Below are 57671 nucleotides of genomic sequence, written 5' to 3'. Positions count from 1 at the left end.
CGGCCATCGCCGTTGACGCCGACACCGCGAGTGTCATCGCAGGATGGGCACCCGACGAAACCTACTGGCTCACCGACACGGTCAGTCTCGACAGCGACACCCACACGTGGGTGTGCGACACCAACAGCGAGCATCTTTCCTGGTCCGAAGATCCGTAGCAATGAGCGTGTTCACGCAGGCGGTGGTGATCGAGTGGACTGAGGTTTCGCGCCATCGGGCGACGGTGAACGTGGCTCCCGGCCTCGTGGACCTGGGGGACGCGCTCGCGGCCCTGTCGGATGCGGGGTTCACCGGTGTCGAGCGGGAGGGGATCACAGTCCGTCCCGTCGAGCACGACGCGCGGGCCGTGCTGTTCGATCCGGTCTGATGTAAGGGGAGACCCGGCCCACAGCAAGCCGGGTCTCCGTTCGTCAGTCTCACCGATCGCGCTCGCGCGGTGCATTTCGGCCCCCGCACTCATTTCGGGTGTGGGGGTCTTTCAGCGTCCTGACCAGGTAATATGGCATGTCCCGCTGGGTGTCTGTAGGGGGCGCGGTCGTGATTGGTCTACTTCCGGATCTGTATTACGTGAGGCCGCTGGAGGGAGGCGTGTGGCCGGGGATTCGCGAGTGGAATCTGTTCGGCTCCTGGTGGAGCCCGCTCTGAGGGGTGATCGCGCGGGCGGGACAGCTGTTGCCTCGGATTGGAGGTGGTCGACGATGGACTTTCCGTGGTTCTTCTGGCTTATGTGGCCACCATTCTTCAACGACGAACAGCGACGATGGGCCCTGGATAACGCGCCCTGCTGGCTGAGTAGCGTCTGCGGCCTCTGAAGCGAATCCGATTGGGAGGTCGCCATGCTCGATTTCGTTCGTCGATCGGTCGCCTCCGCCGCGATCGTGGCCGGTTCGGTTCTGGTGCCGGCGGCGGTCGCTTCTGCTGCGGCCACCGTTCCGTTCCAAATCGACCCGGCGCCGTTCGGAAACCCGCACGGTAGCCTCGACGTTCCCTCGATCCGCTGCTGGGCTGTGGTCGGCGAACAGCCTGGGACGGTGACGATCACCGGCCCGAAGGACGGCGTAAGGGCGTGCCTGCTCCCGGGCGACGTGCACTGGCTGAACCTGTCGAGCGGAGCCTTCGGCACCGCCCGGATGTCGGCCGGAATGGACGGATACCCGGAAGCGGTCCTGCCGACCGGGGCCGGGCAGGTCGTCATCGCCGCCACTTCCGCCGCCGGCCCCTACACGCCGGGCGTCGTGACCGTCTACGTTCCGTCGGCGATGGCCCCGCTGGTTCGGGACGTTCAGGCACTCTCCGGAGGTTTGCACATGGTCGCTAGTGGCTGGATGGGGATGCCCATTGCCGTGGGAGTGGCGGCGCACGATCTGGGCCGTGATCCCGTGTGACCTCGGCGGACACTGCCCCTGATTGGAGGTGAAGTTGAATGTCTGCAACGGATTGGGCCTTTTGGGGGCCAATTGCTGGCCAGGTCGTCTACGTGCTCTATCTGCTCGGTGTGAAGATCAACTGACACCAGAACGACAGCGGGCCAGCAGTCGACTTGATTGCTGGCCCGCTGTCGCATGTTCAGTTGTTGACCGGGTTGAAGCCCTTGCCCTCAGTGAAGGGGCTACCGGGGGAGTTGATCTCGTTGAGCACCGCCGAGAACTTCACGTACTCGATCGACGTCGAGCTGGCAGTCAGGCCGCGAGCGTAGCCGTTGATCTTGGTCGTACCCGCGTTGCCTGACGACGACTGTGAACTGTGCTGGAGTAGCGCGTAGCGCAGCGCCCCTCGGTACGAAACCCGATGCCCACGTTATCGATCGTGATCGCGCGGGACGTCTCGGCCCTCACACCCACGTCGGGTGTGGAGGCCTTCTCGTCGGCTGAGCTGGGGTGACGACACGTCCCGTTCTTGTGGCCGGCATTGCCGGCCGGTCAGGGTTGTTCGGCTTCTTTGGCGCGGTAGCCGAGCCAGATCCAGAGGGCTGATGCTGCTGCGATCAGGCCGGTGATGGCGATCGCTGATGGTCCCCATTCGACGATGAGATCGGAGGTATGGAAGCCTGTCGCTGGGTATGTCAGTTCGCATCGGGAGGCGACGAGGACGACCCAGACCTTGCTGGAGATCGCGGGGGTTGCCACTGCGCTGTCGGCGCCGGGCGCGAATGCCGAGGGTGGGGTCGGCTGTGAGATGCACACTTCGATGGGGGCGTTGATGAAGAACGCGGCGATGTAGACGGTGAGTCCGGCGGCGATGCCGAAGAGCGCGAGCGCTTTGCGCATGTGGTGGTGCCCCCCTTGTTGGCTGCCAGCTGTGACCGTATCAAGTGCTGAGCGAATCAACCTGACGTGAGCTGGGGTGATGACCGGCCCATTCGGTGCCGGCGGATGGGTTACGTGTCGTCGGTGAGTTGGTGGGTGACACCGTTTTGGAGGTCGTGGGCGGTGAAGGACTGTGGTGTGAACGTGTTGAGAGTGAGGTCGTATCGGGGCTGGTTTGCGGGGACGGCGTCGAACTGGGCTGTGTAGGTGCAGATGGTTGTCCCGTCGGGTTCTTGATTGATGGTGTCGAGATGCAGTGGTGCTGTTGTTGTGGTGGTGGCGGTGCCGCTGGTGATGACGGCGATGTCGTTCGGGGCGACGTGAGTGTGTCCGATGGTGCATTCGCCAGTGTCGGCTGAGGCGTGGTCTGCGCTGCCGGTGAACACGACTGTGGCACTGAAGGTGTCGGGTACGTCGATGTTGCTGGCGCAGCTGCTGAGTGGCACTGTGGCCACCGTTGCGAGCAGAGCCGCGGCGATGCGGCCTTGTTTCTGGATCATGGACAGCCACGATAGGGAATCGGGACGTGTGGACCTGGGGGATCCGCTCGCGGCCCTGTCCGAGGGGGTTCACCGGTGTCGAGCGGGAGGGGATCACAGTCCGAATCCTCGAGGACGACGCGGCAGCCCCGAGGTTCGACTCGATCTGATGCGGGTGGAGCCCCGGCCCGAAGGATCCGGGACGGGGCTCCACCGTCAGTGCCGCCGATCGTGTTCGCGCTGCTCGGCTCGGCCCCCATGCCCTGGTCGGGGGTGGGGCCTAGCGCTGTGAGCGCTTGTTCACGGTGCTGACGATTGTGGGTCCGGCGGTGGCGAAGGTGGCTGTTCCTGCTGCGAGGAGGATGCCGATTGCTGTGGCTCGGCGGGGGAGTCCCCGGCGGCCGGCTCCGGCTACGACTCCCGCATCGAAGACGTCCATGATGATGCCTGCCCTGAGTGTTGCGCGTCGGACTGCGTTGTCTGGGTGCAGTGCGGCGGCGCCGATGATGATGTCGCGGATTCCGAAGGCTTTGATCCAGATTCCGTGGTCTGCTCCTGGGTACTGGACGCCGAGTGCTTTGTGGACGCGCTTTGGGGCGAGTGCGGTCGTGGCGCCCCAGAGGATTCGTCCGATGCCTATTGCGGCGAGTACGCGTCTCTCGGCTAGCTCAGTTGTCGTCATGGCGTGCTGACCCTCCCCTTCGTCGGCGGACTCGTGTTGCAGTCAACCTATCGGCGGCATGCTCTCGGTTCTCCTGTTTCTGGAAAGGCGCCGTGAACTGGGGTGATGGCATATCTCGGTGTGGGTGGGGCCGTAGTGTGGCTGTGTGCGGTGGGTGCGGGCTGGTGTTGGTGTGTTGGTGGGGGCGGTGTTGTGGGCGTTGGCGTTTGTGGTGTCGTCGCCGCAGATGCTGTGTTCGGGCAGTGAGCCGTCGTTTGTTCCGGGAGGGTATTTCGAGGTTCGTCGGGTGTTGTTTTTGCCGGTGGCACGGTGCACGTCGGGGGTGATCGGTGAGTCGTTGTCGTATTCGGAGGTGGTAGTGGATTGGGCGGCGCTGATGTTGGTTGTGCTTGGTGTCGCTCTTGCGGCGGTGGCGGTGCTGGCGTTCAGGCGGGGACGCGTCGAGTGAGCTGATCGTGCGTGTGGCTGGCCCTCACATCGACGGCGGGTGTGAGGGCTTTTCATGGCGTGAGCTGGACTGATGGCATGTCCCGTCTGGGGCCAGCACTGGGGGCCGGCGGGTTGTGGGTGGGTCGATCGGGGTGGTCATGGTTGCGGGTTGTGGGGTGTTCGCGGGGGTGGGCTGTAGCGGCCTGAGTTGGCGATGTTTCCGGCGTATACGAGCAGCGCGAGTATCGGGACCATGGTTACGGTGGGCCTGATCCAGAATGGGAGGTGTACTCCGGTGGCGGTGATGCCGGCCAGGCACGTGACCGTGAGGATGATGAGGGTGATCAGGACGCCGATCCATTCGAGGTTCGCGATGAGCTTGGTGTCGAACTCGTTCCTGTTCTCGGGCTGTGCCCAGTAATTCGGCGCCCGATGGTATATCCCCAAGACCCCCGACCGCGCGCTCAATCTGACGTAGACGGTCGCCGGCCCGGGCAACCGACTTCCGTCGTAGGTTGAACCTGGACCGTGACGGACAGGAGGCCGAGGTGGCAGAGACGACGGTGGACGAGGTGCTGGCCGAGCTGGCCGCGCTCGAGGACCCGAAGATCCGCGCGGTGAACGAGAGACACGGTGACGATCACGGTGTGAATCTGGGCAAACTGCGCGCGGTCGCGAAACGCCTGAAGACACAGCAGGAACTCGCACGCGAGCTCTGGGGGACCGACGACACCGCGGCGATGCTGTTGGCGATCCTGATCTGCCGCCCGAAGACGTTCGAGCGTGACGAGTTGGACGTCATGCTGCGCGAGGCGCGTACCCCGAAGGTGCACGACTGGATCGTGAACTACGTCGTGAAGAAGAACCCGCACTCCGAAGAGCTGCGCCTGACCTGGGTTGTCGACCCGGATCCCGTGGTCGCGAGTGCAGGCTGGGCGCTGACGACCGAACGGGTGGCGAAGAAGCCGGAGGGTCTGGACCTCGCCGGACTGCTCGACGTCATCGAGGCGGAGATGAAGGACGCCCCGGACCGCCTGCAGTGGGCGATGAACCACTGCCTGGCCCAGATCGGGATCGAGCACGCCGAGTTCCGCGCCCGCGCCATCGACATCGGCGAGCGTCTGCGGGTGCTCGAGGACTACCCGACACCCCCGAACTGCACATCTCCGTTCGCGCCCGCCTGGATTGCCGAGATGGTGCGCCGACAGGGCGAGAAGTAGTTGCACCGTGACCGCGCGCCGGTCGGTCACGGTGCCCGCAATCCGGGACCGTGAACTGAGCCGTACGGCCCCGAATGTGGTTGTGTGACCACAGTTCAGGCCGTAGGTGAGGTAACGAATCGTGTCAGGTCGCGATATCTCCAGAGCGCGGCGACGTCTCGGTTCCCGCGGTCTCGGATCCAGGGGGAGTGATCATGAGCAAGCAGTTGATTCGTCGCGGCGGCGCCGCGGCACTTACCGCAGTCGGACTGGGCACTGCGGTGGCGGCCGGCGGAGGCGCGGTCGCGAACGCCCAGCCCATGCCGCCGACGTCGACGACCATGACCTGCGGGAGCGCGAATCCGCTCTTCTGGGCGCCGGCGTTCACCTGGACCGTTCACGCCTCGTCGGGCGAGTCGCTCCGCCCCGGCGGCACCGCGCTGGAGCCGTCGATCCTGCTCAGCGGCGGCAACGAACTACCCGCGCCGCCCGCCGGTCTACTGCCCAGCTTCGGCCCGAACTGGTACGGCACGCGGGTGTCGGTCGACTGGCACAACACCACGACGGGAGCCTCCGGCCGCAGTGTCAGCGAGGAGACGGCCTGGCAGCAGAAGCCCGGGATCCCGATCAACCGCACCTGGACGGGAACCGGAACGGTGTCGTTCACCATCACCGTCGAGACCGGTGCGGGATGGCGGTTCATCAACCCGCAGAACGCCATCTGTCAGGGGACGATCTCCGTGGTGCCCGGACGGCCGTAGCGGGGTGGATGCGCGCGGGCGACGAAGCTGAGCGAGCGCCGTCGCGTCATGGAACGATGCTGCGTATGGGATCTGGACGTAGCGAGGCGCAACGGTTGCGCGACATCGTCGCGATGCGCCGCGTCCGCGACCGGATCGACCGTGAGTACGCCGAGCCACTGAACGTCGAGGCGTTGGCTCGCGGGGCACACATGTCCGTCGGACACCTCAGTCGGGAGTTCCGCCGCGTCTACGGTGAGTCCCCGTACTCGTATCTGATGACCCGGCGGATCGAGCGGGCGATGACGCTGCTGCGCCGCGGAGACCTCAGTGTCACCGAGGTGTGCTTCGCGGTGGGCTCGTCGTCGCTGGGCACCTTCAGCACCAGATTCACGGAGTTGGTCGGCGTGCCGCCGAGCGTCTACCGGCGCGACCATTCCCAAGCCGGGGCGGGGATCCCGCCGTGTCTGGCCAAGCAGGTGACCAGACCGGTCAGGAATCGAGAAGCGCGCGACCGGTAGGTCTGCCTAGCGTGGTGGACATGAACATCACCATTCACTACGCCTTCCTCCCGCACACCGACGCCGAGGCCGCACTGGGCTTCTATCGCGACATCCTGGGCTTCGAGGTCCGCAAGGACGTCGGCTACGAAGACATGCGCTGGATCACCGTCGGGCCGGTCGGCCAGCCCGGCACGTCCATCGTGCTGCACCCGCCCGCCGCCGATCCGGGCGTCACCGACGAGGAGCGCCGCACGATTCTGGAGCTCATCGCCAAGGGCGCATACACCGCCGTCACCCTCGCCACCGACGACCTCGACGGGCTCTTCGACCGCCTCCAGGCGGCCGGCGCAGATGTGGTCCAGGAACCCATCGACCAGGACTACGGCGTCCGTGACTGCGCGTTCCGCGATCCGGCCGGCAACCTCATCCGCGTCAACCAACTCACCTGAGCGGACCGTACGGATCCGGCCTCACGTCGACCGAGCCCAGACAACACCAAGGAGACACCCGATGGCGCTCTCTCTCGACATCATCACTATCGGTGCACCGCAGGTGGACGCCGCACAAGCCTTCTACGCGTCCGCCTTCTCGTCCCCGTTCATCGGCGACGGTCACACCGCCCGCCTGGACCTGCACGGCACCGGACAGCTCGCCCTGCACGAGGTCGCCGCCGAGTCCGGTACGACCCCGGTGATCTCCGGTTTCCGGGGCTACGTCCTGTCCGCCATCGTCGATCGGCCCGCCGAGGTCAGGGCCCTGCTCGACGCCGCCACTGCGCGCGGTGCCACGGTCGTCAAACCGGCGAGGAAAGCACTGTTCGGCGAGTTCGCCGCGGTCTATCGGGCGCCCGACGGCACCGTGTGGAAGCTGGCCGCCGCATCGAAGAAGGACACCGACGTCGTCCCCGACCCGCCGAAACCGATCGAGACCGCGGTCTTCCTCGGCGTCGCGAAACCGAAGGCGTCCAAGATGTTCTACGAGGCGCTGGGCATGTCTGCCGACCGCGACTACGGGGACAAGTTCGTCGACTTCACCATCGCCGGCGGCGCGTGCCGGTTGGGTCTGCTGCCACGCAAGGCCCTCGCGAAGGACGTCGGTGTCGACGACCGAGGGGACAGAGGCGCGCTCGTGCTCACCCACACCGCCGGCTCCCGTGACGACGTCGACGCCCTGCTCGCCGCCGCGGACTCCGCCGGTGGCCGGGTCGTCGCCGCAGCAACCACGACCGACCGGGGCGACTACGGCGGCCGCTTCACCGACCCCGACGGCTATCACTGGAGCATCACCGCACCGGCCTGACCGCGCGTGTCCGGTTCCGAAGCAGTTCATCTCGATCGGGGGATGCGCGGCTAGGGTGTCGGGCATGACGGGGGAGTCGAGTTCGCGCGCGTCGATGGTGGCGGCGGTCGCAATGATCGGGGCGTTGGCCGGGTGTGCCACCACGGGGGAAGGGTCTGCGGCCGCCGACAGGTTCGCCCCTGCCGAAGGCGGTCGCGCCCTTCACCTGCCGGACGTGGAAGTGTCCGACGGCTCGTGGCTCGAGCTCGGGGCGTCCTGGTCCGGCCGGGCGTCCTTGCCGCAGAACGGAGTCACCACGTGCCGGCACTACAGCAGCCCGCTCGAGGACCGCGACAGCTGGGGCTACGAGGTGACCACGAGCGACTTCTCGGACTACGACGGCGGCGGTGAGTCTCCAGGGCGGGACTTCTCCATCCGGGCGAGTCTGGACATTGGATCGGGGGACGGCGACGAGCGGACGAACGCGGTGTCGATCGCCTTCTCCGGCCCGGACGGCGTGCACTACAGGCTTGCGGGTACCACCGGCGACGGCCTGCGGGTGGCGTTCAGCGAGGACCGCACGGCCCTGACCTTCACGATCAACGGCCTGGCGACCAGTATCGATCGTGATCCGGTCTGGACCGCGGCGGCCGGATCGATTCGATGCGACACGGTCGAGGAGGTCGTCACCGGCCGCGTCTCGTGAGGTGTGCGACTGCGTTCGTGAAGGAGTCCCGACGGTTACCGTCGGGACTCCTTCACGAACGATCGGAGCGGGTCAGGCCGTGAACTGGCCGACCGTGCCGAGGGCGGTGCAGGTGGTGCCGGACTCGTACGTCACCTGGCCGAAGAGCGCGGCGAGGACGGTGCCCTCACCGGTGTCGACCGTCTTCGACAGCGTCGGCACGTTCAGGATCGTGTCGTCGAGCGGCTCGACTCCACCCTGCATCGTCGTCACGTTGAACCACGCCACCTGCAGCCCCGATTCCTTGGGGACGGCGAGATGCGCGGGCACCGCCTGGAAGCGCAGGTTGCCGCGCTCGATCCAGGGCGGCAGCGGGAAGTTCGGTCCGGCCTGCGCGCTCGCGACGGTGACCGTCATCGGGTTTCCGGCGACCCCGCATCCGAAGGTCGGCGCCGGGAACAGGAAGTCCTTCGCCGCGGTGGCGCCGACCTCCTGACCGGTCGCGCCTTCGATGAGCTCGGTGACACCGGGGGTGCCGAGCAGTCCACCGAGGAGATCGGTCGCCTGGGGCGCGTTCTTGGTGAACTGCTCGAGCAGGCCCTGCAGGGGCGGGGGAGCGGGTGCCGTCGGAGCGGCGGTCGCGACGCCCGAGAACACGACGGCCCCGGCGGCCGCACCCGCGACGGCGACGGACAGGCGGGTGAACAATCGGCGAGTGGTGCTGCGGCCGAAGCGACGAGACATATGAACTCCTCCCAGGGGACCGGCCCTCCCAGCCGATCGGTACCGGTACTCGACCACGCGAGAAGTCTCTACGTCAACTTCAGGGTTAGACCGTTACGCGATCGAATCCCGGCGCGTGGGAGCATTTCGGTGCGCTCGCTCGTTGAGCAGACAGAACATCCCGCCACACACCCGGCGGGCGCCCCACCGAGAGGATCCACCATGATCGCGCCCCTGTTCCTTCTCTACGCCTTGGTGGAGGTCGGAGTCCTCATCTGGGTCGGCAGCATGATCGGCGTCCTGTGGACGGTGCTGTTGCTGATCGCCGGATCCGCGGTGGGCATGGTGCTGGTCAGGTCGCAGTGGCGCGTGGTGATGGACGGCTTCCGCCGGGCCACCCGCGGCGAGGCCTCGCCGACGGGCGCGGTCGCGGACGGCGCGATGGTCGCGGCCGGTTCGGTGCTGATGTTCGTGCCGGGCCTGGTGACGTCCGTCCTGGGCCTGCTGATGCTGCTGCCGCCCACGCGGTGGGCGCTACGACCGGTGGCCGTCCTGCTGGCGGGCAAGCGAGCCAACGTGACGCTGGCCGGTGTCGAGTTCGCGTCCCGGGCGCAGGGACGACGCGGCGGGGGGACGGTGATCGACGGTGAGGTCGTCGACGTGTACCCGGACGTGTACCCCGACACCCCGACCCAGGGACCTCGTGCGCTGCCGTAACAGGCAGACTGGACGTCCGTGAGCACCCAACTCTTGGTCGACGGCCGCATCTACAGTCCCAGCGCCCCCGACGCGACCGCGATGGCGGTCACCGACGGCATCGTCGTCTGGATCGGTGAGGACCGTCCGGGCCGCGCCCTGCATCCCGACGCCGAGGTGATCGAACTCGACGGCGCGTTCGTCACCCCCGGTTTCGTCGACACCCACGTCCACGTCACCGCCCTAGGCCTGCAGTTGACGGGCCTCGATCTCAGCGGTGCCAGCAGCAAGGCCGAATGCCTCGACCTGGTGCGCGGATTCGCGCGCGAGCACGACGGCGCGGTGATCTGGGGACACGGCTGGGACGACAGCCGGTGGCCCGATGCCGCGCCGACGACCGCCGAGCTCGACGCCGCCGCCCCGGGCCGGGCGGTGTACCTCACCCGGATCGACGCGCACTCCGCGTTGTGTTCGACCGCGCTGCGCGCCGCGGTGCCCGACCTCGCGTCGGCGGCCGGCTACACACCCGATGCCGCCGTCACCGGCGACGCCCACCACCTGGTCCGTGCCCGGGCCCGGGCCCTGCTCACCGCGCCGCAGCGGGCGGCCGCGCGCGTCGCGGCGCTCGGCCACTTCGCCGCGCAGGGCGTCGTCGCTGTCCACGAGTGCGGCGGCCCCGACGTCGGTGGTCTCGACGACTTCCGGGAACTGCTCGCGCTCGAGCACGGCGTCGAGGTCCGCGGCTACTGGGGTGAGGCGGTCGCTTCCCCCGAGGCCGCGGCCGACCTGCTGGCCCGGACCGGCGCACACGCGCTCGGTGGTGACCTGTTCATCGACGGCGCGCTCGGCTCCCGCACCGCCGCGCTGCTCGAGCCCTACACCGACTGCCCCGCCCACACGACGAACCCGCGGGGCAACAGCTATCTCGACGTCGACGCGGTGGCCGCGCACATCCGCGCGTGCACGCTCGCCGGGATCCAGGCCGGTTTCCACGTGATCGGGGACGGCGCGGTCGCGACCGCGGTCGCGGCGTTCGAGAACGTCGCCGCCGAGCTGGGCGGGCCCGCGCTCGCGGCCCGCGGACACCGCCTCGAGCACCTCGAGATGGTCACCCCCGAGCAGGCGGCCCTCCTCGGCGGGTGGGGTGTGATCGCCAGCATGCAGCCGGTGTTCGACGCGCTGTGGGGCGGTGCCGACGGCATGTACGCGCAGCGACTCGGCGCCGAGCGCGCGCTGCGGATGAACCCGTTCGCACCCATCGCCTCGACCGGGATGTCGCTGGCGTTCGGCTCGGACGCCCCGGTGACCCCGGTCGACCCGTGGGCGATGCTCCGCGCCGCGGTCCACCACCGCACGCCGGGCAGCGGGGTGTCGCCGCGCGCGGCGTTCTCCGCCGCGACGCGGGGCGCGTGGCGGGCCGGCGGCGTCCGCGACGGTCTGGCCGGCACGCTCACCCCGGGCGCGCCGGCGTCGTACGTGGTGTGGGACGCCGACGAACTCGTCGTCTCCGCGCCGAAGGACTCGGTGCAGCGCTGGTCGACCGATCCACGCTCGCGGGTGCCGGCACTGCCGCGCCTCGAGGACGGCGCGCGCACCCCGGTGTGCATGCGTTCGGTGCACCGCGGGGTCACCGTCCATGGCGCGTGACCGCACCGCCCTGACCGCGCCCCTGCGCGACTGCGTGCTCGCGGTCGCGTCCGGGCTGCTGTTGTTCGCGAGTTTCCCGCCGCGCCCGCTGTGGTTCCTGGCCCCGATCGGTATCGCCCTGCTGGTGGCGGTTCTCACCGGCTACGGACGCGGGGGACGCACCCTGCGCGCCGGATTCGGGTACGGCTACCTCGCCGGGCTGGGGTTCCTGGTGCCGCTGCTGCCGTGGATCGGCGAGTACGTGGGGCCGCTGCCGTGGCTGGCACTGTCCGCGGCGGAGTCGGTGTTCATCGGCCTGTTCGGGCTCGGCACCGTCCTCGTCCACCGGATGCGCGGACCCGTGTGGGTCGTCGCGCTGTCGGTCGCGGCGGTGTGGAGCCTCACCGAGTGGCTGCGTTCGTCGGTTCCGTTCGGCGGATTCCCCTGGGGCAAGCTCGCGTTCGGTCAGCCCGACGGCTGGCTGCTGCCGCTGGCCGCGCTCGGCGGGGCGCCGCTGCTCAGCTTCGGGGTCGCCCTCACCGGCACCGGTCTCGCGGCGCTGGCGTTGGTCGCCACCCGGAACCCCCGGAACCCCCGGAACCCCCGGAACCTCAGCCCGCGGGTACTCGCGGGACCGCTCGTGGTGGCGGTGTCCGCATCGGCGGTCGCCCTCGCGGCCGTGCCGTACGTCCACGCGGACAGCGACGGGAACCGCACCATCACTGTGGCCGCGATCCAGGGCAGTGTGCCGAGGCTGGGCCTCGAGTTCAACGCGCAGCGCCGCGCGGTCCTCGACAACCACGTCCGTCGCACCCTCGAACTGGCCGACGACGTGGCCGCCGGCCGCGCACCGCAGCCAGACCTGGTGGTCTGGCCGGAGAACGCGTCGGACATTGACCCGCTCCGCAACACGGACGCCGCCGAGGGGATCACCGCCGCCTCGGCGGCGGTCGGTGCACCGATCCTCGTCGGCGCGGTACTCGTCAACGCCGACGGCACCACCACCAATTCGGTGATCGTGTGGGACGGGACGCGGGGTCCCGGCGAGCGGCACGACAAGCGGATCATCCAGCCGTTCGGCGAGTACCTGCCGTACCGGGAGTTCTTCCGGCTGTTCTCGTCGTACGCCGATCAGGCCGGCAATTTCGTCCCCGGTCAGGGCAACGGCATGGTCACCGCCGGCGGCATCGACGTCGGCGTCGCGACCTGTTACGAGGTTGCGTTCGACCGGGCGCTCACCGAATCGGTGCGCAGCGGCGCGGAGCTGATCGCGGTGCCGACCAACAACGCCACGTTCGGCGACACCGAGATGACCTACCAACAGCTGGCGATGTCCCGGGTTCGCGCCGTCGAGCACCGACGTGACGTGGTGGTCGCCGCGACCAGCGGGGTGAGCGCGATCATCGCGGCGGACGGTTCGGTGGAGCAGGAGTCGGACCTCTTCGTGCCCGCGGCCCTGGTGTCGGAGGTCTCACTGCGCACCGGTACTACGCTGGCTACTCGGCTCGGACCGATTCCGGAGGTTCTCCTGTGTCTCGGTGGCGCGGTCGCCCTCGTGTTCGCTGCCGCGCGCAGCCGACGGGGCGACGGACCGGCCGGCGGGACCACGCAGACCGACTGCGACGTACAGGACACACAGAAGGCACCGGCCACGGCCGGCAGGGAGGATCTCGATGTCAGCGGGGACGCCGAACGGGGACAACACGCGACCGAGCGCACGGACCCTGGTGGTCGTTCCGACGTATGACGAGCGCGAGAACCTGCCGCTGATCATCGGCCGGCTGCACGCGGCGCGGCCCGCGACGGACGTCCTCGTCGTCGACGACGGCAGCCCGGACGGGACCGGCGTCCTCGCCGACGAGCTGGCCGCAGCCGACGACGCGGGCCGCATCCACGTGATGCACCGCACCGAGAAGAACGGTCTCGGCGCCGCCTACATCGCCGGCTTCCGGTGGGGTCTCGACCGCGACTACACCGTGCTGGTCGAGATGGACGCCGACGGCAGTCACGCGCCCGAGCAGCTGCACCGGCTGCTCGACCGGGTCGACGGCGGCGCCGACCTGGTGCTGGGCTCGCGATACGTGCCCGGCGGAACGGTCGTGAACTGGCCCAAGCACCGCGAGTGGCTCTCCCGGGGCGGCAACATCTACTCGCGTCTCGCGCTCGGCGTGCGGATCCAGGACATCACCGGCGGCTACCGTGCCTACCGCCGCGAGGTGCTCGAGGCGCTGGATCTGGCCGCCGTCGAATCGCACGGGTACTGCTTCCAGGTCGACCTCGCGTGGCGGGCGATCAACCAGGGGTTCGTCGTCACCGAGGTGCCGATCACGTTCACCGAGCGGGAGATCGGCGAGTCGAAGATGAGCGGCAACATCGTCCGGGAGGCGCTGCTCAAGGTCACCCGGTGGGGTTTGGACAAGCGCGTCGGCCAGGTGAAGGCGCTGCTCGGGCGCTAGCCCGGGGCGGCGGTCCACCGAGTCCCGCTGAGCGGGAAGCCGCCACAAGAGGTTGCCGTCGCGAAATACCTTCTGCTGGTGACGATCCGAAACCAGACGTTCCCGCACCTGCTCGCTCCCGGCAAGATCGGGCCCATCACGCTGGACAATCGGGTTGTCCTTCCCGCGATGGACATGAATCTCTGCGAGGACGGCGAGATCCACCAGGGCGACATCGACCACTTCGCGGCCCGCGCCGAGGGCGGGACCGGGATGATCATCACGGGCTGCTGCGCCGTCGCGTACCCGGCGGGCTGTACGAGCCGGAAGGAGCCGGGCCTGTCCGAGGACCGGTTCATCCCCGGCCTCAAGGCTCTCGCCGACGCGGTCCACGAGGCCGGCAGCAAACTGTGCGTGCAGATGACGCACCACGGCAAGGTCGCCCGGATCGACACCCTCGACGGCCGCCCGCAGTTGGTGGCGTCCATTCCGAAGCCTCCCGGCGACATGAGCGCCATGGTCGACTGCACCCCCGCGGAGCTCGGGAAGATGGCCGCCATCCAGGAGGGCAAGAAGGCCACCTACCGCGAGGCCACCCGCGAGGACCTCGAGTGGCTGGTCCGGATGTTCGCCGAGGCGGCGGGCCGCGTGAAGGCTGCGGGTGGCGACGCCGTCGAGATCCACGCCGCCCACAACTACGTGCTCGGCGGCTTCCTGAGCCGCTACTCGAACCAGCGCACCGACGAATACGGCGGATCGCTGGAGAACCGGGCGCGGTTGTCGTGCGAGGTGATCCGCGCGGTCAAGGACGAGGTCGGTGACGGCCTTGCCGTGATAGTGCGTCTGGCCGGCCAGGAGTACGGCGAGTCCGACGGCCTGACGCCCGACGAGGCCGCTCGTGCCGCCGCCATGTTCGAGCAGGCCGGCGCGGACGCGATTCACGTCACCGGTACCGCGCTGAACGCGTTCGCGAACTTCACCGACGGCCCACTGCCCGACACGGTCGGCTACTACACCGACAACGCCGCGGTCGTGAAGCGCGCGGTGTCGATTCCGGTCATCACCGTCGGCCGGATGCTTCCCGAGGTCGGCGAGAAGATGATCTCCGAGGGCCGGACCGACTTCGTCGCGATGGGCCGCCAGCTGCTGGCCGACCCGGAACTGGTGAACAAGCTGAAGGCCGGACGGACCCAGCAGGTCCGCCCGTGCATCAACTGTTACGTGTGCGTGCAGGAGAACTTCTGGGACGACACTCCGCTGTGTGCGGTCAATCCGACGCTCGGCAACGAGACCCTGCTGCCGTTCCCGGCCGTCGAGGCCCGCAAGCATGTCGTCGTCGTCGGCTCCGGTCCGGGCGGGCTCGAATCCGCGCGTGTCGCGGCCGAGCGGGGGCATCGGGTGACCGTGCTGGAGAAGACCGACCGGATCGGCGGCACGATGTGGTTCTCCACGCTGACCACACCGGACAACGGACGCCTGCTCGACTGGCTCACCCACGAGGTGACGCGACTGGGCGTCACCGTCCGGCTGAACACCACCGCCACCGCCGAAGCGATCCGCGCACTGGCACCCGACACGGTCGTCGTCGCGACCGGTGCGGTCCGCGAACGTCCGAGCGTGCCGGGCGGCAATCTGCCGCACGTCCACACCGGCGACACGATGCGCGCCCTGATGACCGGGTCCGGCGACGTGTCCGACCAGTCGCCGTTCCTCCGCGTCATGGGTCGACTGGCCGCGCTCACCGGCATCACCAAGAGTCCCGACAAGATCCGCGACCTGAGCCGCAAGTTCCTCAAGTTCCTTCCGATGAGCAGGAACGTCGTTGTCGTCGGCGGCTCCCTCGTCGGTCTCGAGCTCGCCGAGTTCATGGCCGAGCGGGGCAGCCGCGTGACGCTGATCGAGGAGGGTGGCCAGCTCGGGGTGCCGATGGCGATGCCGCGCCGCTGGACGGCCGTCAAGCATGCCCGCGAGGTCGGGGTCAACATCCACCGCAACGCGACCCTGAAGCGCATCACCCGCAGGACCGTCGAGTTCACCGCGGGCGGGGAGACCCTGTCCGTGCCGGCGTCGATGGTCATCGTCGCGACCGGTGTCTCGGCGGCAGCACCGCTGGCCGACGAACTGTCGCGCACCGGTGTCGACGTGCACGTCGTCGGTGACGCCGGCGCGGTCGACTACATCGAGGGCGCGATGCACTCGGCGTGGAAGGTCGCCGCCGCCATCTGACCCGGATTCTCTCCGTCCGGCCCCTGGCCCGTCCGCGCCCCACGGCGCGGGCGGGCTATCACGTTTTGGGCTTAGCATGGTGTAACAGCCCCGGTGTGTCGCTCGATCTAAATAATGGTGTGCATCACTCTTCGTCGAAACGATCGAGAGGTGTAGTGGTGACCAACCCGTTTGACGACCACGATGCGAAGTTCCTGGTGCTGGTGAACGAGGACAACCAGCATTCGCTCTGGCCCGCGTTCGCCGACGTTCCCGTCGGCTGGGCCGTAGCGCACGGGAAGGACACCCGCCGCGCCTGTGTCGACTACATCGACACCAACTGGACCGACCTGAGGCCGGGCACTCTGCTCGCCGCGCGGGAGCATGATTCGTCGCTCGACTAGGTGCCCCGACGGGTGCCTGCGAGCCCCTCGATCCGACCCCCGAAAGGGGCGCACGGACGAATCGGACCGAAGGGGCATTTTTGCCTATCTACCAGGCCATATGTCGGACTTTCGTGCGACCGGAAACCGTCCGGGCGGCGAAAGGATCTTGATATGGTGTGGTCCCGATGCAACCGGGGCATTCTGCTCTCAGGGGGCGAGTAAATGACGTTGTCAGGATCTCGGGAACCCGGCTCACGCGGTTCCGACACTCCGGATCTTCCCGCCGAGGCATTTCCGCTGTCCTCGGCGCAGCGGAGTATGTGGTTCGCTCAGCAGCTCACGCCGGGCGTTCCCATCTTCATCGCACAGTATGTGGCGCTGCACGGCGAGCTCGACCTCGACCTGCTCAGCCGGTGTGCGGTGGTGGGGGCCGAGGAGTTCCAGTCGCCGTTCCTGCGTCTGGTCGATGTGGACGGTGAGCCCTGGCAACTGGTCGATCCCGACACCGACACCTCGATCGGCCGGATCGACCTGCGCGATCACCCCGATCCGATGGCCGCGGCACGCGAGTGGATGGACCACGACCATTCGGTACCGATCGACCTGACCCGCGACCGTCTCATCGACATGACGATCCTGCAGATCGGCGATCGAGACTACTTGTGGTACACGAGAATTCATCACGTCGCGCTGGACGGCTACAGCGGTATGACGATGGCGAACCGGATCGCCGCGCTCTACACCGCGGCCGTCGAACATCGTGAACCCGAGCCGAATCGGGCCCTCGATCTGCGCGAGCTCCTCGCGATCGACCAGAAGTACCGGGCATCGAGTCGATTCCAGGCCGACCGCGAATACTGGGCCGACCACATCGCCGGCATCGAGTCCGGCTCGACGCTCGCCGAGCACGAGGCGCCCGTCCAGGCGGTCAGCCGCGTCGCGAGCGCGCCGCTGCCCGCGAGGGTGATCGAGGCACTCGACACCACCGATCGGCGACTCGAGGCCACCCCGGCGGCGGTGCTGATCGCGGCCTTTGCGTGCTACCTGAGCCGGATGACCGGTCGCACCGACGTGCTGGTCAACATGCCGGTGTCGGCGCGCACCACCGCGCCGCTGCAGCGGTCCGGCGGCATGCTGGTCAATGTCGCACCGCTGCGAGCGACGGTGCTGCCCAACGACACCGTCGCCGACGTCGTCGGACGGATCCAGCTGGAGCTGATGGGTGCCCTGCGCCACCAGCGGTGCAGCATCGAGGACATCCGTCGCGACGCCGGGCTGACCGGCACCGCGCGGGGACTGGCCGGTCCGATGGTCAACGTCATGCTGTTCCACCAGCAGATCACGCTGGGCCCGATGGTCGGCGAGTACCACATCGTCACGTCCGGTCCGGTCGAGGACCTGCTCATCAACTTCTTCCAGAGCGGCACCCCGACAACGACATTCGTCGAATTCCGGGCGAACCCCGAACGCTACGGCGAGGACGCGCTGCGCATCCACCACCGCCGGTTCCTCGAGCTGGTCGACGAGTTCGTCGTCGCGGCCCCCGACACCCGCATCGCGGACATCCACACCGAGAGTTCGGCGGTGGGCGCGCAGCTGCTGCGGACCGCGGCGCAGCTCGAGTTCTGGTCCCGCGAGTTGGCCGGGCTGCCGGACATCCTGTCGCTGCCGTCCGACCGCCCACGCCCGTCGCGCCGAGCGCTCGACGGCGACCGGGTGGACTTCACGATCGCGCCGCGCGCCCACCGGATCCTGGTGGAGCTGGCCGCGGAGCGTGGGTGCACGGTGTTCGCCGCCGTGCACGCGGCGTTGGCGGTGTTGCTCGCGCGGCTGGCCGACGTGGACGACATCGCGATCGGGACTCCAGTCGCCGGCCGCGGTACGGGTGGCGACTTCGTCAACACCGTCGCGCTGCGCACCACCCTGCCGCCCGGGATCACGTTCGGCGACCTGCTCACCGACGTGTGCAACGCCGACCTGGCCGCATTCCGGCACGCCGAGACCCCGTTCGCGCAGCTGGTGGAGGCGCTGGACCGCACTCGGGAGAACGCGCACTCGCCGCTGTTCCAGGTGATGCTCGAGTTCCGCGACGGACGCACCCCCCACCTCGCGCTCGACGACCTGTTCGTCCGCGGTACCGATGCGGGGCCCGACCTGTCCGCGCTCGACCTGCGTCTGACCGTCGAGGAGCGGTTCGACGGCGCCGGCGACGGCCCGACCGACCGAGTGCCGGCCGGGATCGACGCCTCGTTCGCGTATGCGACCGACATGTTCGACGGCGAGACCATCGAGGCGCTCGGGTCGCGTCTGGTCCGGTTGCTCGACGCGGTGCTCGACGACGCGTCGATCCCCGTCGCCGACATCGATCTGCTCGGTGACGACGAACGGCGGGCGCTGTCGGGGGTGTGGGGCGGCAGCGGCGTCATCCCGCGCACACTGGCGGATCTGCTCGTCGACGCCGCGCAGCGGGACCCGGATCGGGTCGCGCTGGTGCACGAGGGTCACGACGTCACCTACCGTGAGCTCGACGAGCAGTCGAATCGGTTGGCGCGCATGCTGGTCGCGCGGGGCGTCGGCCCGGAGTCGGTGGTGGCGCTGTCGATGCCGCGGTCGGTCGAATCGGTGTCGTCGGTGTGGGCGGTCGCGAAGACGGGGGCGGCGTTCGTCCCGGTGGATCCGAACTATCCGCCCGACCGGATCGAGCACATGCTCACCGACTCCGGTGCGGTCCTGGCGCTGACTGTCGCGGCGCACACCGATGCGGTGGCCGACACGGTCCCGACGCTGGTGCTCGATGCGCCCGGCTTCGCCGAACAGGTGCGACAGTGGTCGGCCGAGCCGGTCACCGACGCCGACCGGCTCGCCGGGATCCGGATCGACCATCCGGCCTATCTCATCTACACGTCCGGGTCGACCGGCACGCCGAAGGGCGTCACGGTGACCCACCGCGGCCTGGCGAACTTCGCCGAGGACGAACGGGTCCGGTACGGGGTGCAGGCCACGTCGCGGACCCTGCACTTCTCGTCACCGAGCTTCGACGCGTCGGTGCTCGAGCTGATGCTCGCGGTCGGGGCGGGCGCGACGATGGTGATCGCCCCGCCGACGATCTACGGTGGCGCCGAACTGACCCGACTGCTGCGGCACGAGCACGTCACCCACGCGTTCGTGACGCCCGCCGCGCTCGGGTCGGTCGATCCGATGGCGCTCACCGATCTGGAGTGCGTCGTGACCGGCGGCGAGGCCTGCCCGCCGTACCTCGTCGAACAGTGGGCGCCCCGGCACCGGATGTTCAACGCGTACGGGCCCACCGAGGCGACGGTGGTCTCGAGCGTGTCCGCACCGCTCGAGGTGGGCCGCGACGTCACGATCGGCAGCCCGCCGCTCGGGACCGGGGCTCTGGTCCTCGACGGCCGACTGCGCCCGGTGCCGGTCGGGGTGGCGGGCGAGCTCTACGTGTACGGCGACGGGCTGGCCCGTGGCTACCACGCACGCCCCGGGATCACGGGTGAACGCTTCGTCGCGAACCCGTTCGGTCCCGCCGGTGACCGCATGTACCGGACCGGCGACCTGGTGCGCTGGAAGCGTGCCGGCGCCGACGAGTACACGCTCGAGTATCTCGGCCGCACCGACTTCCAGATCAAGATCCGCGGCTACCGTATCGAGCTCGGCGAGGTGGAGGCGGCGCTGCGGTCGCATCCCGAGGTCGGGTTCGCGCTCGCGACGGGGTTCGTGGGACCGGCCGGGGACACACTGCTGGTGGCCTACGTCCAGCCCGACAGCAACCGGGAACTCCACGGCGGCGACATCATCACCCACGTCGCGGACGTGTTGCCGCCGCACATGGTGCCCGCGAGTGTCGTCGTGCTCGACTCGCTGCCGCTCACCCCGGCCGGCAAGCTGGATCGACGTGCCCTGCCCGAACCCCGATTCGACACCGGCACAGGCGAATTCCGTGCGCCGAGCACGCTCGACGAGAAGAAGATCGCCGGCGTGTTCTCCGAACTGTTGGGCGTCGAACGGATCGGTACCACCGACAGCTTCTTCGACCTCGGCGGCAACTCGCTCACCGCGACCCGGATCGTGGCGCGCATCAACGCCACCCTCGGCACCGAACTGGGTGTCCTGGACCTGTTCGAGGCCCCCACCGTCGGTGAACTCGCCGCCCGTGTCGAGGCCGCCGGTCCCGGCCACGGCGCCCGGCCCCCGCTGGTGCCGCGCGACCACGACGGGCCTGTCCCCGTCTCGACGGCGCAGCAGCGGATGTGGTTCGTCAACCAGTTCGACCCCACGTCCGCGGCGTACAACATTCCGATCGCCGTGACGATGACGGGCGCCCTCGACGTCGGGGCCCTGCGGACCGCGCTCGCGGACGTCTTCGAGCGGCACGAATCGCTGCGGACGGTGTACCCCAACACCCAGGACGGCCCGGTCCAGTCGGTGCGCCCGACGGCAGAGGTCGCCGCGGACCTCGCCCCGGTCACGGTGACGGAGGACGAACTGCCACCGCGGATGACGGCCGCCGCGACGGCGCCGTTCGACGTCACGACGGCGCCCCCGGTGCGGGCGAACCTGTGGCGGCTCGGACCGACCGAGCACGTCCTCACACTGGTGGTGCACCACATCGCCGCGGACGGGCTGTCGATGACCCCGCTGGCGCGGGATGTGATGGTCGCGTACGGGGCCCGCGCCGCGGGCACCGCACCCGACTGGACGCCGCTCGCGGTCCAGTACACCGACTACTCGCTGTGGCAGCGCGACCTGCTCGGCGCGGAGGACGACCCGCACAGTCTGGTCTCGCGGCAGCTCGACCACTGGCGCGGCGAACTCGCCGGTGCCCCCGACCTGCTGGAGTTGCCCACCGACCGCCCCCGGCCCCCGCAGCAGTCGATGCGGGGTGCGGTCGCCGACTTCACGATCGCGCCGCACCTGCACCGACGCCTACTCGATGTGGCCGGCGAGTACGAGGCCAGCCTGTTCATGGTCCTGCACGCCGCCCTCGCGGTGCTGCTCGCCCGATCCAGCGGCACCTCCGACATCTCCATCGGTTCCCCGGTGTCGGGCCGCGGCGAGGCCGAACTCGACGACCTGATCGGCATGTTCGCCGGCACGCTGGTGCTGCGCACCCAGGTCGAGCCCGCCGGGACCTTCAGCGACCTGCTGGCCCGCACCCGCGCCACCGACCTGGCCGCCCTCGGCAACACCGACGTCCCGTTCGAGCGGCTGGTCGAGGTGCTCGATCCGACGCGCTCGGGGGCGTACTCGCCGCTGTTCCAAGTGATGCTGGTGCTGCAGGGCGGCAACAACGCCGAGCAGAGCCGGCTGGAACTGCCCGGCCTCGCGGTCGAGGTGTCCGAGATCCAGACCGGCACCGCCAAGTTCGACATGCAGTGGATCCTCACCGAGCGCACCGACGAGGAGGGCCGGCCCGGCAGCATCGAGGCGACGGTGTCGTACGCCACCGACCTGTTCGACCCGGCCACGGTGGCCGGATTCGCGGACCGGTTCGTGCGGATCCTCGAGTCGATCACCGTCGACACCGCGGTCCGGGTCGGCGACATCGACGTCCTCGTCGACGGCGAACGCGAACTGGTCCTGGGGGAATGGAACGCCACCGCCCACGCGGTGCCCGACACCACCCTCGCAGGCCTGTTCGACGCCCAGGTGCGTCGCACCCCGCACGCGGTGGCGCTCACGTTCGGCGACGACGAACTGACGTACGCGCAGTTCGCGTCCCGCGTGCACCGGCTCGCCCGCGAGCTGATCGACCGCGGGGTGGGGCCGGAGACCACCGTCGCCCTGTCGATCCGACGCTCCTTCGACCTGCTCGTCGCGATGTACGCGGTAGTCGAGGCCGGCGGCGCCTACGTCCCGCTCGACCCGGACCACCCCTTCGCCCGCACCGAGTACGTGCTCGACAGCGCACAGCCGGTGTGTGTGCTCGGAACCCGGCGGGACCGCGCGCGGATGCCCGCCGGCGTGGACGTCGTGGAGATCGACCGGCTCGACCTCGCCGCCCGCGACGACAGCCCGATCCGCCCCGAGGAGCGGTGCGCCGTGCTACGCCCCGACGACGTCGCGTACGTCATCTACACGTCCGGCTCGACCGGACGGCCCAAGGGTGTCGCGGTGAGCCACCGCGCAATCGTGAACCGGCTGTCCTGGATGCAGGGGCAGTACCGGCTCGCCGCTTCCGACGTAGTGGTGCAGAAGACGCCCGCGACCTTCGACGTGTCGGTGTGGGAGTTCTTCTGGCCGTTGCAGACCGGCGCGAGCCTGGCGATCGCGATCCCCGACGGGCACCGCGACCCCGCCTACCTGTCACAACTGATCGAGGATCGACAGGTCACGGTCGCGCACTTCGTGCCGTCGATGCTGGCGGCGTTCGTCGTCGGTGGTCGGCCGGAACAGTGCCGGTCGTTGCGGACGGTGTTCTGCAGCGGCGAGGCACTGCCGCCCGCGACGGCGGCCGCGTTCGCGGAGTTCGCCGCCGCGTCCGGCGCCGAACTGCACAACCTGTACGGCCCCACGGAGGCCGCGGTCGACGTCACCTACCGGCAGTACTCCGACACCGACCGGGTGAGCGTGCCGATCGGCGCCCCGGTGTGGAACACGCAGGTGTTCGTGCTCGACTCGCGGCTGCATCCGGTCCCGGCGGGCGTACCCGGCGAGCTGTATCTGGCGGGTGTCCAGCTGGCCCGCGGGTACGTCGGCCGCCCGGACCTGACCGCGGAGCGGTTCGTCGCCGACCCCTTCGGCCCGCCCGGCGCACGGATGTACCGCACGGGCGACGTGGTGCGCTGGAAGAGATCGGGGCGACTCGACTACTCACTCGATTACCTCGGCCGCACCGACTTCCAGGTCAAGCTCCGCGGACTGCGGATCGAACTCGGCGAGGTCGAGTCGGCGCTGCTGGCGCGGCCGGGGGTGGCGCAGGCCGTCGTCGTGGTGCGCCGCGACGACATCATCGGCGAGGCCCTGATCGGGTACGTCATCGCCGACCCGGACGCGACGGTCGACCCCGCCGCCCTGCGCGACACGGTCGCCGAGACGCTGCCCGCGTACATGGTGCCCGCGCAGATCCTCGTCGTCGGCGAGTTCCCTCTCGGCGCCACCGGCAAGCTCGACCGCGGCGCCCTGCCCGACCCCGAGTTCCGTTCCACCGAGACCGAATTCGTCGCGCCCCGCACCCCCGTCGAGGAGATCCTCGCGGCGATCTTCGCCGAGCTCGTCGGCGCGCCCCGAGTCGGGGTGTACGACAGCTTCTTCGACCTGGGCGGCAACTCGCTCACCGCGACCCGACTGGTCGCCCGCGTCAATTCCGCGCTGGACACCCGGATCGGGGTGCGTGAGGTCTTCGACGCCCCCACCGTGTCCGCGCTGGCGCTGCGGATCGCGTCCGCGGGCACCCGCGGCGCCGGCCGCGCCCCGCTGTCCGCGGGGGCGCGGCCCACACCGGTCCCGGTGTCGCTGGCGCAGAAGCGGATGTGGTTCATCAACCAGTTCGACACCACGTCACCGGCGTACAACGTCGTGCTGCCGGTGCGCCTCGACGGCGACCTGGACCGGGACGCGTTGCGCGCCGCGATCGCCGACGTCCTGGACCGGCACGAATCGCTGCGCACCCGGTTCCCGATGGTCGACGGCGAACCCACCCAGGTGGTGCTGCCGACCGCGGCCGTCGTGCCCGATCTCGAACCAGTCTCGGTGTCCGGGATCGAAGCGCCGGAGCGGATCGCGGAGTTCGGGGGCACCGGATTCGACGTCACGTTGGCCCCGCCGGTCCGGTCGCTGCTGCTGCGCCTGGCCCCGCGCAGTCACGTGCTGGTCATCGTCGTCCACCACATCTGCGCGGACGGCTTCTCGATGGCCCCGCTCGCGCGGGATCTCATGACCGCCTACGTGGCCCGCGCCGCGGGCGAGCTGCCGGGGTGGGAGCCGCTGCCGGTGCAGTACGCCGACTACGCGCTGTGGCAGCACCGCGTGCTCGGCAGCACCGACGACCCCGACAGTCTGCTCTCGACCCAGCTCGACTACTGGGCCCGGACTCTCGACGGGCTCCCCGAGGTGCTCGAGCTGCCGACCGACCGTCCGCGGCCCGCCGAACGCTCGATGCGGGGCGCGGTCCACGACTTCCGCATCGACGACGACACCCACCGGCGTCTGGTGGCGATCGCGCGCAGCCACAACTCGACGGTGTTCATGGCCGTGCACGCCGCCCTGGCCGCGCTGCTGGCCCGCCTCGGCGACACGGACGACGTCGCGATCGGCACCCCGATCGCCGGTCGTGGCGAGGCGGCGCTCGACAACCTCGTCGGCATGTTCGTCAACACGCTGGTGCTGCGCAGCCGATTCGATCCCGAGGCCAGCTACTCGGCACTGCTCGGCGGTGTCCGCGACTCCGATCTGGACGCCTTCCACCACGCCGACCTGCCGTTCGAGCGGCTCGTCGACGCGCTCGCCCCGGAACGCTCCACCGCGCACACGCCGCTGTTCCAGGTGATGCTCGAGTTCCGCAACACCGACCGGCCGCGACTGGACCTGCCCGGGTTGACCGTCACGACCGTGGACGCCGCGGCCGAGATCGCGAATTTCGATCTGCTGCTCACCCTCACCGAGGACTTCGTCGAGTCCGGGGAGCCGGCCGGCATCACCGCCGGATTCACGTACGCGACCGACCTTTTCGATCCCGCCACGGTCGCCCGGCTCGCCGAACGGTTCGCGGCGGTGCTGCGCGCTGTCACGACCGACCCGACCACCCGGATCGGCGACGTCGACCTGCTCACCACCGACGAGCGCGCGGCCCTCGCCCCGGTCAGCGGGGGTGCCGGGGTGCCCGCCCGCACGCTGCCCGAACTGCTGGCGGCCGCGACCGTGATCGACCCCGACTCCACCGCGGTGGTGTTCGAGGGGCGCGAGCTGTCGTACCACGAACTCGACACCCGGTCGGACCGGCTGGCCCGGCTGCTGATCGAGCGGGGGGTGGGTCCGGAATCGGTGGTGGCCCTCGCCCTGGCCCGGTCGCTCGAGTCGGTGACCGCGACGTGGGCGGTGGCCAAGGCCGGGGCGGCGTTCGTGCCGGTGGACCCGAACTACCCGCCGGAGCGGATCGCGCACATGCTCACCGATTCCGGTGCCGCCGTCGGCCTCACCACCACCGTGCACCGCGACGCCCTGCCCCGGACCACGGACTGGATCGTGCTGGACGACGAGGGCCTTCGGCGGGACGTGCGCCGTCAGCCGGCCGGGGCGATCACCGACACCGACAGGGCCGGGCCGCTGCGCCTCGACCACCCCGCCTACCTGATCTACACGTCCGGATCGACCGGCACCCCCAAGGGCGTCATCGTCTCGCATCGTGGCCTGGCGAACTTCGCAGCCGAGGAACGGACCCGTTTCGGGGTGACACCGACGTCCCGGACCCTGCACTTCTCGTCCCCGAGCTTCGACGCCTCGATCCTGGAACTGCTGCTGGCGATCGGGGCGGGCGCGACGATGGTGATCGCGCCCCCGGAGGTACTCGGTGGCGACGAACTGCGGGAGGTGCTGCGCGACGGCGCCGTGACCCACGCGTTCGTGACCCCGGCCGCCCTCGCGTCGGTGGACCCGACCGGGCTGGACCGGATCGAGTGCGTGGTCACCGGCGGCGAGGCGTGCCCGCCGGAGCTGGTCGCACAGTGGGCGCCGGGGCGTCGGATGTTCAACGCGTACGGGCCCACCGAGGCCACCGTCGTCGCGGCCGTCAGCGAACCGCTCGCCGTCGGGGTGCCGGTCACGATCGGCCGGCCACCGATGGGGGCCGGTGCGCTGGTGCTCGACTCGCGCCTGCACCCGGTGCCCGGCGGGGTGCCCGGCGAACTGTACGTCCTCGGGACCGGGCTGGCGCGCGGCTACCACGACCGCCCCGGCATCACGGGCGAACGCTTCGTCGCCAACCCGTTCGGCGGGCCCGGCGAACGCATGTACCGCACCGGCGACCTGGTGCGCTGGAACGGGTCGGGCCAGCTCGAGTACCTGGGCCGCACCGACTTCCAGGTCAAGATCCGCGGCTTCCGCATCGAACTCGGCGAGATCGAGTCCGCGCTGCGCCGCCACGACGGGGTCGCGACGGCCGTCGTCACCGTCGACGGCTCGGGGCCCGCGAGCCGGCTCGCCGGCTACGTCGTGCCCGAACCCGGCGCCGATCTCGACACCGGCGACATCGTCGAGTTCGTCGGGACGCTGCTGCCGTCGTACATGGTGCCGTCCGCGGTGATGGTGCTCGACCGGCTGCCGCTGGGTCCGGCGGGCAAGGTGGACCGGCGGGCGCTGCCGGCACCGGACTTCGGGACCCGCGTGACGGCCGGCCGGGCGCCGCGGTCGGCACGCGAGCAGGAGTTGGCCGGGCTGTTCGCGGACGTGCTGGGTCTCGACGCGGTCGGCGTGGACGATTCGTTCTTCGCGCTCGGCGGCGACAGCATCATGTCGATCCAGCTGGTGTCGCGGGCGAAGGCACTGGGTCTGCACTTCTCACCGCGGGACGTCTTCGAACACAAGACGATCGCGGCGCTGGCCACCGTCGCGCAGTCCGGCCCGGGCGAGGCGGTGCTGGCCGAACTCGACGGTGGCGGACAAGGCGACGTGCCGCTGCTCCCGGTGGCCCACTGGCTGCTCGGCCGCGGCGGCCACCACGACCGGTTCTCGCAGGCGGCGCTGCTGACCGCGCCCGAGGGCCTCGACGAGGCCGGCCTCGCGGGCGCGCTGCAGGCGGTGCTGGACCGGCACGACATGCTCCGCGCCCGCATCCGCCCCGGCGAGCACCGTATGACGGTGCCGTCGCCGGGAACGGTGTATGCGGAGTGGCTGATCCGCCGCGTGGACGTCGACGGGGCGGTCCCCGGCACCGAAGCGTTCGCCGAGATCGTGCGTGCCGAACTCGACGCCGCCGAAGACCGGCTCGATCCGGCCGCCGGCGAGATGGTCCAGGCGGTGTGGCTCGATTCCCGCACCACTCGCGGACGCCTGCTCGTCGTCGTCCACCACCTGGTCGTGGACGGGGTGTCGTGGCGGATCCTGGTGCCGGACCTGGCGATCGCGTGGACACGGATCGTCGCGGGTGAGCAGCCGGCTCCCGCGCCGGTGGGCACCTCGATGCGGCGGTGGGCGCACGGCCTCGTCGACGCCGCACCGCAGCGCCGCGACGAGCTGGAGCTGTGGCGGGGGATGCTCGCCGGTCCCGATCCGGTGCTGGGTTCGCGTCCCCTCGATCCCGCCGTCGACGTCGCGGCGACGGTCGAGAACGTCACCGTCGAGGTGTCTCCGGACGTCACCGAGGCGCTGCTGACGACCGTGCCGGACGCGTTCCGCGGGAGCGTCAACGACGGCCTGCTGACCGCGCTGGCGCTCGCGCTGGTCCGGTGGCGCCGCAGCCGGGGCGCCGACACCGCCGACGCGCTGGTCACCCTCGAGGGGCACGGACGCGAGGAGCACGTGCTGCCCGGCGCCGACCTGGGCCGGACCGTCGGCTGGTTCACCACCCTGTTCCCGGTCCGGTTGGATCTCGCCGGGGTGGATGTCGACGACGCGTTCGTCGGCGGCCGCGGTGCCGGCGCGGCGGTGAAGGCGGTCAAGGAACAGCTGCTCGCGGTGCCGGACCACGGCATCGGCTACGGGATGCTGCGCCACCTCGATCCGGACGGTGAACGGGAACTCGCCGGCCTGCGCGCACCCCAGGTCAGCTTCAACTACCTGGGTCGGCTCACCGCGAGCGTGCCCGACGATCAACGCGACGCCGGTTGGGTGCCGACCGACGACGCCGATCTGGGGGTCCTGCAGGACGCCGATCTGCCCGTCGCATCGGTGCTCGACATCAACGCCGTCACCACCGACGGCCGGGACGGCTCCCGGATCAGGGCCACGTGGGCGTTCCCGGCCGGCGTGCTGTCGGCCCCCGAGGTGCAGGAGCTGGCGGACCTGTGGACCCAGGCGCTGATCGCGCTGGCCCGGCACGTGTCCCGGCCCGGCGCGGGCGGGGCGACACCGTCCGACCTGGAACTCGTCGCGCTCGATCAGGACGAGATCGAAGGGCTCGAGCGGCGGTTCCCGGCGCTGGCCGACGTGTGGTCGCTCTCGCCGCTGCAGTCCGGCCTGCTGTTCCACGCCCAGATCGCCGACCGGTCCGTCGACGCCTACATGGTGCAGATGATGCTCGACGTGCGCGGCGCCGACGCGCAGCGGCTGCGGCGGGCGGGTCAGGCGATGCTCGACCGGCACCCCAACCTGCGGGCCGCGTTCGTGCACGCCGCCGACGGGGCGCCGGTGCAGGTGATCGTCGACCGCGTCGAACTGCCGTGGACCGAGGTCGACCTGTCCGAACTCGACGAGCCGGTGCGGGCGGACGAGCTGTCCCGGCTGCTGCGCGCCGACCGGGCGCAGCGGTTCGACATGGCGACCGCGCCCCTGATCCGGTTCCTGCTGGTGCGCACCGGCCCCGACGAGCACCGGCTGGTCCTCACCAACCACCACATCCTGCTCGACGGCTGGTCGACGCCGCTCATGATGCAGGAGCTGCTCACGCTGTACGCCACCGACGGCGACGACTCGGCGCTGCCGCGGGTGCACCCGTACCGCGACTACCTCGCCTGGATCGCCGCGCAGGACTCCGCCCGCTCGGTGCAGGCGTGGACGGACGCCCTCACCGGCATCGAGGAACCGACCCTGCTGGCGCCGCCCGACCGCGCCCGCGAGCAGGCCACGATGCCCGACGCGGTGGAGATGTCGCTGGACCCGGACCGCACCGCCCGACTCTCCGCGATCGGCCGCCAGCTCGGTGTCACGCTCAACACGATGATGCAGACCGCGTGGGCGATCGTGCTCGGCGCACTCACCGGCCGCGACGACGTCGTCTTCGGCGGCACCGTGTCCGGCCGACCGCCGCACATCCCCGGCATCGAGTCGATGATCGGCCTGTTCATCAACACACTGCCGGTGCGGGTGCGTCTCGATCCGCGCGAGTCGGTGGGCGAGTTGCTGCGCCGGGTGCAGGCCGAGCAGGCCGGGCTGCTCGACCACCATCACGTCGGGCTGACCGAGATCCAGAACGCCACCGGCCCGGCGCTCGCATTCGACACCCTCACCGTGTTCGAGTCGTACCCGGTCGATCGTTCGGCGGTGACCGACGCGGACATCGCCGGCCTGCGGCTGGTACACATCCACGAGGGCTCCGACGCCGCCCACTACCCGCTGACCCTCGTCGCGAACGCCGACGACCGGCTGCGGATGAAGCTCGAGTACCTGCCGGACCTGTTCGACCGGGCCACCGCGCAGGCCCTCGCCGACCGGGTCGCCCGGATCCTCACCGACATCTCCGAGGATCCGCAGTGCACGCCGGCCCGACTGCGGCTGCTGTCCGACGACGAGTGGGCCGACCTGGTGCCGCTGCGGGGACACCCCGGGCGGTCGGCGCGGACCCTGCCGGCGCTGTTCACCGACGCCGCCGCGGCGAACCCCGACGCGGTCGCGCTGGTCTCCGGCCGCACCGAGGTCACCTACCGCGAACTCGACGAGCGGTCGAACCGGCTCGCGCACCTGCTCATCGGGCAGGGGATCGGACCCGAATCGTTCGTCGCCCTGGGTATTCCCCGGTCGATCGAGTCGGTCGTCGCGGTGTGGGCGGTCACCAAGACCGGGGCCGCGTTCGTGCCCGTCGACCCCAACTATCCGGCCGAGCGCATCGCGTTCATGCTCGACGATTCCGGCGCCGACATCGGGGTGACGGTGGCGGACGCCCGCGACCGGCTGCCGGACGCGCTGCCATGGCACGTGCTCGACGATCCCGGCTTCGTGGCCCGGTGCGAGACGGCGTCTCCCGCCGCGGTCACCGACGCGGACCGGGCGGCGGCCCTGCGACTGTCCCATCCCGCGTACGTGATCTACACGTCCGGCACCACCGGCATCCCGAAGGGCGTCGTCGTCACGCACCTGGGCCTGGACAACCTGTCCGAGGACTACCTGGCGCGCTTCGCGACCCAGCCGTCGTCGCGGACCCTGCACTTCTCGACGCCGAGCTTCGACGCGGCGGTCCTGGACTACCTGCTGGCGTTCGGCGCGGGCGCGACGATGGTGATCGCACCGACCACGGTGTACGGCGGCCGCGAGCTCGCCGAGCTGATCCGCGAGCAGCACGTCACGCATGCGTGGCTCACCACCGCCGCGGCCGCCACAGTGGAGCCGTCCGGGCTCGACGAATTGGTCGAGGTCATGGTCGGCGGCGAGGCCGTCCCGCCGGAACTGGTGGCACGCTGGGCGCACGATCGGCGCTTCTACAACGGCTACGGGCCCACCGAGGCGACGGTGATGGCGAACATCAGCGCCCCACTGGTGACGGGGGAGACCGTCACCATCGGCGCCCCGCTGCGCGGGGTGACCGAACTGGTCCTCGACCCGAGTCTGCGTCCGGTACCCGCCGGGGTGCCCGGCGAGCTGTACATCGCCGGGTCCGGGCTGGCTCGCGGCTATCACCGCCGCCCCGGCCTGACCGCCGAACGGTTCGTCGCCAACCCGCACGGGACGCCGGGCGAGCGCATGTACCGCACCGGCGATGTGGTCCGGGTGCGGCCGGACCACACCATCGAGTACATCGGCCGCTCCGACTTCCAGGTCAAGGTCCGCGGCTTCCGCATCGAGCTCGGCGACATCGACAACGCGTTCGGCGACCACCCGGACATCCGGTTCGCGGTCACGCTCGGCCGGCCCGGGCCCGGCGGCGGCACCGCCCTGGTGGCGTACGTGCTGCCGAACGCGGACGCGCGACCCGAGCCCGGCGCGCTGCGGGACTTCGTCGCGGCACGACTGCCGGTCCACATGGTGCCGTCGAGCATCATGATCCTCGACGAGATCCCGCTGACCCCGATCGGCAAACTGGACCGTGCCGCGCTGCCGGAGCCCGAATTCCTGCCGGCCGGGGCGGCGTTCCGGGCGCCGACGACCCCCACCGAGCAGACCGTCACCGAGGTGTTCGCCGAGGTCCTCGGTCTGGAACGGATCGGCGTCGACGACAGCTTCTTCGACCTGGGCGGCAACTCGCTGATCGCGACCCGGGTCACCGCCCGGCTCACCGCCGCGCTCGGCGCCGACGTCGGCGTGCGCGCGCTGTTCGAGGCACCGACCGCTCACGAGCTCGCCCGCTGGATCGAGCGGAACCGGGACACCGCGACGGCCCGGCCCCCGCTGGTGCCGCTGGACCGGCCGCACCGCGTCCCGCTGTCGCTGGCCCAGACGCGGATGTGGTTCATCAACCAGTTCGACACCGACTCGGCGGCGTACAACATTCCGCTGGCGGTGCGGCTGTCCGGCGATCTCGACCCGGCCGCCCTGCGCGGCGCGGTCCGCGACGTCCTCGACCGGCACGAGTCGTTGCGCACGTTCTTCCCGTCCCACGACGGTGAGCCGGTCCAGCAGATCGTGCCGGCCGCCGAGGCCGCCCCGGACCTGGCCGTCGTCGATGTTCCCCCCGGCGACGTGCCCGGCCGGGTGTCGGCGTTGATCTCGCGCGGCTTCGACGTCACCGCCGCGGTGCCGGTGCGGGCCGAGCTGCTCCGGCTCGGCCCCACCGAGCACGTGCTGGCGATCGTGGTGCACCACATCTGCGCCGACGGCTTCTCGATGGCGCCCCTGGCCCGCGACGTGATGACGGCGTATCTGGCACGAGTCGGCGGACACGTGCCGCAGTGGGCGCCGTTGCCGGTGCAGTACGCGGACTTCGCGATGTGGCAGCGTGACGTGCTCGGTTCGGAGGACGATCCGGAGTCGCTGGTCAGCCGCCAGCTGTCGTTCTGGACCGACGCGCTGGCAGGGCTGCCCGAGGCGATCACGCTGCCCACCGACCGGCCCCGCCCGGTCCGGCAGCGCTTCGACGGCGCCCGGGTGCAGTTCGAGATTCCCGCCGACGTGCACCGGTCGCTGGCCGAGCTGGCACGCCGGAGCGGCGCGACGATGTTCATGGCCGCGCACGCCGCGCTGGCGGTGCTGCTGGCCAAGCTGAGCGGCAGCGACGACATCGCGATCGGCACCCCCATCGCGGGCCGCGGTGAGGCCGAACTCGACGATGTGGTGGGCATGTTCGTCGGCACACTGGTGCTGCGCAGCCGTGTCGACGCCGCCGACGGGTTCGAGGATCTGCTCGCCCGGATCAAGGAATTCGATCTGGCGGCGTTCGGGAACGCGGACCTGCCCTTCGAGCGGCTCGTCGACGTCCTCGCCCCCGAGCGGTCCACGGCGCACTCGCCGCTGTTCCAGGTGCTGCTCGAGTTCCAGAACAACGAACTGCCCCGGCTGGAGCTGCCCGGCCTGGTCGCCGACCCGGTCGACGCCGAGCTGGCCGTCGCGAAGTTCGATCTCCAACTGACGCTCGCCGAACGGCACGACGAGCATGGCGTGCCGGCCGGGATCACCGCGGCCTTCACCTACGCGACCGACCTCTTCGACGCCGACACCGTCGGCGAGCTGGCGCAGCGGTTCGTCCGGCTGGTCGACGCCCTCACCACCGACCCGGCGCGGCCGACCGGCGATGTCGGGATCGCCACCGACGCCGAGCTCGCCGTGCAGCTGCGGGACTGGAACTCCGCCGGATCCCGCGCGCCGGAGACCACCCTCGCCGATCGGTTCGCGGTCACCACGGCACGGTTCGCCGACGCCGCGGCCCTCACGTTCGACGGGCAGACACTCAGCTACGCCGCGCTCGACGCACGCGCCAATCGCCTCGCCCGGCACCTCGTCGCGCTCGGGGCCGCGCCGGAAACGCTCGTCGCGGTGGCGCTGCCACGATCGGCGGAGCTGGTGGTCGCATTGCTCGCCGTGATCAAGGCCGGCGCCGGCTACCTGCCGGTCGACGTCACCTACCCGGCGGAGCGGCTCGCGTTCATGCTCGAGGACTCCGCGCCGGTGTGCGTGCTGACCACCACCGCGGACGCCGACACGATCCCGCCCACCGACGTGCCGCTGGTCCGCCTCGACGACCCGGCGGTGCTCGACGCGGTCGCGGCCCGGCCGGACCGCCCGGTCACCGATACCGACCGCAGGGTCCCGGTGCGCCCCGACGACGTCGCGTACGTCATCTACACGTCCGGGTCGACGGGGCGGCCCAAGGGCGTCCAGGTCACCCACCGCAACGTGCTCACTCTCTTCGAGAACACCGCCGCGACGTTCGGCTTCGACGAGACCGACGTGTGGACGATGTTCCACTCCTACGCGTTCGACTTCTCGGTATGGGAGCTGTGGGGGCCGCTGCTGCACGGCGGCCGCCTGGTGGTGGTCGACTTCTACACCGCGCGCTCGCCGGAGATGTTCCTCGACCTGCTGCGCAACGAACGGGTGACGGTACTGAACCAGACCCCGACCGCCTTCTACCAGCTGGCCGAGGCCGACCGTCTCGCTGCCGAAACTTCTACGCCCACTACGGAACTGGCGCTACGCTACGTCATCTTCGGCGGCGAGGCCCTGGATCTGGGCCAGCTCGGACGCTGGTACACGCGGCACCCGGACACCGCGCCGCGTCTGGTGAACATGTACGGCATCACCGAGACCACCGTCCACGTCACCCGGATCGAACTCGACCGCGACTACGCGGCGGCGGCGAACGCGAGCGTGATCGGCCGGGCGATCCCCGGTCTGCGGGTGATGGTGCTCGACGAGCGCCTGCACCCGGTCCCGGCCGGAGTGACCGGCGAGATGTACGTCGCCGGCAACCAGCTCACCCGCGGCTACCTCGGCCGCGCCGCCCTCACCTCCGGGCGGTTCGTCGCAGACCCGTTCGGGGCACCCGGCGAGCGCATGTACCGCACCGGCGACCTGGCCCGATGGAACCGCGACGGCCGCCTGGAATACCTGGGCCGCAGCGACTTCCAGGTCAAGATCCGCGGCTTCCGCATCGAGCTCGGCGAGATCGAGTCGGCTTTGCTGCGGTACCCGGGTGTCGCGCAGGCCGTGGTGACCGTCCACGAGGGCGAGCACGGCGCCGCGCGGCTGGTCGGCTACGCGGTCCGCGAACAGGGCTTCGACCTCGACCCGCAGGACGCGCTCGACCACGTCGGCGCCGAGCTCACCTCGTACATGGTGCCGGCGGCGCTCGTCGTGCTCGACGAGCTCCCGCTCACCGCGAACGGCAAACTCGACCGCAAGGCCCTGCCGGAGCCGGACTTCGGAGCCCGCACCACGATCGGCCGCGCCCCGCAGACCGACGCGGAACGGGTGCTCGCCGACCTGTTCGCCGAGGTCCTCGGGCTCGACTCGGTGGGCGTGGACGATTCGTTCTTCGCGCTCGGCGGCGACAGCATCATGTCGATCCAGCTGGTGTCGCGGGCCAAGGCCGCGGGCATCGTGTTCTCCCCGCGCGACGTGTTCGAGCACCGGTCCGTCGCCGGCCTGGCCGTGGTGGCCGCCGCCGCCGGCGGTGAGACGCCGGTGCACCTCGAGGAGCTGCCCGGTGGCGGGGTCGGCGAGTTCCCGCTGACCCCGATCATGCGCTGGCTGCTGGGTCGCGGCGACGGCGACATCGTCCGCCGGTACACACAGACCGCGCTGCTGGCCCTGCCGCCCGCGGTCGACGCCGACCGGCTCGCGCGCACCCTGCAGGCGGTACTGGACCGCCACGACATGCTGCGCGCGCTGCTGCAGTCGCTCGATCACGGCGAGCCGAGCATGCAGGTCCGGCCCGTCGGCGCGGTGGCCGCCGCCGACCTCGTCACCCGGGTCCGTGTGGACGAGCCGAGCGGACCGGCGTTCACCGCGACCGCCGCCACGGAACTGGACCGGGCGGCGGGCCGCCTCGACCCCGCGACCGGTGTCATGCTGCAGGCGGTCTGGTTCGACGCCGGACCGCGCGGCGGTCGGTTGCTGCTGGTGGTCCACCATCTCGCCGTCGACGGTGTCTCCTGGCGGATCCTGGTGCCCGATCTGGCGGCCGCATGGTCGGCCGTCGAGGCCGGGGAGGTCCCCGATCTGCCGGTCACCGGGACCTCGATGCGACGCTGGGCGCACGCACTGGCCGACGCCGCGGTCGGCGGCACCCCGGGCCGGGACCGCGAGCTGGAGCTGTGGCGGTCCACCCTGACCACCGACGACCCGGTGATCGGCGCGCGGCCCCTCGATCCGTCCGTCGACGTCACCGGAACCGTCGAGAAGGTGTCCGTCGAGCTCCCGGGCGCGGTCACCGAGGCGCTGCTCACCACGGTGCCGAACGCCTACCACGGCAACGTCAACGACGGGTTGCTGGTGGCGCTCGCGATGGCGCTGACCCGGTGGCGCCGCACCCGCGGCCACGACACCGGCACCGCGCTGGTGAACCTCGAGGGCCACGGGCGTGAGGACCAGGTGGTGCCCGGCGCCGATCTGGGGCGCACCATCGGCTGGTTCACCACGATCTTCCCGGTCCGGCTCGATCTCGGCGGCGTCGACGTCGACGACGCGTTCGCGGCCGGCCCGGCCGCCGGTGCCGCGATGAAGGCGGTCAAGGAGCAGCTGCTCGCGATCCCGGACCACGGCATCGGATTCGGCATGCTGCGTTACCTCAACCCGCAGACCGCGCCCGTGCTCGCCGCGCTGCCGGCCCCCCAGGTCAGCTTCAACTATCTGGGCCGGCTCGGTGGCACCGCCGCCGCTGATGTCGGATGGCTGCCGGTCGGTGACACCGAACTCGACGACGCCCCCGACGCGTCGCTGCCCGTCGCGAACGTCCTCGACGTCAACGCCGTGGTCACCGAGACCCCCGACGGACCGCGCCTGCGGGCGACGTGGGCGTTCCCGCGCGGTGTCCTGGCCGCGGTCGACGTCGGCGAACTGGCCGACCTGTGGGTGCGGGCGCTGTCCGCGCTGGCGCGGCACGCCGAGCACCCGGGGGCGGGCGGACTGACGCCCTCGGATCTGGATCTGGTGCGGCTCGACCAGGGCTCCATCGACACGCTCGAGAGCCGCTTCCCGAACCTGTCCGACGTGTGGTCGCTGTCGCCGCTGCAGTCCGGTCTGCATTTCCACGCCGCGTACTCCGACGAGTCCGCCGACGCGTACCTCGTCCAGCTGACGCTGTCGCTGGGCGGCACCGTCGACACCGATCGGCTGTGGCGGGCCGGGCAGGCGCTGCTGGACCGGCACCCGAACCTGCGGGCCGCGTTCGTCCAGCCCGGCGACCGGGCGGAGTCCGCGGGCACGGTACAGGTGATTCCCGAGCGGGTGGAACTGCCGTGGACCGAGGTGGATCTCTCGCGGCTCGACCCCGCGGCGCGCGCCCGCCGGTTCGCCGAACTCACCCTCGCCGACCGCCTCACCAGGTTCGACCTGACCACGGCCCCGGCGATCCGGATGACGCTGGTCGACCTGGGCGACGGGGAGCACCGGCTGGTCATCACCAACCACCACATCCTGCTCGACGGCTGGTCCACCCCGCTGGTGCTGCGGGACCTGCTGACGCTGTACGCCACCGACGGCGACGCCTCCGCGCTGCCGCGGGTGCATCCGTACCGCGACTACCTCGCGTGGATGGCCCGGCAGGACGCCACCGAATCGACCGATGCGTGGCGGCGGGCACTGGCCGGGCTCGAGGAGCCGAGCCTGCTGGCACCGACCACCCGCGGTGAGGGCATCGGGGGCACCGACGAGTTCGAGCTCGCGCTGCCGGCGGCGCAGACCGAGACGCTGCGTTCCCTCGTGCGGGAGCGGGGCCTGACGCTGAACACCGTCGTGCAGGTCGCCTGGGGCATCGTCCTGGGCGCGATGACCGGGCGCAGCGACGTCCTGTTCGGCGGCACCGTCTCGGGCCGGCCACCGCAGATCCCCGGCATCGAGTCCATGGTCGGACTGTTCATCAACACCCTGCCCGTCCGCGTCACCCTCGACGCCGCGGAGACGCTCGGCGATCTCCTCGACCGGGTGCAGCGGGAACAGGCCTCACTGCTCGACCACCACTACCTCGGCCTCGCCGACATCCAGAAGGCCACCGGGCCGGCCACCACGTTCGACACTCTGACGGTGTTCGAGTCGTACCCCGTGGATCGGCAGGCGCTCACCGCGGACACCGACATCGCGGGCATGAGGGTCACCGGCATCGACGGCCGCGACGCCGCCCACTACCCGCTGTCGCTGGTCGCGTCGGTGAACGGCAGCCTCAACCTCAAGTTCGAGTACTTCCCGGAGTTCTTCGACCGCGACACCGTGGAGTCGATCGCGACCCGCGTCGCGGTAGTGCTCGACCGCCTCGTCGCCGACCCCGGGCAGCCACTGTCCCGGCTGGACCTACTGACCGAGCCCGAACGGCGCGAACTGGCACCGGTACTCGGCGCCACCGGCGGATCCACCCGCACCCTGCCCGAGATCTTCGCCGACGCCGCCGCGCTGGACCCCGACGCGATCGCGTTGTCGTTCGCCGGCCGCGAGGTCACCTACCGCGAACTCGACACCCGCTCGTCCCGCATCGCCCGGTTCCTCATCGACCAGGGTGTCGGACCGGAATCATATGTGGCGCTAGGCATTCCACGATCTGTCGAGTCGGTGCTCGCGGTGTGGGCGGTCGCCAAGGCGGGCGGCGCCTTCGTCCCGGTCGACCCGAACTATCCGCTCGAGCGGATCGAGCACATGCTGGCCGACTCCGGGGCCGGGCTCGGACTCACCGTCGCCGCGCACCGGCACGATCTGCCCGACACCGTCACCTGGTTGACGCTCGAGGATCCCGAGTTCGTGGCCGCGTGCGACGAACACTCCGACGCCCCGGTCACCGCCGCCGAGCGCACCCTCCCGCTCGGCCTGCACCACGCCGCGTACGTGGTGTACACCTCCGGATCCACGGGCCGACCCAAGGGCGTCGTGGTGACCCACCAGGGGCTCGACAACTTCGCGCTCGACCAGCAGGAACGCTTCGGCGCGAACGAGCAGTCCCGGACACTGCACTTCGCGACGCCGAGCTTCGACGGCGCGGTGTTCGAGTATCTGCAGGCCTTCGGGGTGGGCGCGACGATGGTGATCGCCGAACCCACCGTTTTCGGCGGTGCCGACCTCGCGCACCTCATCGCGTCCGAGGGCGTCACGCACGCGTTCATCACCACCGCGGCCCTCGGCACCGTCGACCCCATCGGGCTGGACACCTTCACCCACGTCGCCGTCGGCGGCGAGGCCTGCCCGCCGGACCTGGTCACCCGGTGGGCGCCCGGCCGCGAACTGCACAACGCGTACGGCCCCACCGAGACGACGATCATGTCGAACATCAGCGTGCCGATGACCCCCGGCGGCCCGATCACGATCGGCGGGCCGATCCGCGGCGTCGGTGAACTCGTCCTCGACGGGCGCCTGCAGCCGGTCCCGGTCGGGGTGCCCGGCGAGCTGTACATCACCGGCCTCGGGCTGGCCCGCGGTTATCACCGCCGGCCGGGGCTGTCCGCCGAACGGTTCGTCGCCAACCCGTTCGGCAAGCCGGGGGAGCGGATGTACCGCACCGGCGACATCGTGCGCTGGCGGCCGGACCACACCGTCGAGTACGTCGGCCGCTCCGACTTCCAGGTCAAGGTCCGCGGCTTCCGCATCGAGCTCGGCGAGATCGACGCCGAACTGATGGCCGATCCCACCGTCAGCTTCGCCACCACCCTCGGGGTGCCCGGACCGGCCGGCGACACCGTGCTGGTGTCGTACGTGGTGCCACGCGCCGACGCCACCGTCGTGGGCACGGCCCTGACCGACCGGATCGCGTCGCGGCTGCCGTCGCACATGGTGCCGGCCTCGATCACGGTGCTCGACGAGTTCCCGCTCACCCCCGTCGGCAAGCTCGATCGCGCCGCGCTGCCCGAACCGGAGTTCGCGTTCACCACCGGCGAATTCCGGGCGCCGACCAACCCGCTCGAGTACACGCTGTCGGACATCTTCGCGGAGGTCCTCGGCGTCGACCGGATCGGCATCGAGGACAGCTTCTTCGACCTGGGCGGCAACTCGCTGATCGCGACCCGGGTCACGGCCCGGCTCAGCAGCGTCCTCGACGCCGACATCCCGGTCCGCGCGCTGTTCGAGGCACCCACCATCCACGCGCTGGCACAGTGGATCTCCCGCGAACGCGAGACCACCGCCGCATACGGACGCCCGGAACTGACCCGGCGCGAGCGGCCCGACCGGATCCCGCTGTCGCTGGCCCAGCAGCGGATGTGGTTCATCAACCAGTTCGACACGGCGTCGGCGGCCTACAACATCCCGATGGCGGTCAACCTGAGCGGTGACCTCGACGCGGAGGCCCTGCGCGCCGCAGTCGGGGACGTCCTCGAGCGCCACGAGTCGCTGCGCACCGCCTACCCGGTCGTCGACCGGGTCCCGTCGCAACGCGTGGTCCCGGTCGGCGAGGTCCTCACCGATCTCACCCCCGTCGACGTGACCGACGTGACCGAACTGCGCGAGCGGGTCGTCGCGTTCGCCTCCGCCGGGTTCGACGTCACCGCGGCGCCCCCGGTGCGGGCGGAACTGCTGCGACTCGGGCCGACCGAGCACGTACTGGTGATCGTCGTGCACCACATCTGCGCCGACGGGTACTCCATGGCCCCGCTCGGCCGGGATCTGATGGCCGCCTACACCGCCCGCGCGGCCGGTGCGGTGCCGCAGTGGACGCCGCTACCCGTCCAGTACGCGGACTTCACGCTGTGGCAGCACGAACTGCTCGGCTCGGACAGCGACCCCGACTCGCTGCTGCGCCGCCAGCTCGAGTTCTGGACCACCGAACTGGCCGGAGTGCCCGACGTCATCCAGCTGCCCACCGACCGCCCGCGGCCGGTGCAGCAGAGCTTCCACGGCGGCCGCATCCGTTTCGAGGTCCCCACCGAACTCCACACCCGCATCACCGAGATCGCGCACCGTCACGGCGCCAGCATGTTCATGGCGATGCACGCGGCCCTGGCGACGCTGCTCGCCCGGCTCGCCGACACCGACGACATCGCGATCGGCACCCCCATCGCCGGCCGCGGCGAGGTGGCGCTCGACGAGCTGGTCGGCATGTTCGTCAACACCCTGGTGCTGCGCACCCGCGTCGACCACGGCGAATCGTTCGACGACATCCTGCGGCAGGTCCGGACGGCCGACCTGGCCGCGTTCGGGCACGCGGAAGTCCCGTTCGAGCGCCTCGTGGAGGAGCTCAACCCGCCCCGGTCCACGTCGTACTCGCCGTTGTTCCAGGTCTCCATCGAGTTCCAGAACAACGAACGGCCCCGGCTCGAGCTGCCCGGCCTCGTCGTGGAGGGTGTCGGCATCGACGCGCAGGTCGCGAAGGAGGACCTCGAACTCGTGCTCGCGGAGGAGTTCACCGACGACGGCGCCCCGGCCGGGATCAAGGCCTCGCTCGACTTCGCGACCGACCTGTTCGACGAGCACACCGTCCGCGGGTTCACCGAACGCTTCGTGCGGGTCCTCGAGGCCGTCAGCGCCGACCCGTCCCGCGCGGTGGGCGACATCGAGATCCTCGACGCCGCGGAGCTCGAGGAGCTGGCACCGGCGGCAGGAGAGACGGCGGTCTCGCCGCACGTGTGGCCCGAGCTGCTGTCCAGTGCGGCCGCCGTCGATCCCGACGCCGTCGCGCTGTCCTACCTGGGCCGGACCGTGACGTACCGCGAGCTCGACGAGCGGTCCAACCGGCTGGCACGGGTGCTCGGCTCGCGTGGCGTGGGACCGGAGACGTTCGTGGCGCTCGGGATGCCCCGCTCCACCGAGGAGATCGTGTCGATCTGGGCGATCGCCAAGGCCGGCGCCGCGTTCGTCCCCGTCGACCCCAACTACCCGGCCGAACGCATCGCGCACATGCTGACCGACTCCGGCAGCCGGGTCGGCCTCACGACGTCGGCGCTGCGCGAACGCCTTCCCGACACGGTGCCGTGGCTGGTCCTCGACGACGGTGAACTCGACGCACACATGGCGCGAGCGTCAGCGGCGCCGGTCAGCGACGTCGACCGGACCTCCCCGCTGCACCTCGCCCATCCGGCGTACCTGATCTACACGTCGGGATCGACGGGCCGGCCGAAGGGCGTCATCGTCACGCACCTGGGTATCGCGAACCTCACCGCGGAGGAGCGGAACCGGTTCACCGTCACCCCGCAGTCGCGGGTCTCGCACCTGGCCTCGCCGAGCTTCGACGCCTCGGTGTTCGAGATGATGATGGCCTTCAGTGCCGGCGCCCGCCTGGTGATCGTGCCGCCCACCGTCTACGGCGGCACCGAACTGACCGAACTCCTCTCCCGCGAGGGCGTCACGCACGGGTTCATCACCCCGACCGCGCTGGCATCGATCGAGGACGAGGGCCTCGAATCGCTACAGGTCCTCGCGGTGGCCGGCGAGGCCTGCCCGCCGGAACTGGTCGCCAAGTGGGCGCCCGGACGCCGGATGTTCAACGGCTACGGTCCCACCGAGACCACCATCCAGGCCAGTGTCAGCGCGCCGATGCAGCCCGGCGAGGTGGTCAACATCGGCGGCCCGGCGATCGGATTCCGCGAGGCCGTCCTCGACGGCCGGCTGCGTCCGGTCCCGATCGGGGTGCCCGGCGAGCTGTACATCTCCGGCCCGGGCCTGGCCCGCGGCTACCACAACCGGCCCGGGCTCACCGCCGAACGCTTCGTCGCCAGCCCCTTCGGTGAACCCGGCACCCGGATGTACCGGACCGGTGACGTCGTCCGGTGGCGGCCCGACCACACCATCGAGTACATCGGCCGCTCCGACTTCCAGGTCAAGGTGCGCGGCTTCCGGATCGAGCTCGGCGAGATCGACGCCGTGCTCACCCGGCACCCGGCGGTCACGTTCGCGGCGACCCTCGGGCACACCGGGCCGTCCGGCGACACCCTGCTCGCGTCGTACGTGCGTCCCGTCGAGGGACACGCGGTCGAGTCCCGCGAGCTGCGCGCGCACGTCGCGGCGCAGCTGCCCGCGCACATGGTCCCGTCCGCGGTGGTGGTGCTCGACGAGATTCCGCTGACCCCGGTCGGCAAGCTGGACCGGCGCGCCCTGCCGGCCCCGGAATTCACGTCGCTGACCACCGAGTTCCGGCCGCCGACCACCGCTACGGAGCGGGCCGTCACCGAGGTGTTCGCCGAGGTCCTCGGCATCGAGCACGTCGGGATCGACGACAGCTTCTTCGATCTCGGCGGCAACTCCATCATCGCGACCCGCATCATGTCCGAGCTTCAGTCCCGGCTCGGCCGCCAGATCCCGCTGCAGACGATGTTCCTCGACCCGACGCCGTCCGGGCTCGCGAAGCGGATCGACCTGCCGGTCGGCTACCTCGGGCACAGCGACTCTCCGGTCGACGACGCGCTGGGCGTGGTGATCCCGCTGCGCCCGAGCGGGGAACGCCCGCCGCTGTTCTGCGTGCACCCCGGCATCGGGTTGTCGTGGGGATACGCGGGTCTGGTGCAGTACCTGGCCAAGGACCGGCCCGCGTACGGGCTGCAACTGCCGCTGCTGAGCGGGGGACCGGACTTCGAGTCGGTCCAGCAGCTCGCACACCGGTACGTCGAGGAGATCCGGATCGTGCAGCCACACGGCCCGTACCACCTGCTCGGGTGGTCACTCGGCGGGGTGATCGGGCACGCGATGGCCGTCGAACTCCGCAACGCCGGAGAAGACGTCGCGACGCTCGCGATCATGGACAGCTATCTCACCGAGGACGAGGAGGAACCCGGGCACCTGACGGTGGTCGAACTGCTCGAGGGCCTCGGGCTGGACCTGGCGCCGTACAGCGACGTCCGGGACCTCACCTACGCGCAGGCCGTCGAACTGCTCAACGAATCGCTCGGGCAGGAAACGGGTTTGACGCCCGCCCACCTGAAGCGGATCAACGACGGTTTCACCACGTCGGCACGGATCATGAACCGCTACCGGCCGGGGGTGTTCGACGGGGACCTGCTGTTCTTCACCGCCGGCCGTGGCGACGGCAGCGACCATGACGCGCAGGAGCATTCACCGCAGGTCTGGGAGTCTGCGGTCACCGGCCGGATCCGCGAGTTCACGATCGACTGCGAACACAACCAGATGATCGAGCCGACCGCGCTCGCCGAGATCGGCCCGCTGCTCGAGGACTACCTCGTGGAGCACTGAAATCGGTCCTCCCACAACAAACTTCGCATACATCCCCAACACCGCCGATTCGTAGCGGAGGAGGCGTACGGGGACTAGCGTCGAACCCACTGGACCGCCCTTCCGTCCACACAGTTTGGAGAGCGCCATGAATCTTTCGAACGCCACGAAGGCCTCGGTCGCCTCGGGCCTCGTCCTCGTCGCACTCGGGGCGGGCGTCGGCACCGCCTACGCGGCACCCGCCGCCGCGCCCGGCGACGTTGCCGTCCCGCTCGTTACGCCCGTCGTCGACAAGCAGACCGCACAGGACAACCTGATTCGCGAGATCACGATCGGGTGGGAGACAGGCGGCCCCGCGGGTATGGCGATCGGCGCCGGTGTCGGGCTCGCGATCGGCTGCGTCTCGATCTTCCCGAACTTCATCGCCGGCTGCATCGTCGGCACCGGGATCGGCGCCGCGGTCGGCGCCTACAACGGCATCACCGGCGCCAACCCGAACGTGCAGCCGGCGTTCTACGAGTGGCTCAACGCGACACCGTGATCGAGAGGACGTCCCGATCTCACCACTCGTAGGGGACGTCGTCGCTCACCCCGAGGTCGTCGCACAGGCGGCGGATCGCGCTGCAGTCCTGCACCAGCTGCTGCCGGTCGGCCGCGTGGGCGGCGTCGGCCACCATCGCCGCCCCGCCCCGCACGTTCTCCGCCTCCATCACCGCAGTCCATGTCGCGAAGTCGTTGGCACGGAACGCCTCGAGCCCGTCGGCCAACCCGGCCAGCAGGATCCGCCGGTTGTCGCCGTCGAGGCGCTCGAACACGATCTTCAGCAGTTCCCCCGCGATCGACGAGTGGCAGTACTCGTCCCGCCGGTGCAGCACCACCGTCGCCCGGTTGACCGGTTGCACGTTGTCGTCGTCGGTCATCAACCCCAGATACGCGCTGATCGAGGTCTCCGCGACCGTCGTGAAGGCCAGGCTCACCAGTGCCGACTCGCGGGGAGTGTCCGCGGCCGCGACGGCCGCGTGGTGCCGTCGGACGGTGGGCCCGTACGGCAACCGGCTCTCGACCAGGTTCCAGCCGCGCCGACGCCGGGTCAGCGCGCTCGCGTTGAGGTGCATCAGCGTGTGGTACTGCTCGTCGACCATCGCCTGCAGCGTCGCGACCGTGAGGTTGTCGCCCAGCCCGGTGCCGAACGCATCCTGCGACAGCAACCGGAACCCGGGATTGACGACGTACTGCTCGACATCCATCACGTTCTTGTTGTAGGCGATCCACGCCCACGCGAGGATCCGATCACGGGTGGGCTCGTCCAGACCGCGGAACCGGTCGTGGTCGTGGAACGGGATCAACGTCTCGGGGTAGTCCGCCTTCACCGGGTCGAACAGATCATCCAGGTCGGGTTCGGGCCGTTTCACCGTCGCCCGCCGCGGCCAACTCCCGGCCAGACTGTCGATGATCGCGCTCTCGACCGGGTCGGACGGATCGAACGGCGGCAACGACGGCAGCCGCAGCAACTGCTCGTGCGCGGCGGCCTCCTCGCCGAACGGGTTGTCGGTCACCGCGTCCCCCCGTCCCCGTGCGGCGGTGCGTGCAGGCCCCCGAAGAGGTCGGCGCACAGCCGGCGATAGTCGTCCACCCGATCGCCGAGGGGGCCGACGGCGTCGGCCATGAGGTCACCGAACGCGTGCTCGTCACCGCCGTCGACCACCTCGGACAGCCGGGACAGCGCGGACGCCAGCGCCGCCCGGGCCCGGGCGGCGGCCGGGTTGCCCGCCTGGACGTCGTGGTAGACCTCCGGCACCCCGGATCCGACGCGCGCGAGCAGCGCCAGCAACGTGGTGTGCGGCGGGGGCGCGATCGCCGCCGCCGTGCCCGGGTCGACGCCGACCTCGGCCAACGCCAGCCCGAACGCCAGCACGGTCGCATGCGTCAGCGCCTGCGTCGCCGCCGCGATCCGGTCGTGCTCGTCGGCCCCGACCCGGACCACGCGGGCGCCCCAGCCTCCGACCGTGTCGAGGAACCGGTCCACCGCCGGCGCGGGTTGGTGGACCACCGCGGCCACCGCCCGCCCCGGCAACCCCAACCCGGGCGCGAACATCGGATTGATCCCCACCGCCGGCCGGCCGGGCGCCCCGTCGAGCAGAGCGCGGTGAATCCGGGTTTTCACCGACAGTGTCTCGACCAGCAGCGCACCGGGCCGCAGGATCCGGGTCAGTGCGGGTACCGCCGCGACCGCGACGGATTCCGGCACCGCCAGCACCACCGTGTCGGCCTCGGCGAGGACCGCGCGCACCGCCGCGTCCGGCGCGATCACATCACCGGTGACCCGCCCCGCGGCACCGACCCGGTCGACGACCGTGACGTCGTCGCCGTCCGCTCGCAGCAGGTCCACCAGCATCGATCCGACCGCGCCCGCGCCGCCCACGACCGCCGGCCGGCCGGTCACCCGGTCCACCTGCGCGGTCATCGGTCCCCGCCGCCGGTCCCGGCATCGTCGGGAGCCGAGGTCACCGACAGGCACCGCCGCATGGTCACGGCCTTGACCATCGTCTCCTCGAGTTCCTCCTCCGGATCGGACAGCGCCACGATCGCGCCGCCCACACCGAACGTGACGCGGTCGTCGGTCGCGACCATCGTGCGGATGACGATCGAGAAATCCGCCGTCCCGTTGATCGAGAAGTAGCCGATGGCGCCGGAGTACACGCCACGCGGCCCCTCCTCGAGCTTGTCGATGATCTCCATCGTGCGCAGTTTCGGCGCACCGGTCATCGAACCGCCCGGGAACGCGGCCCGCACACAGTCCACCGTCGACACGTCGCGGCGAAGGGTGCCACGGACCGTCGAGACCAATTGGTGGACAGGGGCGTACGTTTCGACGTCGAACAACTTCGGCACGTGCACCGAACCCGGGACGCACACCCGGGACAGGTCGTTGCGCACCAGGTCGACGATCATCAGGTTCTCGGCACGGTCCTTCTCGCTGTCGAGCAGGTCCTGGCGCAGGGACGCGTCGTGCTCGGGCCGCGCGTGCCGCGGCCGGGTGCCCTTGATGGGCTTGGATTCGACGACCCTGTCCACCCCGATCCGCAGGAACCGCTCCGGGGACGCACTGAGCACCGCCACCCCCGAGAACTGCAGCAGCGCACTGTACGGGGTGGGACTGATCTCGCGGAGCGTCTCGTAACTCTGCAACGGATCGATCACCCGATCCACCGTCGCGGCGTTGGTCAGGCACACCTCGTACGATTCGCCGGACCTGATCTCGTCGAGGCACTGGCCGACCAACGCGAGGTACTCGTCGCGGTCGTGCCGCAGCCGGGGCTTGGTGTCGTCCTCGAGCTTGACCAGCGGATGCGGGGGAGGGGACTCCACGGCCTCGTCCAGTTCGCGGATCTCGGCCTCGATCGCCGCGAACCACTCCGGCACCCGAGGGTCGTCGGGGTCCTCACTGAGCGCGAGCAGGTAGCAGCGGCCACCCAGATGGTCGATCACCACCGCCCGGTCGGCGAACACGAACGCCGCGTCGGCCGTCGGTGACGTGTGGACCAGCTGGCTGCCGGCGTCGGCCTTGAGCTCGTAGCCGAGATACCCGACGTAGCCGAGACCGAACGCGAACGGCAGGTCCGGGATCGGCGGCACCGCGCGGTCCCGCAACTGCTCGTCGATGTAGTCGAAGAAGCGCTGGTGCACCGACTCGACCGGACGGCCGTCGCGGTGCACGCAGACCGTCGTCTCCGCCACCCGGTACGTGATGTACTCGGCCAACGGCCCGGAACAGTCGCCCATCACCGAGAAGCGCGACTCCGGTTCGATCGCGGCGCTGCCGTCCAGCCAGAAGCTGTTCGGGCCGTGCGCGAACAACCGGCCGTACACGTCCTGCGGGTCGACGGCACGATCCACCCGCCGCGAGTGCACGACGTACCGGGACTCGGGCATCGAGGCGTCCCGCGGTTCGGGGTCGGGTTCGTCTGCGGCCCGCGGGTTCGCCGCGGCGACGGTGGGCGGGGACACCGACACCGGCGCCGACCGCGACGACGACCTGCCGGACCGCGTCGGCGTCAGGTCCCGGAAGTTGCCCATCAACTCGCGCCCGTACTGCGTGCAGATCGACTCGGGATGGAACTGCACCCCCCACAGCGGATGTCGGCGGTGCTTCGCGGCCATGATCAGGCCGTCGTCCGTCCAGGCGTGCTGCTCGAGTTCCGGCGGCAGGCTCTCGACGATCAGCGAGTGGTAGCGGACGGCCTGGAACGGTGACGGGATGCCGTCGAAGATTCCGGTTCCGGTGTGCCGGATCGGTGACAGCCGTCCGTGCATCGGAACCGGTGCCAGTCCGACACTGCCGCCGAACAGGTGGCACAGACCCTGGTGTCCCAGGCACACGCCCAGCACCGGAATCTCCCGATTCGCGATGGCGCGCGCGCTGACACCGAAGTCCCGCTTGCGGTCCGGGCGTCCCGGCCCCGGCGAGATGACGATGTTGTCGAAGGCCTCGATGTCCACCGATGCCCAGTCCACGTCGTTCTTCACCACGCACGGTGGTTCACCGTTCACCCCGGACAACAGGCTGTACAGGTTGTAGGTGAACGAGTCGTAGTTGTCGATCAGGAGGGTGCGGGTCGACATGGCGCCATCAGCCTGTTGCACGGTTCGCGTCGCCGTCCGAGCCGATGACGATGTCCTCGACGCGGCACGTCTCACCGATCATCACGTCGTACAGCCCGCGCAGGAAATCAGGGGACAACCCGTTGGCGTGGGCGAACTCCTCGGCCCGCGCCTGGACGAGGTTCACCCGACCCGGCTGCATCATCGGGATCCCCTGATGCCGCTTCACCTCGGCGATCCGAACGCACACGTCGATCCGGTCCCGAATGTCCTCGAGAAGTCGACGGTCGATGGCGTCGAGTTCGGCCCGTAACCGCACCAGTCCCGGCTGGTCGGTAGCGATGCTTCCCGGATGGGGCCCTGCGGTGTCGGCTCTCGCCGAGCCGTTGGTGTCGTCCATGCGCCACCTCGCCTTACGTCTGTGGGACCGGCGCGGTAGTTCTTCGAGCCATCGCGTCAGCCGAATCCGCTAGCTGTGTGCGTTCCCTTCATGATGTCACGGGCGACTAGGCGAGGCGAATCCTTACCGCATATCGGATGCCCGTCCCGCGGGCGCCTCGAACAGTTCGGTGACGGTGCGGTCACGACCAGCGCCACTGTTTCCGGATTCGATTGCGTCGCATCCGATCGTGCTGTATTCGGACGCGAATTCATCCGTCGCGCAATGTTGTTCACCGGATTCGAGCGGTTCCCCGACGAAGTCGCATAGGCTGAGTCGCCGGCCGGTCGAATAACCCCGGCCGTAGCGCATTCCCGTATTCAACGAAACGCGCAATTCGGCGATAACACACAATTCGAGAATGTAGTCGGGGGACTACAGGACTCCTGGGGAGGGATGTCGATGCCGTTCCTGGCGCGAGCGCCACACCTACTGCTGTCCCGGCTACTGCCCGCCACGAACCGCGGCCGAGCGCTCGCCGCAGCCCTCGCGATCGGCGGCGCGACCGTCCTCGCACCGATGGCGGCCGCCGCGTCACCGATCTATCCGGTCGCCGATCCCGACCCGTTCTACAGTCAGCAGGACGCAGCGGCCGCGGAGGCGCCCGGGGACGTCCTCGCGGCCCGCCGCATGCCCCCGCTGCCGCAGTTCCCGAACACGTCGGTGTGGCAGATCAAGTTCCGGTCCACCAACTCCGAGAACCTGCCGATCGCCGCGGTCACGACGGTCCTCGCGCCGGACGGCCGGCAACCGAACGGCCCCCTGCTGTCGCTCCAGCACATCATCAACGCGCTCGGCGCCACGTGCGCCCCGTCGCGCGCGCTCTACACCAGCGATCCGAATCTGATGATCCGCGAGGCCCCGGCCCTCAACGTCGCGCTGGCGCGCGGGTGGACCGTTGCCCTGCCCGACCACCTGGGTCCCACCAGCGCGTACGGCGCGGCCCGACTGGGCGGACAGATCACCCTCGACGGCGTCCGCGCGGTGCAACGCGTCCCCGAACTGGGGCTCACCGACAGCCCGATCGGATTGGCGGGGTACTCCGGCGGCGGCATGGCCACCTCGTTCGCGGCGGCCCTCGCGCCGTCGTACGCGCCCGAACTCGACATCGTGGGCGTCGCCTCCGGCGGTGCGCCGATGAACATCGGGAAGATGGCGCAGGCCCTGGGCACCGCACCCCACCCCGCGTTCGGGCTGGCGCTCGCGGCCGCGATCGGACTCGAGCGGGAGTATCCCGACCGGCTGCCCATCAGCGAACAACTCAACGACAAAGGGATCGCGATGCGCAACGCGGTCGCCAACGCCTGCACCAACGACATCCTCGCCACCGGTGCGGGTCACAGTGCGGCAGAGATTTCCCGGACCACGGAACTGCTCACCAGCCCGGCCGCCGAGGCGGTGCTCGACGACAACAGCATCGAACGCTATCCGGGCGTGCCCACGGCGCCGCTGTACGAATGGCACAGCCCGACCGACGCGCTGATCCCCGTCGACTCGATCGTCGCGACCGTGCAGCGCTACTGCCGGGCCGGTGCGAAGGTCGAATCGGAGTTGTTCCCGAGCCCCGACCACCTCACCACCGCCGTCCTCGGCGCGCCGCGCGCCCTGGACTACCTCGACGCCCGGTTCCGCGGGGAGCCCGCACCCAGCAACTGCTGACCGGCCGTGCCGGCGAGCGAGCGTTTCCATCGGGAAACACGCTCGGGTGCGGCAACGCTCGCACGACCGCCGGAACAGACAGCGGCGCCGCCACGGAAAGATCCGTGGCGGCGCCGCCGAAGTGTTCGCGCGCGCTGGCGGACTATGCGCCGCGCCGCTTCGCCTTGAGCAGGTCCAGACGCTCCTTGAGCAGCTCCTCGAGCTCCTCCACCGAACGACGCTCCAGCAGCATGTCCCAGTGGGTGCGCGGAGGCTTGACCTTCTTCGCCTCGGGCGCGGTGCCCTCGAGCAGGGTGCCCTCGAGGCCGTTCTTGCACAGCCAGGTGCCGGGGATCTCGGCGTCGTCGGCGAACGGGACGTCGAACTCCTCGCCGTTGTCGCACCGGTAACGAGCCATGCGGCGGGGCGCCAGGTCGTGGTCGCGGTCGGTCTCGTAGCTCACCGCTCCGAGTCGGCTACCTCGAAGTACGCGATCTGCCATGGGGTGTCCTCTCCTCGTTCTTCCGCCGCGCCAGTTCGCCATAGGCGGCGCACCGAGCGTTCACAACCCTCTACAACGTCCCGGAATCCCGAATCGTTCCCGAGACTCACGTGGATGCGGCCGCCCTATCTTACCGGGAAGACCCGTACGGCCCGCAGTAAGGTGTGCGTCCATGGCCGTAGCTTCCCGTAGACCGGAATCCTGTGTGTGGTGCGGCCGCGAGGTGGCCCCCGTCGGGATCGGACGTCGGCGCCGCTACTGCCGCCAATCGTGCCGCCAACGCGCCTACGAGCAGCGCAACGCGGTCAAGGGCACGTCCATTCCGGTCGACGCGGTGGTGCTGACCGCGGAGGAGGCCTCGGCCCTGTCCGACCGGATGTTCGAGCTGCGCTGCGCGGCGGAGGACGTCGCGACCGCGATCGCCGAGGACGCCGAGCACGCCGAACTCGGTGACCTAGCGGCACGACTTGTCGGGATGGCCCGCGACGCCGAACGATTCCGCTGACTCCGCGATTCCACCCGACCCGGCCCCGAAGCGGTGTCCCGGTGCCGTGAACCCCACTACGGTGGGAGGTGTCAGCGTGGAGCGGACCGAAAGGAACCGACATGACGACCCCGGAGCACCATCCGCACGACCCGGCAGATCACCCGCACGTCCACGGCAAGGACTGTGGCCACGAGGCCGTTCGACACGGCGATCACGTCGACTACATCCACGACGGTCACCGGCATGCCGAACACGAGGGCCACTACGACGAGCACGGCGAGGTGGGCTGACCTCGTTGGAGTCTGCGCCCGATCGGCCCTTCGCCGCACTGCGCGAAACACACTCCGGGGTGGTCGTTCTTCTCGGCGATCGCGTGTACAAGGCCAAGAAGCCGATCCGCACCGAGTTCCTCGATTTCCGCACCCTCGCCGCCCGCCGTGCGGCGTGTCAGCACGAGGTGGAATTGAATCGCCGGCTCGCGCCCGACGTCTATCTCGGTGTGTCCGAACTCGGCGACCCGGCCGGCGGAGCGGGCGAGCCACTGGTGGTGATGCGGCGCATGCCCGAGCAGGCACGACTGTCGACGATCGTGGCCGCACCGGATACCGCGGCGCGCACAGCAGGTGCCGAGGGCGCGCGCATCGACGCGATCGCCGACATCGTCGCCGACTTCCACCGCACCGCTGACCGCGGTCCCACGATCGACCGCGAGGGCAGCGCCGACGCGGTGCGACGGCGCTGGCACAACAACATTCGCGAGACACTCGGGCTCGACCGGAACGTCCTCGCCCCGGAGCGGCTCGACCGCCTCGGCCGGTCCGTCGACCGCTACCTGGACGGACGTGGACCGCTGTTCGCCGCCCGGATCGCCGAGCGGCGGATCGTCGACGGGCATGCCGACCTGCTCGCCGACGACATCTTCTGCCTCGACGACGGACCCCGCATCCTGGACTGCCTCGAGTTCGACGACACGCTCCGGTACGTCGACGGGCTCGACGACACGGCCTGCCTCGCTATGGATCTCGAGTTCCTCGGGCGGCCGGACCTCGCGACGAGACTGCTGCACCGCTACACCGTGCGGATCGGGGACACCCCGCCCGCCTCGTTGGAACACCACTACATCGCCTACCGGGCGTTCATGCGCGCCAAGGTCGACTGCGTGCGGTACCTCCAAGGACGCAACGACTCCGCGCAGGACGCACACCGCCATCTCACACTCGCCGAATCACACCTCGCGCGGGGAACGGTCCGCATCGCGCTCGTCGGTGGTCTCCCGGCGACCGGAAAGTCGACGGTGGCCACCCACCTGGCCGACACGGTCGGCGCCGTGCTGCTGTCGAGCGACCGGATCCGGCGGGAGATGTTCGCCGACGAACGGGCCGCGCAACCCTCACCCGGCTATCGCGCCGGCCGCTACTCGCCGGAGTCGACGGCGCTCGTCTACTCGACGATGCTCGAACTCGCACAGCAGGCACTGACGCACGGCCGGTCCGTCGTGCTCGACGCGTCGTGGAGCGACCAGGCCCTGCGGCAGCGCGCCGTCGACATCGCGGCGCAGGCCTACGCCGACGTCGTCGCCCTACGCTGCGTCGTACCCGCCGACGTCGCCGCCACCCGCCTGCGGGAACGGGCCGCCAGCACGCGGGACCCGGACTCGGAGGCCACCCCGGCGGTCGCGATCGCGATGTCCGACGACGCCGACCCCTGGCCCGGCGTCACCGACATCGACACCACCCGGACCGTCGAGCGGTCCATCCGAGCCGCTGTCGAGCGGTGGGGGGCCGAGTCCGGCTAGACGCCGGCGTCACGCCACACGTCGTCGAGCCTGCGCCGACCCGTCCTCTGCACCACGAAGTCGCCGGAGGACGGCTCGCCGATCCGCACCACCACCTGAGGGAATCGGGTCCCCGCACCCCGCGATCCCTCGGCTGTGGCGGCCGCCCGCACCATCTCGCGGCTGGCGGCGATCTCCGTCAGATGGGTCAGCGAACACGTCGCCAGACCCCGCGCGGTCGCGTCGAGCAGCAACTCCGACAGCGCCTCACCGCACCGCAGCCAGTCCAGCCTGGTGTCGGTATCGGTGCCCAGCACCGCCAGCGCCGCCCGGTCCGGACCGGACACCGACTCCAGGGTGCCGTGCGGAAATCCGCGCCCCACCTCCACGGCTCCGCTGTCGGGCAGCGCGCGCGTCGGCACACCGGTGTCGTCATCGGTGTGCCCGGTCCACCAGAACAACTCGGCATGGTAGGTGGCATCGTGGCGGCGCAGCGCCGCCCCGACACGGGTCGCCTCCGCCAACCGACTCGGCCCGTCCTCACCGAGCATCGCCATCGACACCGCATGCCTCGCGACCACCCCGTCGAGACCCGCCAGCGCGGTCGACGCCGGGGCACCGAAGGCGCGGCGATCCGTCCATCGCCCCTCGATCGCGTCACGCAGCGCCCGGGAGCGGTCCGACGCGCCGCCCGGGACGAACGCCACCGACGCCAGCAGCAACGGGTTCCCCGGATCCGGGAGCCGATCGATCAGCACCCCGAAACCATGCTCGGCGACCGCCACCTCGAGGTGATGCAGCATCGCCCCACAGCTGATCACCATCTGCCGAGCCGACGGATCGACGACCGGCAGCGCACGGGTGCGGTCCGCGTGCAGCTCCAGACTGCCGCAGCTGAACACCCACGACCACGGCTGACTGTTGTGCAGGGACGGTGCCCGGCACGCAGTCGACACCGCGGCGCGGATCGCGTCCGGAGCCGTACGGGCGGTCATGAACAAAGTGTCGTCCCGCACGAACCGGGCGGCAAGACGCCGCAAACAGCTGTGCCCGCCGATACGCCGGTGTTAGCTGGAACGAAGACACGACCTCGAAGGAGGACCGATGAGCAGTTCCCCGATCGTCGTCGGCGTCGACGGCTCCGCGAGTTCACGTGACGCGGTGCGCTGGGCCGTTCAGGAGGCCGCGGTCCGCAGAGACACCCTCACCCTGGTCACCAGCGTCAGCTCCGGCGGGATCGGAATGTCGTCACCGTTCGCGGACGACCTGCGCATCGCCGGCGACCATGCTCTGGCCGACGCGGTCGCACTGGTGAACACCACAGCCGAACCCGCCGTCGAGACCACCACCGAGATGGTGGCCCTGACCCCGGTGCACGCGCTGATCGAACACGAGACGACCGCGCGGATGATCGTGCTGGGCACCCGAGGGCTGGGGGAGTTCACCGGCGGACTCGTCGGCTCGGTGACCTCCGCCGTCGTGCAGCACGCCGCGTGCCCGGTCGTCGTGGTCGCGGGCTGGCCCCGCCCCGGAGAACCCGCATTCGACGGCCCCGTCATCCTCGGCGTCGACGGCACCGCCGCGAGCGAACCCGCCACCGCGGCGGCGTTCGAGGAGTCGTCCCTCCACGGAGCCGACCTCGTCGCGCTGCACGCCTGGTCCGATCGTGACGTACCGGCCGGGCCGGACACCGGAGCGTGGGCCGAGATCGCGGCCGGCGAACATGCCGCCCTGACCGAGCGGCTCGCGCCGTGGCGGGACAAGTATCCGGAGGTGGCGGTGCGGCAGGTGATCGTGCAGGACCGGCCGGCTCGCAACCTGCTCATGCACGGAGCCGGTGCCCGGTTGATCGTCGTCGGCAGCCGCGGCCGCGGTGGCTTCCGAGGCATGACACTCGGATCGACCAGCGCCGCGCTGCTCCGCACCGTCTCGCTCCCACTGATGGTGGTCCGGTCCCGCTGATCACCGCTCGACGCGCTGCGCCCCCCGGCAGATCATCACGGGGCACGGCGCGTGGTGCAGCAGATTCTGACTGGTCGAACCGAGAAGGGCACCGGTGATCCGGCTCCGCCCGCGACTGCCGACCACCACCATCTGGGCCCGCTGCGCATGCTCGATCAGCACCCGTCCCGCACTGCTCTGCACCAGCACCGACTCGACCTCCACATCCGGATACGCCGATGCGTGCCCGGCGATGCTCTCGGCGACGATCGCCTGCTCGCCCGCCTCGACCGCAGGCCAGTCCACCAACCGGAACGCGCCGTGCCGCTCGATCCGCCGGCCTGGACCCCACGCATGTACCGCGACGAGCGGCACCCCCAGCACCGACGCGTACCGGAACGCCACCCCGACCGCGCGCACACTCAACTCGCTGCCGTCCACACCCACGACGACCGGCCGCCGGTCCGGGTACACCGGAGGGCCACCACGGCACACCAGCACCGGGCACTGCGCATGGTTGGCCACCCGCTGCCCGGTCGAACCCACCAGCGCCGCACCGACGGTTCCGGAGCCCGTCGCACCGAGCACCAGCAACTCCGCTGCCTCACTCACATCGAGCAGCGCCGTCGTCGGCGGACCCGGGTAGGTCGCCGTCGTCGTCTCGAGCCCGGCGAACTCGGTCTCCAGCACGCTCCGCGCGCGACCCAGGAGCGCCTGGCCCTCCGATTCGAGCTTCTCCGTGAACTGCGCCTGGATCAGGACGGCCGCCTCGCTCAGATACACGCCCGGACTGGGAAGCGCGTGCATCACATGCAGGGGAGCCGCGCGCCGGCCCGCGAGCATCGCCGCCCAGCGCAGCGCATCGAACGCCGAGGGGGACTCGTCGACTCCGACGACGATCCCGTCGAGCGCAGGCAGTGCGGCCGCATCCGAATCCATGTCGAGCGCCTCCTCACGAACGCGGTCAGGACCACTCAGGTCCACACTGTCACCGATCACCCCACCGACGGGCGCCGTCGGCGTGTCGCCCGGTACAGGCCCCACCGGTACGGTGATCCGTTCACCGGCCGCCACCTCGTGGACCACGCCGTCGATGTCGACCCGGATCGGCGGGGCGGCACTCGCCCGCGTCGACACCGTCACCGCCACGTGATCGCACGCGACGTGTATCCAGTGCCCGCGGTAGCGGACGTCGAATTCGAGCCGCCGCAGCTCCGTCGGGAGCTGCGGATGCAGCCAGAGGACATCGCCACGGATGTCGAATCCCGAGTAGCACCGCTGGAGGATGTCGATGCTCCCGGCCATCGCCCCCAGATGGATGCCCTCACGGGTCGTACCACCCTGTGTGTCGGCGAGATCCGCCTCGAGCGAGCGGCACAGCATCTGCCACGACCCCCGCCGATTCCCGCGGGTCAGCACCCACGCGTGCGCGACCCTGCTGAGCGTGGACCCGTGCGTGGTGCGCGCGAGATAGAACTCGACGGTATCCGGAATCGACGCCGGATCGAACGGATAGCCGAGGTCCCGGATCAACGCGGTCAGTTCCTCGGCAGTGAACAGGTAGAGAAGCATCAGCACGTCCGCCTGCTTCGACGCCCGATAGCGGATGCAACTGTCGTTCTCCGCTTCCAGGATCAGATCGAGCCGCCCGATGTTGCCGTACCGCGCCCGATATCCGTCCCAGTCCAACTCCGCCAATCGGTCGTACCCCTCGAACTGGCTGAGCAGGCCGTTGTCGAGGAAACACAGCCGGAGCCTGCGACGCAGAAAGTCCCAGTGCTCGACCTCCTCGTCGGAGATCCGGAGCCGCTCCCAGACCCCGGCCGCTTCGTTCTCACCCAGAATCCGGTACGCGTCCAACGCCCGGGCCACCGCCCATGCCGTCATCACATTCACGTACGCGCTGTTGTCGATGCCGCCCCCGGGGCGGTCCGGGTACCCGTCATGGAACTCGTCGGGGCCCATCACACCGCGGATGTCGAACCGGTCCGCGGCCGGGTCGTACACCGCCAGGCTCGCCCAGAAGCGGGCGTTCTCCACCAGCAGCTCGGCGCCGAACGCCGCCAGGAACCCCAGATCCGCGGAGGCCTCCCAGTAGTGCCACACGTTGTAGGCGACTGCCAGACCGACGTGGTACTGCCGCCGCGAGTGGTCGGCCATCCACCGGCCGGATCGCGGATTGAACAGCACCCGCGGCGTCTCCTCACGCCCGTCGCTGCCGCTCTGCCACGGAAACACCGCGCCGCGCAGCCCCTGCGACGCCGCCAATCGCTTCGCCTGCGCCAGCCGCCGGAACCGGTACAGCAGCAGAGCCCGCGTCAACTCGGGCAGCCGGAGATTGAGGAACGGGAACACGAACATCTCATCCCAGAAGACGTGCCCCCGATACGCCTCGCCGTGCAGGCCGCGCGCCGGCACACCGGCGTCCAGATCTGCGGTGTGCGGCGAAAGCGTCTGCAGCACATGGAATATCTGCACGTTCGCGGCCTGCCGGGTGGGGACGTCCGAACCCAGGTCGACCTCGAACCTGCGCCACAACGACGCCCACGCCTCGGCGTGGTCCTCGAGCAGACGCTCGAACGGACACGCATTGTGCACCGACTCACGCGCCGCCAGCACCGGCTCCGAGATCGCCCGATCGTGCGACGTGTAGACCGAGACCGTCTTCTCGAACTCGACGGCCTGTCCCGGCGTCACGTCCAGCACGATCCGATCGCTGATCGCGTCCGCCTCGAACCGGCGCGCGCGCTCGGGATCGACCCCCATCCCGTCGACCCGAACCCGCGTCCGGGCCGCGAGAGCCACCTGTACTCGCGACTGGCTGGTCTCGGCGCGCAGCCACACGACGTCCGCGCCGGACGGCCCGACCGT

The 57671-nt window shown here is 70.4% G+C and carries 35 protein-coding genes (2 of these 35 cut by a window edge); 23 read left to right on the top strand and 12 right to left on the bottom strand.

The genetic code is table 11. The features are described from left to right. The 3 genes from AC1RIF_RS04670 to AC1RIF_RS04660 all read left to right on the top strand — a co-directional run. Positions 1-158 carry the final stretch of a hypothetical protein gene (locus tag AC1RIF_RS04670; RefSeq protein ID WP_492600223.1) on the top strand. Its footprint begins 955 nt before the window's first position, so only the last 158 of its 1113 coding nucleotides appear in the window; its start codon lies off the left edge, out of view; it ends in the stop codon at positions 156-158. Positions 159-160: 2 nt separating this feature from the next. Continuing rightward, the gene (locus AC1RIF_RS04665) at positions 161-367 is read left to right on the top strand and encodes a hypothetical protein (protein ID WP_492600222.1); all 207 of its coding nucleotides are present in this window, start codon (positions 161-163) and stop codon (positions 365-367) included. Positions 368-836: 469 nt separating this feature from the next. Then, positions 837-1385, top strand: coding sequence for a hypothetical protein (locus AC1RIF_RS04660; RefSeq protein ID WP_492600221.1), 549 nt, complete (start codon positions 837-839; stop codon positions 1383-1385). Between the two features lie 534 nt (positions 1386-1919). Here the strand turns inward: AC1RIF_RS04660 and AC1RIF_RS04655 are convergent. The 3 genes from AC1RIF_RS04655 to AC1RIF_RS04645 all read right to left on the bottom strand — a co-directional run bounded on the left by AC1RIF_RS04655 (position 1920) and on the right by AC1RIF_RS04645 (position 3467). Beyond that, on the bottom strand, positions 1920-2267 hold the full coding sequence (locus tag AC1RIF_RS04655; protein WP_492600220.1) for a hypothetical protein: 348 nt from the start codon (positions 2265-2267) through the stop codon (positions 1920-1922). A 110-nt stretch (positions 2268-2377) separates the two neighbouring features. Further along, positions 2378-2806 (bottom strand): hypothetical protein, encoded by a 429-nt coding sequence (locus tag AC1RIF_RS04650; protein WP_492600219.1) that lies wholly within the window; start codon positions 2804-2806, stop codon positions 2378-2380. Positions 2807-3065: 259 nt separating this feature from the next. After that, positions 3066-3467, bottom strand: coding sequence for a hypothetical protein (locus tag AC1RIF_RS04645; protein WP_492600218.1), 402 nt, complete (start codon positions 3465-3467; stop codon positions 3066-3068). 145 nt (positions 3468-3612) lie between these two features. Between AC1RIF_RS04645 and AC1RIF_RS04640 the strand changes: the two genes are divergently transcribed. Further along, on the top strand, positions 3613-3915 hold the full coding sequence (locus tag AC1RIF_RS04640; RefSeq protein ID WP_492600217.1) for a hypothetical protein: 303 nt from the start codon (positions 3613-3615) through the stop codon (positions 3913-3915). A gap of 137 nt (positions 3916-4052) precedes the next feature. Here the strand turns inward: AC1RIF_RS04640 and AC1RIF_RS04635 are convergent, their stop codons facing one another. Beyond that, positions 4053-4343, bottom strand: a complete 291-nt coding sequence (locus AC1RIF_RS04635; RefSeq protein ID WP_492600216.1) for a hypothetical protein — start codon at positions 4341-4343, stop codon at positions 4053-4055. 101 nt (positions 4344-4444) lie between these two features. Between AC1RIF_RS04635 and AC1RIF_RS04630 the strand changes: the two genes are divergently transcribed. The 6 genes from AC1RIF_RS04630 (at position 4445) to AC1RIF_RS04605 (ending at position 8322) form a co-directional block, all read left to right on the top strand. Further along, a complete protein-coding gene (locus AC1RIF_RS04630; RefSeq protein ID WP_492600215.1) occupies positions 4445-5116 on the top strand; it encodes a DNA alkylation repair protein in 672 nt (223 codons plus the stop codon). 194 nt (positions 5117-5310) lie between these two features. Further along, positions 5311-5856 (top strand): hypothetical protein, encoded by a 546-nt coding sequence (locus AC1RIF_RS04625; RefSeq protein ID WP_492600214.1) that lies wholly within the window; start codon positions 5311-5313, stop codon positions 5854-5856. 65 nt (positions 5857-5921) lie between these two features. Further along, positions 5922-6356, top strand: coding sequence for a helix-turn-helix transcriptional regulator (locus tag AC1RIF_RS04620; protein WP_492600213.1), 435 nt, complete (start codon positions 5922-5924; stop codon positions 6354-6356). A 20-nt stretch (positions 6357-6376) separates the two neighbouring features. Further along, positions 6377-6787, top strand: coding sequence for a VOC family protein (locus AC1RIF_RS04615; RefSeq protein ID WP_492600212.1), 411 nt, complete (start codon positions 6377-6379; stop codon positions 6785-6787). A 61-nt stretch (positions 6788-6848) separates the two neighbouring features. Continuing rightward, on the top strand, positions 6849-7637 hold the full coding sequence (locus tag AC1RIF_RS04610) for a VOC family protein (RefSeq protein WP_492600211.1): 789 nt from the start codon (positions 6849-6851) through the stop codon (positions 7635-7637). Positions 7638-7701: 64 nt separating this feature from the next. Then, positions 7702-8322: a hypothetical protein gene (locus AC1RIF_RS04605; protein WP_492600210.1), complete on the top strand. Its 621-nt coding sequence runs from the start codon at positions 7702-7704 to the stop codon at positions 8320-8322. A gap of 72 nt (positions 8323-8394) precedes the next feature. On the opposite strand, the gene AC1RIF_RS04600 is transcribed toward AC1RIF_RS04605, so the two are convergent. After that, entirely contained in the window at positions 8395-9045 is a 651-nt protein-coding gene (locus tag AC1RIF_RS04600; protein ID WP_492600209.1) for a hypothetical protein, read from the bottom strand. Positions 9046-9246: 201 nt separating this feature from the next. Between AC1RIF_RS04600 and AC1RIF_RS04595 the strand changes: the two genes are divergently transcribed. From AC1RIF_RS04595 to AC1RIF_RS04560, 8 genes are all read left to right on the top strand, one after another. Continuing rightward, entirely contained in the window at positions 9247-9741 is a 495-nt protein-coding gene (locus tag AC1RIF_RS04595) for an FxsA family protein (RefSeq protein WP_492600208.1), read from the top strand. A gap of 18 nt (positions 9742-9759) precedes the next feature. Continuing rightward, positions 9760-11367 (top strand): amidohydrolase, encoded by a 1608-nt coding sequence (locus tag AC1RIF_RS04590; RefSeq protein ID WP_492600207.1) that lies wholly within the window; start codon positions 9760-9762, stop codon positions 11365-11367. Next, positions 11357-13093: an apolipoprotein N-acyltransferase gene (gene lnt, locus AC1RIF_RS04585; protein WP_492600206.1), complete on the top strand. Its 1737-nt coding sequence runs from the start codon at positions 11357-11359 to the stop codon at positions 13091-13093. The genes AC1RIF_RS04590 and lnt overlap by 11 nt, the downstream gene beginning before the upstream one ends. Beyond that, positions 13020-13802: a polyprenol monophosphomannose synthase gene (locus AC1RIF_RS04580; protein WP_492600205.1), complete on the top strand. Its 783-nt coding sequence runs from the start codon at positions 13020-13022 to the stop codon at positions 13800-13802. The genes lnt and AC1RIF_RS04580 overlap by 74 nt, the downstream gene beginning before the upstream one ends. A 78-nt stretch (positions 13803-13880) precedes the next feature. Then, a complete protein-coding gene (locus AC1RIF_RS04575; protein ID WP_492600204.1) occupies positions 13881-16007 on the top strand; it encodes an oxidoreductase in 2127 nt (708 codons plus the stop codon). 158 nt (positions 16008-16165) lie between these two features. Beyond that, complete coding sequence (locus AC1RIF_RS04570; RefSeq protein WP_492600203.1) at positions 16166-16390, top strand: MbtH family protein; 225 nt, start codon at positions 16166-16168, stop codon at positions 16388-16390. 204 nt (positions 16391-16594) lie between these two features. Continuing rightward, a complete protein-coding gene (locus AC1RIF_RS04565; protein WP_492600202.1) occupies positions 16595-43438 on the top strand; it encodes a non-ribosomal peptide synthase/polyketide synthase in 26844 nt (8947 codons plus the stop codon). A gap of 127 nt (positions 43439-43565) precedes the next feature. Continuing rightward, positions 43566-43958: a hypothetical protein gene (locus tag AC1RIF_RS04560; protein WP_492600201.1), complete on the top strand. Its 393-nt coding sequence runs from the start codon at positions 43566-43568 to the stop codon at positions 43956-43958. 19 nt (positions 43959-43977) lie between these two features. On the opposite strand, the gene AC1RIF_RS04555 is transcribed toward AC1RIF_RS04560, so the two are convergent. From AC1RIF_RS04555 to AC1RIF_RS04540, 4 genes are read right to left on the bottom strand one after another with little or no spacing between them, the layout of a single operon-like run. Next, entirely contained in the window at positions 43978-44973 is a 996-nt protein-coding gene (locus AC1RIF_RS04555; protein WP_492600200.1) for an AurF N-oxygenase family protein, read from the bottom strand. Continuing rightward, entirely contained in the window at positions 44970-45881 is a 912-nt protein-coding gene (locus AC1RIF_RS04550) for a prephenate dehydrogenase/arogenate dehydrogenase family protein (protein WP_492600199.1), read from the bottom strand. Before AC1RIF_RS04550 ends, AC1RIF_RS04555 begins: the two co-directional genes overlap by 4 nt. Further along, complete coding sequence (gene pabB, locus AC1RIF_RS04545; RefSeq protein WP_492600198.1) at positions 45878-48040, bottom strand: aminodeoxychorismate synthase component I; 2163 nt, start codon at positions 48038-48040, stop codon at positions 45878-45880. The genes AC1RIF_RS04550 and pabB overlap by 4 nt, the downstream gene beginning before the upstream one ends. 7 nt (positions 48041-48047) lie before the next feature. Beyond that, positions 48048-48419 carry a chorismate mutase family protein gene (locus AC1RIF_RS04540; RefSeq protein WP_492600197.1) on the bottom strand — a complete coding sequence of 124 codons (372 nt, stop codon included), beginning with the start codon at positions 48417-48419 and terminating at the stop codon, positions 48048-48050. Positions 48420-48854: 435 nt separating this feature from the next. Between AC1RIF_RS04540 and AC1RIF_RS04535 the strand changes: the two genes are divergently transcribed. Next, entirely contained in the window at positions 48855-50117 is a 1263-nt protein-coding gene (locus tag AC1RIF_RS04535; RefSeq protein WP_492600196.1) for a lipase family protein, read from the top strand. A gap of 142 nt (positions 50118-50259) precedes the next feature. On the opposite strand, the gene AC1RIF_RS04530 is transcribed toward AC1RIF_RS04535, so the two are convergent. Continuing rightward, positions 50260-50598, bottom strand: coding sequence for an RNA polymerase-binding protein RbpA (locus tag AC1RIF_RS04530; protein WP_114722367.1), 339 nt, complete (start codon positions 50596-50598; stop codon positions 50260-50262). 172 nt (positions 50599-50770) lie between these two features. Here AC1RIF_RS04530 and AC1RIF_RS04525 point away from each other — a divergent pair, with 172 nt between their 5' ends. The 3 genes from AC1RIF_RS04525 to AC1RIF_RS04515 all read left to right on the top strand — a co-directional run bounded on the left by AC1RIF_RS04525 (position 50771) and on the right by AC1RIF_RS04515 (position 52880). Beyond that, entirely contained in the window at positions 50771-51103 is a 333-nt protein-coding gene (locus tag AC1RIF_RS04525; protein ID WP_492600195.1) for a hypothetical protein, read from the top strand. Between the two features lie 101 nt (positions 51104-51204). Continuing rightward, positions 51205-51375 carry a zinc transporter permease gene (locus AC1RIF_RS04520; RefSeq protein ID WP_492600194.1) on the top strand — a complete coding sequence of 57 codons (171 nt, stop codon included), beginning with the start codon at positions 51205-51207 and terminating at the stop codon, positions 51373-51375. Positions 51376-51434: 59 nt separating this feature from the next. Beyond that, complete coding sequence (locus AC1RIF_RS04515) at positions 51435-52880, top strand: bifunctional aminoglycoside phosphotransferase/ATP-binding protein (protein ID WP_492600193.1); 1446 nt, start codon at positions 51435-51437, stop codon at positions 52878-52880. Here AC1RIF_RS04515 and AC1RIF_RS04510 read toward each other — a convergent pair. Beyond that, positions 52877-53854: an Acg family FMN-binding oxidoreductase gene (locus tag AC1RIF_RS04510; RefSeq protein ID WP_492600192.1), complete on the bottom strand. Its 978-nt coding sequence runs from the start codon at positions 53852-53854 to the stop codon at positions 52877-52879. The genes AC1RIF_RS04515 and AC1RIF_RS04510 overlap by 4 nt on opposite strands. Before the next feature lie 109 nt (positions 53855-53963). Between AC1RIF_RS04510 and AC1RIF_RS04505 the strand changes: the two genes are divergently transcribed. Next, on the top strand, positions 53964-54821 hold the full coding sequence (locus AC1RIF_RS04505) for a universal stress protein (RefSeq protein WP_492600191.1): 858 nt from the start codon (positions 53964-53966) through the stop codon (positions 54819-54821). Here the strand turns inward: AC1RIF_RS04505 and AC1RIF_RS04500 are convergent, their stop codons facing one another. Continuing rightward, positions 54822-57671 carry the 3' portion of a universal stress protein gene (locus AC1RIF_RS04500; RefSeq protein WP_492600190.1) on the bottom strand. Its footprint extends 630 nt past the window's final position, so the window shows 2850 of its 3480 coding nt (coding positions 631-3480); its start codon lies off the right edge, out of view; its stop codon occupies positions 54822-54824.

Source organism: Prescottella sp. GW823-FHT02E09 (genome assembly GCF_058797375.1).
The sequence above is the reverse complement of the archived record's forward strand: the minus strand, read 5'-3'. Positions and strand labels throughout refer to the sequence as shown.

Bases quoted from the DNA above. Each gene is read 5' to 3' on its own strand.
- AC1RIF_RS04510 (WP_492600192.1), bottom strand. From the start codon at position 53,854: ATGACCGCCCGTACGGCTCCGGACGCGATCCGCGCCGCGGTGTCGACT.
- AC1RIF_RS04660 (WP_492600221.1), top strand. From the start codon at position 837: ATGCTCGATTTCGTTCGTCGATCGGTCGCCTCCGCCGCGATCGTGGCC.
- AC1RIF_RS04620 (WP_492600213.1), top strand. From the start codon at position 5,922: ATGGGATCTGGACGTAGCGAGGCGCAACGGTTGCGCGACATCGTCGCG.
- AC1RIF_RS04625 (WP_492600214.1), top strand. From the start codon at position 5,311: ATGAGCAAGCAGTTGATTCGTCGCGGCGGCGCCGCGGCACTTACCGCA.
- AC1RIF_RS04645 (WP_492600218.1), bottom strand. From the start codon at position 3,467: ATGACGACAACTGAGCTAGCCGAGAGACGCGTACTCGCCGCAATAGGC.
- AC1RIF_RS04550 (WP_492600199.1), bottom strand. From the start codon at position 45,881: ATGACCGCGCAGGTGGACCGGGTGACCGGCCGGCCGGCGGTCGTGGGC.
- pabB (WP_492600198.1), bottom strand. From the start codon at position 48,040: ATGTCGACCCGCACCCTCCTGATCGACAACTACGACTCGTTCACCTAC.
- AC1RIF_RS04530 (WP_114722367.1), bottom strand. From the start codon at position 50,598: ATGGCAGATCGCGTACTTCGAGGTAGCCGACTCGGAGCGGTGAGCTAC.
- AC1RIF_RS04605 (WP_492600210.1), top strand. From the start codon at position 7,702: ATGACGGGGGAGTCGAGTTCGCGCGCGTCGATGGTGGCGGCGGTCGCA.
- AC1RIF_RS04520 (WP_492600194.1), top strand. From the start codon at position 51,205: ATGACGACCCCGGAGCACCATCCGCACGACCCGGCAGATCACCCGCAC.
- AC1RIF_RS04560 (WP_492600201.1), top strand. From the start codon at position 43,566: ATGAATCTTTCGAACGCCACGAAGGCCTCGGTCGCCTCGGGCCTCGTC.
- AC1RIF_RS04610 (WP_492600211.1), top strand. From the start codon at position 6,849: ATGGCGCTCTCTCTCGACATCATCACTATCGGTGCACCGCAGGTGGAC.
- lnt (WP_492600206.1), top strand. From the start codon at position 11,357: ATGGCGCGTGACCGCACCGCCCTGACCGCGCCCCTGCGCGACTGCGTG.
- AC1RIF_RS04540 (WP_492600197.1), bottom strand. From the start codon at position 48,419: ATGGACGACACCAACGGCTCGGCGAGAGCCGACACCGCAGGGCCCCAT.
- AC1RIF_RS04650 (WP_492600219.1), bottom strand. From the start codon at position 2,806: ATGATCCAGAAACAAGGCCGCATCGCCGCGGCTCTGCTCGCAACGGTG.
- AC1RIF_RS04655 (WP_492600220.1), bottom strand. From the start codon at position 2,267: ATGCGCAAAGCGCTCGCGCTCTTCGGCATCGCCGCCGGACTCACCGTC.
- AC1RIF_RS04615 (WP_492600212.1), top strand. From the start codon at position 6,377: ATGAACATCACCATTCACTACGCCTTCCTCCCGCACACCGACGCCGAG.
- AC1RIF_RS04565 (WP_492600202.1), top strand. From the start codon at position 16,595: ATGACGTTGTCAGGATCTCGGGAACCCGGCTCACGCGGTTCCGACACT.
- AC1RIF_RS04665 (WP_492600222.1), top strand. From the start codon at position 161: ATGAGCGTGTTCACGCAGGCGGTGGTGATCGAGTGGACTGAGGTTTCG.
- AC1RIF_RS04580 (WP_492600205.1), top strand. From the start codon at position 13,020: ATGTCAGCGGGGACGCCGAACGGGGACAACACGCGACCGAGCGCACGG.
- AC1RIF_RS04600 (WP_492600209.1), bottom strand. From the start codon at position 9,045: ATGTCTCGTCGCTTCGGCCGCAGCACCACTCGCCGATTGTTCACCCGC.
- AC1RIF_RS04505 (WP_492600191.1), top strand. From the start codon at position 53,964: ATGAGCAGTTCCCCGATCGTCGTCGGCGTCGACGGCTCCGCGAGTTCA.
- AC1RIF_RS04595 (WP_492600208.1), top strand. From the start codon at position 9,247: ATGATCGCGCCCCTGTTCCTTCTCTACGCCTTGGTGGAGGTCGGAGTC.
- AC1RIF_RS04535 (WP_492600196.1), top strand. From the start codon at position 48,855: ATGTCGATGCCGTTCCTGGCGCGAGCGCCACACCTACTGCTGTCCCGG.
- AC1RIF_RS04525 (WP_492600195.1), top strand. From the start codon at position 50,771: ATGGCCGTAGCTTCCCGTAGACCGGAATCCTGTGTGTGGTGCGGCCGC.